General features: G+C 72.1%; 39 protein-coding genes and 1 pseudogene. 28 read left to right on the top strand and 12 right to left on the bottom strand.

What is annotated here, in order from left to right; all coding sequences use genetic code 11:
* The first annotated feature begins 258 nt into the window (after positions 1-258).
* On the top strand, positions 259-2,220 hold the full coding sequence (locus ACFVH0_RS07650; protein ID WP_385818640.1) for a protease pro-enzyme activation domain-containing protein: 1,962 nt from the start codon (positions 259-261) through the stop codon (positions 2,218-2,220).
* A gap of 84 nt (positions 2,221-2,304) precedes the next feature.
* Here ACFVH0_RS07650 and ACFVH0_RS07645 read toward each other — a convergent pair whose 3' ends face one another.
* Positions 2,305-3,390, bottom strand: a complete 1,086-nt coding sequence (locus ACFVH0_RS07645) for a Ku protein (protein WP_385818638.1) — start codon at positions 3,388-3,390, stop codon at positions 2,305-2,307.
* Between the two features lie 61 nt (positions 3,391-3,451).
* Here ACFVH0_RS07645 and ligD point away from each other — a divergent pair, with 61 nt between their 5' ends.
* From ligD to ACFVH0_RS07605, 8 genes are all read left to right on the top strand, one after another.
* A complete protein-coding gene (ligD, locus tag ACFVH0_RS07640; protein ID WP_385818637.1) occupies positions 3,452-4,348 on the top strand; it encodes a non-homologous end-joining DNA ligase in 897 nt (298 codons plus the stop codon).
* Between the two features lie 241 nt (positions 4,349-4,589).
* Positions 4,590-6,773 carry a HEAT repeat domain-containing protein gene (locus tag ACFVH0_RS07635; RefSeq protein ID WP_385818636.1) on the top strand — a complete coding sequence of 728 codons (2,184 nt, stop codon included), beginning with the start codon at positions 4,590-4,592 and terminating at the stop codon, positions 6,771-6,773.
* Positions 6,770-7,093: a zinc-ribbon domain-containing protein gene (locus tag ACFVH0_RS07630; protein ID WP_124716391.1), complete on the top strand. Its 324-nt coding sequence runs from the start codon at positions 6,770-6,772 to the stop codon at positions 7,091-7,093. Before ACFVH0_RS07635 ends, ACFVH0_RS07630 begins: the two co-directional genes overlap by 4 nt.
* A 103-nt stretch (positions 7,094-7,196) precedes the next feature.
* On the top strand, positions 7,197-7,979 hold the full coding sequence (locus ACFVH0_RS07625) for a hypothetical protein (protein WP_385818634.1): 783 nt from the start codon (positions 7,197-7,199) through the stop codon (positions 7,977-7,979).
* Positions 7,980-8,020: 41 nt separating this feature from the next.
* Entirely contained in the window at positions 8,021-9,328 is a 1,308-nt protein-coding gene (locus ACFVH0_RS07620; protein WP_385818633.1) for an ATP-binding protein, read from the top strand.
* Between the two features lie 122 nt (positions 9,329-9,450).
* The gene (locus ACFVH0_RS07615) at positions 9,451-10,830 is read left to right on the top strand and encodes an FtsW/RodA/SpoVE family cell cycle protein (protein ID WP_385818632.1); all 1,380 of its coding nucleotides are present in this window, start codon (positions 9,451-9,453) and stop codon (positions 10,828-10,830) included.
* Complete coding sequence (locus ACFVH0_RS07610; protein ID WP_385818631.1) at positions 10,827-12,284, top strand: peptidoglycan D,D-transpeptidase FtsI family protein; 1,458 nt, start codon at positions 10,827-10,829, stop codon at positions 12,282-12,284. Before ACFVH0_RS07615 ends, ACFVH0_RS07610 begins: the two co-directional genes overlap by 4 nt.
* A 4-nt stretch (positions 12,285-12,288) precedes the next feature.
* Positions 12,289-13,356, top strand: coding sequence for an amidase family protein (locus ACFVH0_RS07605; protein ID WP_385818630.1), 1,068 nt, complete (start codon positions 12,289-12,291; stop codon positions 13,354-13,356).
* Between the two features lie 32 nt (positions 13,357-13,388).
* Here ACFVH0_RS07605 and ACFVH0_RS07600 read toward each other — a convergent pair whose 3' ends face one another.
* The gene (locus ACFVH0_RS07600) at positions 13,389-14,279 is read right to left on the bottom strand and encodes an ADP-ribosylglycohydrolase family protein (protein WP_385818628.1); all 891 of its coding nucleotides are present in this window, start codon (positions 14,277-14,279) and stop codon (positions 13,389-13,391) included.
* Positions 14,280-14,345: 66 nt separating this feature from the next.
* Positions 14,346-15,455 carry a ferritin-like domain-containing protein gene (locus ACFVH0_RS07595; RefSeq protein WP_385818627.1) on the bottom strand — a complete coding sequence of 370 codons (1,110 nt, stop codon included), beginning with the start codon at positions 15,453-15,455 and terminating at the stop codon, positions 14,346-14,348.
* Between the two features lie 179 nt (positions 15,456-15,634).
* Here ACFVH0_RS07595 and ACFVH0_RS07590 point away from each other — a divergent pair, with 179 nt between their 5' ends.
* The 4 genes from ACFVH0_RS07590 (at position 15,635) to ACFVH0_RS07575 (ending at position 20,496) form a co-directional block, all read left to right on the top strand.
* Positions 15,635-16,570: a diiron oxygenase gene (locus tag ACFVH0_RS07590; protein ID WP_385818626.1), complete on the top strand. Its 936-nt coding sequence runs from the start codon at positions 15,635-15,637 to the stop codon at positions 16,568-16,570.
* A 59-nt stretch (positions 16,571-16,629) separates the two neighbouring features.
* On the top strand, positions 16,630-17,382 hold the full coding sequence (locus tag ACFVH0_RS07585; protein ID WP_385818625.1) for a TetR/AcrR family transcriptional regulator: 753 nt from the start codon (positions 16,630-16,632) through the stop codon (positions 17,380-17,382).
* Positions 17,383-17,399: 17 nt separating this feature from the next.
* Positions 17,400-17,666 carry a hypothetical protein gene (locus tag ACFVH0_RS07580; protein ID WP_385818624.1) on the top strand — a complete coding sequence of 89 codons (267 nt, stop codon included), beginning with the start codon at positions 17,400-17,402 and terminating at the stop codon, positions 17,664-17,666.
* Positions 17,667-17,751: 85 nt separating this feature from the next.
* Complete coding sequence (locus ACFVH0_RS07575) at positions 17,752-20,496, top strand: PQQ-binding-like beta-propeller repeat protein (RefSeq protein ID WP_385818623.1); 2,745 nt, start codon at positions 17,752-17,754, stop codon at positions 20,494-20,496.
* Positions 20,497-20,586: 90 nt separating this feature from the next.
* On the opposite strand, the pseudogene ACFVH0_RS07570 reads toward ACFVH0_RS07575, so the two are convergent.
* Positions 20,587-20,697: pseudogene (locus ACFVH0_RS07570) on the bottom strand (peroxidase); the annotation flags it as partial.
* A 630-nt stretch (positions 20,698-21,327) separates the two neighbouring features.
* Here ACFVH0_RS07570 and ACFVH0_RS07565 point away from each other — a divergent pair.
* Positions 21,328-22,476 carry an NlpC/P60 family protein gene (locus ACFVH0_RS07565; protein ID WP_385818622.1) on the top strand — a complete coding sequence of 383 codons (1,149 nt, stop codon included), beginning with the start codon at positions 21,328-21,330 and terminating at the stop codon, positions 22,474-22,476.
* 73 nt (positions 22,477-22,549) lie between these two features.
* Here ACFVH0_RS07565 and ACFVH0_RS07560 read toward each other — a convergent pair whose 3' ends face one another.
* From ACFVH0_RS07560 to ACFVH0_RS07540, 5 genes are read right to left on the bottom strand one after another with little or no spacing between them, the layout of a single operon-like run.
* Positions 22,550-23,797: a styrene monooxygenase/indole monooxygenase family protein gene (locus ACFVH0_RS07560; RefSeq protein ID WP_385818621.1), complete on the bottom strand. Its 1,248-nt coding sequence runs from the start codon at positions 23,795-23,797 to the stop codon at positions 22,550-22,552.
* Positions 23,798-23,827: 30 nt separating this feature from the next.
* The gene (locus tag ACFVH0_RS07555) at positions 23,828-24,478 is read right to left on the bottom strand and encodes an ATP/GTP-binding protein (RefSeq protein WP_385818620.1); all 651 of its coding nucleotides are present in this window, start codon (positions 24,476-24,478) and stop codon (positions 23,828-23,830) included.
* Positions 24,459-24,872 carry a DUF742 domain-containing protein gene (locus ACFVH0_RS07550; RefSeq protein ID WP_385818619.1) on the bottom strand — a complete coding sequence of 138 codons (414 nt, stop codon included), beginning with the start codon at positions 24,870-24,872 and terminating at the stop codon, positions 24,459-24,461. Before ACFVH0_RS07550 ends, ACFVH0_RS07555 begins: the two co-directional genes overlap by 20 nt.
* Positions 24,869-25,348: a roadblock/LC7 domain-containing protein gene (locus ACFVH0_RS07545; protein ID WP_259934518.1), complete on the bottom strand. Its 480-nt coding sequence runs from the start codon at positions 25,346-25,348 to the stop codon at positions 24,869-24,871. Before ACFVH0_RS07545 ends, ACFVH0_RS07550 begins: the two co-directional genes overlap by 4 nt.
* On the bottom strand, positions 25,345-28,254 hold the full coding sequence (locus tag ACFVH0_RS07540) for a nitrate- and nitrite sensing domain-containing protein (RefSeq protein WP_385818618.1): 2,910 nt from the start codon (positions 28,252-28,254) through the stop codon (positions 25,345-25,347). The genes ACFVH0_RS07545 and ACFVH0_RS07540 overlap by 4 nt, the downstream gene beginning before the upstream one ends.
* Positions 28,255-28,619: 365 nt before the next feature.
* On the opposite strand from ACFVH0_RS07540, the gene ACFVH0_RS07535 reads away from it, so the two are divergent.
* A complete protein-coding gene (locus tag ACFVH0_RS07535; RefSeq protein ID WP_385818616.1) occupies positions 28,620-29,405 on the top strand; it encodes a protein phosphatase 2C domain-containing protein in 786 nt (261 codons plus the stop codon).
* A gap of 30 nt (positions 29,406-29,435) precedes the next feature.
* Here the strand turns inward: ACFVH0_RS07535 and ACFVH0_RS07530 are convergent, their stop codons facing one another.
* Positions 29,436-29,918, bottom strand: coding sequence for a MarR family winged helix-turn-helix transcriptional regulator (locus ACFVH0_RS07530; RefSeq protein ID WP_385818614.1), 483 nt, complete (start codon positions 29,916-29,918; stop codon positions 29,436-29,438).
* Positions 29,919-30,161: 243 nt separating this feature from the next.
* Here ACFVH0_RS07530 and ACFVH0_RS07525 point away from each other — a divergent pair, with 243 nt between their 5' ends.
* On the top strand, positions 30,162-31,013 hold the full coding sequence (locus ACFVH0_RS07525) for a lysozyme (RefSeq protein ID WP_385818613.1): 852 nt from the start codon (positions 30,162-30,164) through the stop codon (positions 31,011-31,013).
* Between the two features lie 225 nt (positions 31,014-31,238).
* Positions 31,239-31,997, top strand: coding sequence for a polysaccharide deacetylase family protein (locus tag ACFVH0_RS07520; RefSeq protein ID WP_206433395.1), 759 nt, complete (start codon positions 31,239-31,241; stop codon positions 31,995-31,997).
* Between the two features lie 298 nt (positions 31,998-32,295).
* Here ACFVH0_RS07520 and lon read toward each other — a convergent pair whose 3' ends face one another.
* Complete coding sequence (gene lon, locus ACFVH0_RS07515; protein WP_385818612.1) at positions 32,296-34,728, bottom strand: endopeptidase La; 2,433 nt, start codon at positions 34,726-34,728, stop codon at positions 32,296-32,298.
* 244 nt (positions 34,729-34,972) lie between these two features.
* Between lon and ACFVH0_RS07510 the strand changes: the two genes are divergently transcribed.
* Positions 34,973-35,617: a DNA alkylation repair protein gene (locus ACFVH0_RS07510; protein ID WP_385818830.1), complete on the top strand. Its 645-nt coding sequence runs from the start codon at positions 34,973-34,975 to the stop codon at positions 35,615-35,617.
* 109 nt (positions 35,618-35,726) lie between these two features.
* Positions 35,727-36,566 (top strand): nucleotidyltransferase, encoded by an 840-nt coding sequence (locus tag ACFVH0_RS07505; RefSeq protein WP_385818611.1) that lies wholly within the window; start codon positions 35,727-35,729, stop codon positions 36,564-36,566.
* Here the strand turns inward: ACFVH0_RS07505 and ACFVH0_RS07500 are convergent.
* Positions 36,493-37,356, bottom strand: coding sequence for a rhomboid-like protein (locus ACFVH0_RS07500; RefSeq protein WP_385818610.1), 864 nt, complete (start codon positions 37,354-37,356; stop codon positions 36,493-36,495). The genes ACFVH0_RS07505 and ACFVH0_RS07500 overlap by 74 nt on opposite strands.
* A gap of 136 nt (positions 37,357-37,492) precedes the next feature.
* Here ACFVH0_RS07500 and ACFVH0_RS07495 point away from each other — a divergent pair, with 136 nt between their 5' ends.
* The 9 genes from ACFVH0_RS07495 to ACFVH0_RS07455 all read left to right on the top strand — a co-directional run bounded on the left by ACFVH0_RS07495 (position 37,493) and on the right by ACFVH0_RS07455 (position 48,775).
* Positions 37,493-38,098: an RNA polymerase sigma factor gene (locus ACFVH0_RS07495; protein ID WP_385818609.1), complete on the top strand. Its 606-nt coding sequence runs from the start codon at positions 37,493-37,495 to the stop codon at positions 38,096-38,098.
* Positions 38,095-39,144: a zf-HC2 domain-containing protein gene (locus ACFVH0_RS07490; protein WP_385818607.1), complete on the top strand. Its 1,050-nt coding sequence runs from the start codon at positions 38,095-38,097 to the stop codon at positions 39,142-39,144. The genes ACFVH0_RS07495 and ACFVH0_RS07490 overlap by 4 nt, the downstream gene beginning before the upstream one ends.
* A 10-nt stretch (positions 39,145-39,154) precedes the next feature.
* Complete coding sequence (locus ACFVH0_RS07485; protein WP_385818605.1) at positions 39,155-39,958, top strand: ABC transporter ATP-binding protein; 804 nt, start codon at positions 39,155-39,157, stop codon at positions 39,956-39,958.
* Positions 39,955-41,256, top strand: a complete 1,302-nt coding sequence (locus tag ACFVH0_RS07480; protein WP_385818604.1) for a hypothetical protein — start codon at positions 39,955-39,957, stop codon at positions 41,254-41,256. Before ACFVH0_RS07485 ends, ACFVH0_RS07480 begins: the two co-directional genes overlap by 4 nt.
* Positions 41,253-41,858, top strand: a complete 606-nt coding sequence (locus tag ACFVH0_RS07475; protein WP_385818603.1) for a hypothetical protein — start codon at positions 41,253-41,255, stop codon at positions 41,856-41,858. The genes ACFVH0_RS07480 and ACFVH0_RS07475 overlap by 4 nt, the downstream gene beginning before the upstream one ends.
* Positions 41,859-41,972: 114 nt before the next feature.
* Entirely contained in the window at positions 41,973-42,677 is a 705-nt protein-coding gene (locus ACFVH0_RS07470; protein WP_385818601.1) for a spermidine synthase, read from the top strand.
* A 223-nt stretch (positions 42,678-42,900) separates the two neighbouring features.
* Positions 42,901-43,638 carry a response regulator transcription factor gene (locus ACFVH0_RS07465; RefSeq protein ID WP_014154105.1) on the top strand — a complete coding sequence of 246 codons (738 nt, stop codon included), beginning with the start codon at positions 42,901-42,903 and terminating at the stop codon, positions 43,636-43,638.
* Positions 43,635-44,711 (top strand): ATP-binding protein, encoded by a 1,077-nt coding sequence (locus ACFVH0_RS07460; protein ID WP_385818599.1) that lies wholly within the window; start codon positions 43,635-43,637, stop codon positions 44,709-44,711. The genes ACFVH0_RS07465 and ACFVH0_RS07460 overlap by 4 nt, the downstream gene beginning before the upstream one ends.
* A gap of 257 nt (positions 44,712-44,968) precedes the next feature.
* Complete coding sequence (locus tag ACFVH0_RS07455; protein WP_385818597.1) at positions 44,969-48,775, top strand: multifunctional oxoglutarate decarboxylase/oxoglutarate dehydrogenase thiamine pyrophosphate-binding subunit/dihydrolipoyllysine-residue succinyltransferase subunit; 3,807 nt, start codon at positions 44,969-44,971, stop codon at positions 48,773-48,775.
* Positions 48,776-48,825: the final 50 nt, after the last annotated feature.

The following is a 48,825-nucleotide window of genomic DNA, read 5'->3' as shown; positions in this document are numbered from 1 at the left end:
CCCGGCCTTAACTTTTTCCCCCCGCCCCCCCCGGGCGGGCCGCGCCCGGGGCTCCTCGTCCCCCAACCCGGGGGGGGGGGGGGGGGGCGCTGGCCCCGGCTCCCCCGCCCACCCCCGCCGCGCATTGGTTCACTTGGCCGATTCTTGGTCAGTGCATGCCCCTTACATGAGGTGTTCCTCGCCAGAGTGGCGCATTACATGTGCACAACATCCGGCACATGTGATCCACACGCGTAGACCCACATCGCAGGGGGTTGTATGAGAACCAGCCGCGCGAGAAGTCGCGCCGTGCTGAGCATGGCAGCGACGCTGCCGCTGCTGGCCGGCGCGCTCGCCCTCGGGATACCGAACGCCAGCGCCGACTCCGCGCCGGGCGGACGGGACGCGCTGCGGGGCACCAAGCCCGCCTGGGCGACCGCCGGGGCGGACCTGGGGGCCACGTCCGACAGCGGCAAGGTCAGTGTCCGGGTCCATCTGGCCGGGCGGGACGCGAAGGGGCTGGCCGCCTACGCCGCGGCCGTCTCCGACCCGCAGTCCGCTTCGTACCGGAAGTTTCTGAGCGCCGGCCAGGCGCAGGACCGGTTCGGGGCGACCCCGCAGCAGATCGACCAGGTCGGCCGGTGGCTCAGCTCGAACGGGCTGACCGTCACCGGCAGCAACCGGCACTACGTCTCGGCCACCGGTGAGGTCGCCGCCGCCGAGAAGGCGTTCGGCACCCAGCTGCGCAACTACCGCAAGGGCAGTCGGACCTACCGCGCCCCGGCCTCCACCGCCTCCGTGCCCGCCGCGCTGAGCGACGCCGTGCTCGCGGTCTCCGGCCTGGACAACGCGCCGCACAAGTCGAGTCACGACGAGGCGCTGCCGCCGCCGGACGCGGTGTTCCGCAACTCCGGTCCCTTCTCGACGTATTACGGCTCGAAGACCGCTTCGTCGCTGCCCGGCGCCTACGGGGCCAGTGCGCCGTACGCCGTGAAGGGGTACACCGGCAAGCAGCTGCGCGCCGCCTACGGTGCGGGTCGCTGGACCGGCAAGGGCGTCACCGTCGCGATCACCGACGCGTACGCCTCGCCGACCATCGCGAAGGACGCCGCCGAGTACGCCGAGCGCAACGGTGACGCCCCGTACCGTCGCGGGCAGCTCACGCAGGTGCTGCCGGACGACTACACGAAGACCGAGGAGTGCGGCGCGTCCGGCTGGTACGGCGAGGAGACCCTCGACGTGGAGGCCGTGCACGCGGTAGCGCCCGCCGCCGACATCGTGTACGTGGGCGGCGCCTCCTGCTACGACGCCGATCTGCTGGACTCGCTGAACAAGGTCGTCGACCACCGGCTCGCCGACATCGTCTCCAACTCCTGGGGCGACGTCGAGGCCAATGAGACACCGGACGTCGCGGCCGCGTACGACCAGGTCTTCATGATGGGCGCGATCGAGGGCATCGGCTTCTACTTCTCCTCCGGCGACGACGGCGACAACGTCGCGTCGACGGGGACGAAGCAGATCGACGTACCGTCCAACTCCGCCTGGGTGACCTCCGTCGGCGGCACCGCGCTGGCCGTCGGCAAGAACGACAAGTACCAGTGGGAGACCGGCTGGGGCACGCTCAAGTCGAGCCTCTCCGAGGACGGGAAGAGCTGGGACGGCTTCCCCGGCGCGTACACCTCCGGCGCGGGCGGCGGCACCAGCTCGTCCGTGAAGCAGCCGTTCTACCAGCGCGGAGTCGTGCCCGACTCGCTCGCGCGGGCGAACGGGAAGCAGCGGATGCGCACGGCCCCGGACATCGCGGCCGTCGCGGACCCGAACACCGGCTTCCTGGTCGGCCAGACCCAGACGCTGCCCGACGGCTCGCTCGGCTACGACGAGTACCGCATCGGCGGTACGTCACTGGCCGCGCCGGTCATCGCCGGTGTCCAGGCGCTCGCGCAGCAGGCCGGGCACGGACGGCCGCTCGGCTTCGCGAACCCGGCGATCTACGCCCGGTACGGCTCGAAGGCGTACCACGACGTCACCGACCACCCGCTGGGCCCGAACCGTGATCTCGCGGTGGTCCGGGTCGACTTCGCCAACGGCGTGGACGCGGCGGACGGTCTGCTGACCTCGCTGCGGAGCCTGGGCAAGGACGCCTCGCTGAAGGCGGTCCGGGGATACGACGACGTGACGGGGGTCGGGACTCCGGCGGCCGGTTACGTGGACTCGTACCGCTTCCCGTTCCGCAGGCACTGAGCCACCGGTCCGGTACCGACGGCCGTCCCGGGGCTCTGCCTCCGGGGCGGCCGTCGGCCGTGCAGGTGGGGCGCGTCCCGTCCCTCAGGCCGAGGCACGCTTGCGGGGGGCCGCCTTCTTCGCCGCCGCCTTCGTGTGGTCCGCCTTCGCGGTGGTCTTCTTCGCCGCCGTCCCGGCGCCGGTCCGGCCGGCCGACTTCTTCGTCGACCGCGCGGCGGTCTTCTTGGCGGGCGCCCGGCCGGACGCGGACTTCTTCGTGGCGGCGGCCTTCTTCTTGGTGGCCGCGGTGGCCTTCTTCTTCGCGCCGGTGCCACCGGACCTCTTGCGGCCGCTGAGGGAGGTGACCTCGGCGACCGGAGCGTCGGCCGGCTCCTCCTCGCTCTCCGGCTCCTCGCCGCGGGCCTCCTTCGCCGCCCGGACGCTGCTCTCCAGGGCCGCGATCAGATCGATGACCTTGCCGCCGGAGTCGTCCGCCGCGGTGGGCTCCAGGGTCCGGCCGTCCGCCTTCGCGGCGATGAGCTCCTCGACCGCCTCGCGGTAGTCGTCGTGGAGCGAATCCATGTCGACCTCGCCGAGGGTGTCCATCAGCGCGTCGGCCAGGTCGAGTTCGGCGTCCCGGACCGTGACCTCGGTCTCCGGGGCGACGCCCTCGGGGCTGCGGATCTCGTCCGGCCAGAGCAGGCCGTGCATGGCGATCACGTCGTCGACCACCCGCAGCATGCCCAGCCGCTCGCGGCCGCGCAGCGCGTACTTCGCCACGGCGACCTTCTGGCTGCGCTTCAGTGCCTCACGGAGCAGGGTGTACGGCTTGGCCGCCGGAACCCCGTTGGCCGAGAGGTAGTACGCCGCGTCCATCTGGAGCGGGTCGATCGAGGCGGCCGGCACGAAGGCCACGATCTCGATCGTCTTCGCCGTGGGCAGCGGGAGCGCGCCGAGGTCCTCGTCGGTGATCGGGATCATCGAACCGTCGGCCTCCTCGTACGCCTTGCCGATCTCGCCGGCGGAGACCTCCTGCTCGTCGATCTCGCAGACCTTCCGGTAGCGGATCCGGCCGCCGTCGGCGAGATGGATCTGGCGGAAGGAGATCGAGTGGTTCTCCGTGGCGTTGACCAGCTTGATGGGGATGCTGACCAGCCCGAAGGAGATGGCGCCGTTCCAGATGGACCTCACCGTTCACCCCTTGTGTCCGCGTGGATACCAGTAAGTCCGCAAAGCGTGTGATTCTTATCGTATGACGCCGATCACAGAGGTGGAGGGGCGACGGCTGGCGCTCAGCAATCTCGACAAGGTGCTGTATCCGGCCACCGGAACCACCAAGGGCGAGGTGCTGCACTACTACGCGGCCACGGCCGCGGGAGCCCTGCTCAGCCAGCTGCGCGACCGGCCGGTGTCCTTCCTGCGCTATCCGGACGGGCCGGACGGGCAGCGTTTCTTCACCAAGAATCCGCCGCCCGGTACGCCGTCCTGGGTACGGACCACTCCGGTGCCGCACCACGAGGACAGGAAGGCCGAACAGGTGGTCGTGGAGGATCTGGCCTCGCTGATGTGGGCGGCCAATCTGGTGGTGGAGTTCCACACCCCGCAGTGGCGGGCCGGCGCACCGGGGATCGCCGACCGGATGGTGTTCGACCTGGACCCGGGTGCGCCCGCGACGGTCGTGGAGTGCTGCGCGGTGGCGCTGTGGCTGCGCGAGCGGCTGGCGGCGGACGGGCTGTGCGCGTACGGCAAGACGTCCGGGTCGAAGGGGCTGCACCTGCTCGTACCGCTGGAGCCGACCCCCTCCGACCGGGTGTCGGCGTACGCGAAGGAGCTGGCCGTCCGGGCGGAGCAGGCCCTTCCCGGCCTGGTCGTGCACCGGATGAGGCGGGCGCTGCGGCCGGGGAAGGTCTTCGTGGACTTCAGCCAGAACGCGGCGGCGAAGACCACCGCCACCCCCTACACGCTGCGCGCCCGGCCCGAACCGGCCGTGTCCGCGCCCGTCACCTGGGCGGAGATCGAACGGTGCCGGGCCCCCGGTGAGCTGGTCTTCCTGCTGGACTCGATGGGGGCGCGGCTGGAGCGGTACGGGGATCTGCTCGGGCCGCTGGCCGACCCGGACCGGGCGGGGCGCCTGCCGGCCGCCCGGTAGCGGCTCCTTCCCCCCTCCCCGGCCTGCCCCTCCGCCAGAATCCGCTCCGTCCCCGGGCGGGCGTCTTTCTGTCGCCCCGTCACCGGAAGCGGCCGATTCTCGCCGGTCCGCCGATAGCGCATGGATCGGACCTTTGTCATGCTCGCCAGGAAAAGACCGCATGTGGCGGGCGGATCGTCCGACCGGTGGTGCACACTCCTCGCAGACACTGCTTCGTTGAAATGCGTGGGGAGGCGATGGGGTGTTCGCAGGGATCGATGAGGTCGACTGGGCCTCGATGGAGCACGCCTACGGGCCGGCCGGTGATGTGCCTGCGATGCTGCGGGGTCTCGCGTCCGCGGATCCGGCGGAGCGCGAGGCGGCGCTGGACGGGATGTACGGGGCGGTTCACCACCAGGGTGATGTGTACGCCTGCACGCTGGCCAGTATTCCTTTCCTCTTCGAGCTGGTCGTGGATCCGGGCATCCAGGACCGGGGCAGCATCGTCGAACTTCTCACCAGCATCGGCGGTATCGATCTGGACGAGGACGACGAGGACGAGATCGACGAGGACGAGATCGAGGGCGCGGCCAACTACGCGATGGCGGCCACCGCCGTCACCGCGGGCGCCGGGGTCTTCTTCGAGCTGATGGCCGACGAGGACCCGGGGGTACGGCTCAGCGCGCCCCTGGCGCTCGCCGCGCTGCACGGCCATCCGGACAGGGTGCTCGCGCTGCTGCGGGAGCGTCTGCCGATCGAGCCGGACGAGGAGGTGCGGCTCGCCCTGGTGGAGGCCGCGGGGCGGGTCGCCCTGCGCCACCGGGCGCTGGCCGGCCAGGCGGCGGCGTGGCTGAGCAGGCTGGCCGGTGAGGGTTTCCCGGCGGGGCTGCGGCTGGCCGCGCTGGCCCAGCTGGCCCGGTGCGCGCCGGACGCGCTGCCCGGCGATGTCGTGCGGGTGGTGACGGGGCTGCTGCGGCAGCTGCGCTCGGCGCCCGCGCGCCGGTCCGGGACGGCCCCCGCGGTCGACCCGCAGGCCGGTGCGGCCGCTTCGGCCGAGGCGGTCGCGGCCGTCGACGCGTACCCGGACGCGGCCGGGGAGCCGCCCGTCGAGGAGCGGGTCGCGCCGGTGGGCCGGGTGGGCCAGTTGCGGGCGCTTTCCGACGAGGAGGCCCCGGTGCCCACCGCCCCCTGGACGACGGATCTGCTGCGCACGCTGCATGTGGGCCTCGACGACCGGGTGGCCGAGCGGACCGCGCTGCTGGCCGATCAGCTGCGCAGTCCGGACCGCAGACAGCGGATCGACGCGCTGCGGATGTGCAGCGGGCTGATCCGGACCTGGCGGGGCTCGTACGAGGAGCTGGTCCGGCTGGTCGGTGAGCAGCTCGCCACCCCCGAGCCACGGCTGGCCGAGGCCGCCTCGCAGGTGCTGGAGGAGCTCTTCGGGCTCGCCGCGCCCGCCGCGGACGCGCTCGCGGCACGGGTGGCGGCGGATCCCGGGGCCTGGGTGCAGGACTGGCCGAGCGGGCCGCCCATGCTGGGCAGTGCGGTGAAGGCGCTGGCCCGGCTGGGCGACCCCCGGGCCGTGCCCGCGCTGGCCGCCGCGCTGGAGCGGCCCGATGTGCCGCACGACGTGGGCTTCACCATCGGCTTTCTGGGGGCGGCGGCGGCCCCGCTGGCCGAGGTGCTGCGCCGCCGGCTCGGCGAGGTCCCGCTGGACGAGCGGGTGCACGACCGGGCGGGCCCGCTGCTCACCGGCCTGGCCGCGCTGCGGGCGGACGAGGCGCTGCCGGAGGTGCTGCGGGTGCTGCGCGGTGCGCCGGAGTACCGGGGCGAGTGGCTGCGTACCGAGGCGCTGCGGGCGCTCGGTTCCTTCGGGCCGGCGGCGCATGGTGCCCTGCCGGAGCTGCGGGCGCTGCTGCGGAGCCCCGGCGCCACCTCGGCGACCGAGACCGCGAAGGCCCTGTGGGCGGTCGAGGGGGACGCCGAGGCCGTGCTGCCGGTGCTGATCGAGGGGCTGCGGGCGGAGCGGGCGCACGAGGTCCGGTCGGCGGTCAACGCGCTGGGCGGGCTGGGGGTGCGGGCCGCGGTGGTCGCGCCCCGGCTGCGGGCGCTGCTGGGGCACGGGGAGCAGTGGCTGCGGGTGGACGCGGCGGTCGCGCTGTGGGACGTGTCCGGGCGGGCCGACGAGTCCGTGCCGGTGCTCCTGTCGGACTGGGAGAAGAATCATCACGTGCGCATCCGGGTGGCGGAAGGCCTGGCGCGGATGGGTGCCGCTGGTGCAGGGTCGGATGCGGCACGCGTGCTGCGCGCCGAACTCACCTCCGTACGCCGTCACAACGCGATGGACGGCATGTTCGGCAGCCACGACACGTACGAGGACGAAAAGCTGCTGGCGCTCTGCCGCCGGGCGCTTCTGCGGGATACGGGGAAAGGACCCACAACATGATCATTTTCGGTACGCGAGGCTATCTGTACCAACTGGCGATACTGACGCTGGTCTGTGGCTGGTGCGGCAACCCGGCCGCGCACACGCTGCGCAAGAGGGTCACGAAGTTCACCCTGTTCTTCGTGCCGCTCTTCCCCTTCTCGACGAAGTTCGCGACCCAGTGCACGTTCTGCGGCGGTGAGCAGCAGATCCCCAAGGAGCAGGCCGACCAGCTGCTGGCCCAGCACGCGGCCTCCCAGCAGGGCAATCCGTACGGGCAGCAGCAGGGGCAGCCGGGATACGCGCCGAACGGGCAGGGCCAGAACCCGTACCAGAGCTGATCGGCATCCTCAGCAGGAATACACCAAATAAGCATATTTAAACGGGCATAACGGACTTTCTTCCGAATAAGGTCATGAGAACTGGGCCTCGGAAGGGAGAGTCATGCGTCCGCGTCACCGGGTGCGGTGCCGCACGGCGGCGGCCCTCGGGGCCGTCGCCGGCCTGGCGCTGCTGACCGGCTGCGCCAACGGGGGCGGGCTGCGGAGCGCCGGCCGGACCCCGACCGCCGTGGGGCCCGCCAGGCTCTGGCCCTGGCTGCCGCCCGCCTCGGCCGCCCCGTACGACTACGGCGAGGGTGAGACCGCGCGCATCCCCGGCATCGAGGTGCCGGACGACGATGTGCACCGGCTGGATCCGGTGGCGGTGGTGCGGGCGGGGCTGGCGGCCCGGCCCAACCGGTCCAGCGGCACGGCCGATCTCCCCGCCGACACCGTGAAGAAGATCAACGCCTGCCGGACCGAACCGGCTTCCTGCCCCGTGCTCCGGCCGTACTTCCGCGATCTGACGGGCGACGGCAGGGACGAGCTGGTGCTCGGCATCCGGCTGGCCGACCACCAGCTCTCCGTACGGGTCTACATGCCCCAGGCGGGCGGGCTGACCCGGATCCTGTCCACCTCGGACGCGGTGATCAGCGTCGAGCTGGCCGGACGGGACCTGATCATGCGGGTGCCTTCGGCGATCACCGGGTACGAGTACCGCACCGCCTGGTCCTGGGACGCCCGGCAGCGGGCGATGCTGCCGGCCCAGGACGAGATCCAGCGGATCCCGCCGTCCCGGGCACCGCAGCCGCGGCCCACGGCCACCGCACCGCCCGCCCGGCCGACCGCCGCGCCCACCACCCCCACCGCGACACCGTCCGCAGGAATCTCCGCGGAGCGCCGGTGAGGCGGCCGGGCAGCGGGCGGGCAGCCGGGCGGCGCCCCCGGATGCCGTCCTGGACCGCGACGCTCACCTGGAAGTCGGCCGTCTTCCTCACCGTGATGTGCTGCGCGCTGGCCGCACTGCTGGGCGCGCTGGTCCACACCGAGGTGACCCGCCAGACCGTCGACCGGGCCCGCGAGAAGGCCCTGTCCCGGCTGACGGACGTCACCGCCGCGTACGAGACCGGCGAGGCGCTGCCGCCGGGTTCCGGGATCGATCCCCCCGGGCTGCCGGCCGGCCTGCGCAGCCTGGCCGCCAAAGGGCGACGCGGCACGCTCGTCGGCGAGCACGACGGGCATCCGGCCATGTGGGCGGCGGGCCCCGCGGACGGCCGTGCGCTGGCCACGCAGGTGGACTACACCCAGAGCGCCCGCACCATCGACAGCCTCGACGGGGCGATCCTCGGCTCCTCCCTGCTGGCCATCGGCGTCACCCTGCTGGTCGGCGCCTTCGCGGTCACCCGGGTCACCCGGCGGCTGCACCAGACGGCCCGGGTGGCCGGCCGGATCAGCGCCGGCGACCTCGACGCCCGGGTCCGCGACCCGCGCACGGCCGACCCCTCGCGCCCGCAGGACGAGGTCGCGATCGTCGCCGGGGCACTGGACACGATGGCGTCCACGCTCCAGCGCAAGCTCCAGACCGAGCAGCGCTTCACCGCCGACGTGGCGCACGAGCTGCGCACCCCGCTGACCGGCCTCTCGGCCGCCGCCGAACTGCTGCCGCCGGGGAGGCCGTCCGAGCTGGTGCGGGACCGGGTCCGGGCGATGCGGGCACTGACGGAGGATCTGCTGGAGATCTCCCGGCTCGACGCCCGTACGGAAGCGGTCGATCTCGATGTGTACGAACTGGTGCCGCTGGTCGAGCGGGTGGTGCGCGCGTCCGGGACCGGCACCGCGGTCCATGTCGAGCCCCCGGAGGGTGCCGCGGACGTACGCGTCGTGACCGACAGGCGGCGACTCGAACGCGTGCTGGGCAATCTGATCGCCAACGCGCACAAGCACGGCCGGCCCCCGGTGGTGCTGACGGTCGACGGGCCGGTGGTGACCGTACGCGATCACGGTCCGGGTTTCCCGGACTATCTGCCGGCCGACGGCCCACAGCGGTTCCGCACCGAGGCCGGTGGCAAGGGGCACGGACTCGGGCTGACCATCGCCGCCGGACAGGCCGCGGTGATCGGCGCCGGCCTGGAGTTCCGCAACGCCCCGGACGGCGGGGCGGTGGCCCGGGTGACGCTGCCCGAGCACACCGGCCCGGACGACGGGGCGCCGGAATCCGGCACCGGAACGAAGCCCGCGCCCCGCCACGGACAGTGACGGGCCGTCGGAACGCACACCGATCGCCGCCGGACACCGGGCGGCCGTCCACCGCCGCACCATCGGACATACCTGCTACGACATAAGGGAAATAGCCACCGGCTCTTGCTACGTTGCCTGGCATGACCGCAACGACGGCGGACGCACCCCCGCCCGATCTACGTCTGCCCAAGCGGCGCGGAGTCGAGCTGCTGCTCCTCATCGGGGCCGTCCTCATCTCCGTCTACGGCTACGCCGCCGTCGGCCTGGCCAAGAACGGCGCGGTCCCGCCCGACGTGGCCGGCTACGGCGCGGGCCTCGGGCTGCTCGCCCTCCTCGCCCATCTCGCGGTCCGCTTCCGCGCCCCGTACGCCGATCCGCTGCTGCTGCCCATCGCCGTACTGCTCAACGGGCTGGGTCTGGTGCTGATCTACCGGCTCGACCTGGAGACGCCGAAGGACCAGGCGGCCCCCACCCAGCTGGTCTGGTCCACGCTCGGGGTGGCGCTGTTCATCACGGTGGTGATCCTGCTGCGCGACCACCGGGTGCTCCAGCGGTACGCCTACCTCTCGGTCGCCACCGCGCTCGTCCTGATGATCGTGCCGATCTTCTTCCCCGCGGTGAACGGCGCCAAGATCTGGATCCGGGTCGGCGGATTCTCCTTCCAGCCGGGCGAGTTCGCCAAGATCCTGCTCGCGGTGTTCTTCGCCGCGTACCTCGCCGCGAACCGCAACGCGCTCGCCTACACCGGCCGCCGGATCTGGAAGCTCCAGCTCCCCACCGGCCGGGTGCTCGGCCCGATCGTGGCGATCTGGCTGCTGAGCGTCGGCGTGCTGGTCCTGGAACGCGATCTGGGCACCTCGCTGCTCTTCTTCGGCCTCTTCGTGATCATGCTGTACGTGGCCACCGGCCGGACCGGGTGGATCGCGGTGGGCCTGCTGCTCGCCGCGGTCGGCGCGTTCGTCGTCGGCTCCTTCGAACCGCATGTGCACAGCCGGGTACAGGACTGGCTCGACCCGTTCGCCTCCATCGACGCCGGCCAGGGCCCCGGCCAGCTGGCCCAGTCCCTTTTCGCGTTCGCCGCGGGCGGGATGCTGGGCGCCGGGCTGGGCCTCGGCCACTCCATCCTCATCGGCTTCGCCGCCAAGTCCGACTTCATCCTGGCGACCGCGGGCGAGGAGCTCGGGCTGACCGGGCTGACCGCGATCTTCCTGCTGTACGCGCTGCTGGTGGCGCGCGGCTACCGGGCCGGGCTCGCCCTGCGCGACCCCTTCGGGCGGTTGCTCGCGATCGGTCTCGCCTCGATCCTGGCGCTCCAGGTGTTCGTGATCGCGGGCGGGGTGATGGGGCTGATCCCGCTGACCGGCATGGCGATGCCGTTCCTCGCCCAGGGCGGTTCGTCCGTCGTCACCAACTGGATCATCGTGGCGCTGCTGATCCGGGTCAGCGATGTGGCCCGAAGACCGCAGCCCGGCCAGGTGGAGACCGGGATCATCGCTCCGATCGCGCGGGACGAGCGGTGATCCGCTACATCCGGCGGGCCGCCGCGCTCTGTCTGGTGCTGCTCGTGGCGCTGCTGCTGAACGCCGCCCGGATCCAGGTCCTCGACGCCGACAGCCTGGACAACAACCCCGCCAACCGCCGCCTCACGATCGCCCGTTACAACCAGCCGCGCGGCAACATCCTGGTCAGCGGCAGGTCCGTGACCGGTTCGAAGGACACCGGCGAACAGCTCAAGTACGAGCGCACATACCGCTACGGCCCGCTGTACGCGCCGGTGACGGGCTACGCCTCCCAGACGTACGGCACGATCCTGATCGAGAACGCCGAGGACTCCGTCCTCTCCGGCACCGATCCGATGCTCGCCCCGTTCCCGCTGTGGAACGAGATCACCCGCAGCCAACAGCCCGGCGGCAACGTCGTGACGACCGTCAGGGACTCGATGCAACGCGCCGCGTACGACGGGCTCGGCGGCCGGCGGGGCGCGGTCGCCGCCGTCGAGCCCTCCACCGGGAAGATCCTGGCGCTGGTCTCGACCCCCTCGTACGATCCCGGGCAGCTCTCGGGCACCGGTTCGTCCGTCACCGACGCCTGGGCGCGGCTGAACGCGTCGAAGAGCCGGCCGATGCTCAACCGGGCGATCCGGCAGACCTATCCGCCGGGCTCCACCTTCAAGATCGTGACCGCGGCGGCGGCGCTCGACGCGGGGGTCGTCTCCGATCCCGACGCGGACACCGACACCCCTTCGCCGTACGTACTGCCGGGCACGTCGACCACGCTGCCCAACGAGGCACGGGGCTGTGAGAAGGCCTCGCTCGCCGAGGCGATCCGGGTCTCCTGCAACACCGTGATGGCGGACCTCGGGGTACAGGTCGGGCTCAAGGGCATGGTGGACGCGGTGCAGAAGTTCGGCTTCAACGACACCGGGCTGCGGATCCCGTCGGGGGTGGCGAAGAGCAACTTCGACACCGAGATGACCGACGACCAGCTGGCGCTGTCGTCGATCGGGCAGTTCGACACGACGGCGACCCCGCTCCAGATGGCGATGGTGGCGTCCGCCGTGGCCAACGGCGGTGACCTCATGGAGCCCCACCTGGTCGACCGTACGACCACCCGCGGCGGCACGACCGTCCACCAGAACGGTTCGCACACCTACCACCGGGCGATGAATCCGCGCACGGCGATGCAGCTGCGGGAGATGATGGTGGACGTCGTGGAGAACGGCACCGGGTCCAACGCCGCGATCGACGGGGTGACGGTCGGCGGCAAGACCGGTACCGCCCAGCACGGCGTCGACAACTCGGGCCGCCCGTACGCCTGGTTCATCTCCTGGGCGCAGGCGCCGGGTTCGGCCCAGCCGGCCGTCGCGGTCGCGGTGGTCGTCGAGGACGCGGCGGCGAACCGGGCGGACATCAGCGGCGGCGGCAGCGCCGCCCCGATCGCCCGTTCCGTCATGGAGGCAGCCCTGCGAGACTGACCGGATGGCTGAAGCGGGCGGGGTGGGCCGGGCACTGGAACGCATCGCGCGGGAGGATCCCCGCCTGTGCGCCTTCATCGAGGTGTGGCACGAGCGGGCGCTCGCCGACGCCGGGCGGGCCCGCGCGCTCCCGCTGGCCGGGATGCCGATCGCGGTCAAGGGCCCCACCGGCATCCGTTCGTACGCGGCCCGCCGGCTGATCGCGGCCGGCGCCGTCCCGGTCGGCGCGACCTCGGTGCCCGGCCCCGGCACGCACTGGCAGACCTGGGGGCTGGGCGCGCACGGCCGTACGGTCAACCCCTGGCGCCCCGACCGCACCCCGGGCGGCTCCTCCGCGGGCTCCGCGGTCGCGGTCGCGGCGGACATCGTGGGGCTGGCGACCGGCAGCGACGGGGCGGGGTCGGTGCGGATACCGGCGGCGTGGTGCGGGGTGTTCGGCCTGAAGACGACGAACGGCCTGCTGCCCTCCCCCGACCGCACCGGGCTGGCCTCCGCCGGGGTGCTGACCCGGTCGGCGGCCGGCGCCGGAACGTATCTGCGCACCGTCCTGGACGCGTACGAGCCGGTGGTGCCCGGCCTCCCGGTCCCGGCGGTCTTCAGCCCCGATCTGGGGTACGCCGAGGTCGACCCGGAGGTCGCGGCGGTCGTCCGGGGTGCGGTGGAGCGGCTGGTGGCGGCCGGAGTGGTGCGGCTGGTGGACCGTACCTGCGAGCTGCTCGACCCGTGCGAGGCGTGGCTGTCGGTCCGGGGCGGGTCGCCCACCCCGCGCGGAGCGGAGATCCGGCTCGCCAACGACACCGTGCTGGACGCCCTGTTCGCCCGTACGCCGCTGCTGCTCACGCCGACCACGCCGAACCGCCCGCACGGCCACGAGGGTCCGGGTGAGCTCTACTCGACGGCGCTGACCTGGGCGTTCAACCTGAGTGGGCATCCTGCCGCCAGTGTGCCCGCCGGATTCACGGCGGACGGCTGCCCGGTCGGGCTCCAGCTGGTCGCGGAGCGCGGGGCCGATGCCGCGCTGCTCGGGGTGGCCGGTGCGGTGGAGGGCGCGCTGACCGGCGTGCGCCCGTGACGACAGACCGGCCGGCCGCCCCGCCCCGCGCCTCAGTTCAGCGGCTCACGGCGCCGCAGCCACTGCTCGGGCACCCCGTCGACCCCGGTGGCCGCGCCCACGACTCCGCCGGTGATGGCGCGGGTCGTGTCGAGGTCACCGAGGCCCTCGGCGGTCGCCCAGAGCGCCGCCTCCAGGTCGTCCGGGTGCCGGGCCGCCGTCCACAGGGCGAACGGGACGGTGTCGTCCGCGCGGATCCGCTGCCCGTTGCCCAGCAGACCGGCCGCCTTCCACGGCTCGGTGGCGAAGGGTACGTCCACGGCGCGGCGCAGTCCGTCGCGCACCGGTCCTTCCGGGGTCCGGTCGGCGACCGCGGCCAGGGTGAACTCGCCGCGGACCGAGAGCGCGGCCGCGACCGCCACCGCGCCCGCGATCCCCTCCGGGTGCGCGTGGGTGACGGCCGCCTGGAGTGCGGCCTGTCCGGCGGCCAGTTCGACGTCCGCGTGGAAGCGGGCGCCGAGCGGTGCGACCCGCATCGCGGCACCGTTGCCGAGGCTGCCGCCCTCGAAGAGCTCGGGAGCCAGGGTGCGCCAGTCGGCGGGTGAGGCGAGCAGTTCGGGCAGCAGGATGTGCATGCCGTGGCCGTAGCCACGGGCCGGGTCCGCCTCGAAGGCGAGGGCGAAGCAGAGCGCGAGACGGTCCTGCTCGACCCGGCCGTGCTCGTCGACGACGCGCAGCAGGGCGCGGGCGAGCGCGGTGTCGTCGGTCCAGTGCCAGACCGGCTCCTCGGGGGTGCGGCGTGCCTTGATCTCGTCGGACGCCCGGCCCGGCTCACGGAAGAGCGGGAACCACCGCTCGCCGAACGCGTCGCCCAGGGACAGTCCTTCGAGGCTCCGGCGGGCGGCTGCGGGGCCTGCGGCAAGGGGCGGGATCGGGGTCGTCATGCCCGCCGTACTCCCCGCGCCGTCCTCGGCGTACAGCGTTTCGCCCCGCGGAGGCGCGGCCTCCCGTCACGCCCCCGGTCCGCCCTGCGCTATCGCCTCCTCGACCTCGGCGACCCGGGCGTGCTCCTCCGCCGCGAAGCGGTCCCGGTCCAGTTGTTCGGCTATCTCCTCGTCCTGGGTCATCAGCAGGTCCAGGTTGGAGTCGCCGAGGTCGAAGACGCCCATGTCGACGTAGGCCTTCTGGAGCCGTTCGCCCCACAGGCCGATGTCCTTGACGCACGGCACTATGCGGCTGAACAGCAGCTTCCGGAAGAGCTGGAGGAACTCCGACTGTTCGGAGAGTTCCTGGGCCTCCTGCTTGGCGATGCCGAAGTTCTCCAGCACCTCGACGCCGCTGAGCCGGTCCCGCATCAGGTAGCAGCCCTCGATGACGAACTCCTCGCGCTCGCGCAGTTCGGCGTCGCTCAGCTGCTTGTAGTAGTCGCGCAGCGCCATCCGCCCGAAGGCGACGTGCCGGGCCTCGTCCTGCATGACGTACGCGAGGATCTGCTTGGGCAGCGGCTTGGTGGTGGTGTCGCGGATCATGCCGAAGGCGGCCAGTGCGAGCCCTTCGATGAGGACCTGCATGCCGAGGTAGGGCATGTCCCAGCGGGAGTCGCGCAGCGTGTCGCCGAGCAGTCCCTGGAGGCTGTCGTTGATCGGGTAGAGCATCCCGACCTTCTCGTGCAGGAACCGGCCGTATATCTCCGCGTGCCGGGCCTCGTCCATGGTCTGGGTCGCGGAGTAGAACTTGGCGTCCAGGTCGGGGACCGACTCCACGATCCTGGCCGCGCAGACCATGGCGCCCTGCTCGCCGTGGAGGAACTGGCTGAACTGCCAGGAGGTGTAGTGCTTGCGCAGCTCGCCCCGGTCCTTCTCGGTCATCTTCGCCCAGTGCGGGGTGCCGTACAGGGGGGCGGCCTCGTCGGGGGTGCCGAGCGGGTCGGTGGGGTCGACCTCCAGGGACCAGTCGATGCGCTTGTTGCCGTCCCACTGCTTGTCCTTGCCCTTCTGGTAGAGGGCGAGCAGGCGTTCGCGGCCGTCGTCGTAGTCCCAGCTGAAGCGGGCGGCGCCGGAGGCGGGTACCTGCCACGAGGGTGCGTCGGGGGCGGTGGTGTAGAGGTCGTGTGTCGACACGGACGGCTCCTTCGCCTGGCATGATTCGGCAATTCCCTTGGCGGTTGCGCCAGTTGGCAGGTTCACACGTTGGTAGACGCCGGGTCAACAAGTCGTGCGCAAGGGATTGACGGCCTTACTGACGAGGAGTCTCATAAGGGGTGACCGTCGGTAACCCCAGGTGTGAGGTGCCTCCAGCCATGACCACAGTGAGCGAACGCGACGTCCAGCTGCTTCGCGACGCACTCGGCCCGCTCCGGGACCGCGAACAGATCGCCGAGCGGCTGCTCGACTCCTCGGCCAAGCACTCCTTCGACCCGGACAGGGAACTCGACTGGGACTCGGCGATCGAGGACGGCAAGTGGTTCTGGCCGCCCGAGCTGGTCTCGCTCTACGACACCCCGCTGTGGCGGAAGATGTCCGAGGAACAGCGGATGGACCTGTCCCGGCACGAGGCGGCGTCGCTGGCCTCGCTGGGCATCTGGTTCGAGATCATCCTCATGCAGCTGCTGGTCCGGCACATCTACGACCGGCCGGTAACCAGCAACCACGTCCGCTACGCGCTCACCGAGATAGCCGACGAGTGCCGGCACTCGATGATGTTCGGCCGCATGATCACCTGGGGCGGGACGCCCGACTACCCGGTGCCGCGCGTCTATCACAACCTCGCGCGGGTCCTGAAGACCATCTCCACCACCCCCGGTTCGTTCGCCGCGACCCTGCTCGGCGAGGAGATCCTCGACTGGATGCAGCGGCTGACCTTCCCGGACGAGCGCGTCCAGACGCTGGTGCGGGGCGTGACCCGTATCCATGTGGTCGAGGAGGCGCGGCACGTCCGGTACGCCCGTGAGGAGCTGCGCCGCCAGATGGTGACCGCGCCGCGCTGGGAGCGCGAGCTGACCCGGCTGAGCTCCGGCGAGGCGGCCCGTGTCTTCTCGGTCTGCTTCGTCAACCCACGGGTGTACGAGAACGTCGGCCTGGACCGCCACGAGGCCGTCGCCCAGGTGAAGGCGAGCGGCCACCGGGCGGAGGTCATGCAGTCGGGCGCGAAGCGGCTGACGGACTTCTTCGACGACATCGGGGTGCTGAACGGGGTGGGGCGCAGGCTGTGGAAGCGCTCGGGTCTGCTGGCCTGAACCGGCCGACGCCGGACGGGCCGCCGCCCCGTGCGCCGCTCGGTCTTAAGCTTCGGCACATGACCTCTGCTGCCGCCACCGCGCCGCCGGCCCGCGCGTACCGAAGGCTGAGCGTCGAGGAGCGCCGCGCCCAGCTCCTCGGTGCGGCCCTCACCCTCTTCGCCCACCGGGCCCCCGACGAGGTCTCGCTCGATGAGGTCGCGACGGTCGCCGGGGTGTCCCGCCCGCTCGTCTACCGCTACTTCCCGGGCGGGCGGCAGCAGTTGTACGAGGCTGCGCTGAGGTCCGCCGCCGAGCAGCTGATCCTTTGCTTCGGCGAGCCGCCGGTGGGCCCGCCCACCGAGCGGGTGACCCGGGTGCTGGACCGCTATCTCGCCTTCGTCGACGAGCACGACACCGGTTTCAGCGCACTGCTGCGCGGCGGCTGTGTCGTCGAGACCTCGCGTACGTCGGCGATCGTCGACGAGGTGCGGCGGGCGGCGGCCGAGCAGATCCTGCTGCACCTGGGCAGGGAGGGGACGGCGCCGGGCCCCAGGCTGCGGATGATGGTGCGCACCTGGATCGCGGCCGTCGAGGCGGCGTCGCTGATCTGGCTCGACGAAGGGAAGCAGCCCGACGCGGCGGAGCTGCGCAACTGGCTGGTCGACCAGTTGATGGTGCTGCTGGCCGCCACGGCTGCGACAGACCCGGAGACCGCTTCGGCGGTGGCGGCGCTGCTGCCGCTGGAGACCGCCGGGGGTCCGGCCGGGCGGCTGGCACAGCGGCTGGTGCCGGTGCTCGGCGACGCGGCCCATCTGCTCCCCGAGAGCTGATCGGTCAGACTGGGACCGTGCGAAGCGAGAACACCGCCTTCACGGGCGGCCCCCTGGACGGGCGGGTACTGCCCGTCCTCGTCGGCCCGACCGGACATCCGCCCAAGTGGTACGAGGTCCCGGTGCCGGCCGCCGACGGCGGTCCCGCCACCGTGTACGCGTACCGCAGGATTCCGGCCGGTCACAGCAAGCGGCTGGGGCTGCCGCGCGGCTGGGTGTACGAGTACGCCCCCGACGGCCGCGAGCGGCACAGCCCCAAGTGGCCCTGGTCGAAGCCGGACTGAGGGTACGGGGCCGGGTGGGACGGCGGGCGCTCGGTCTAAGATCGACGCTCCGGTGCTCAGGCACGGTCAGCGAGGGGGGTGCGCCATGGAGGCGCTGCGTCAGGACGATCCACGCCGCTTCGGCCCGTACACCGTGCTGGCACGGCTGCGCGAAACCGCGAGCGCGGTGCAGTACCTCGCGCACGTCGCGGATTCGCAGGACGCGGTGGTGATCACCGCCGCCCGGCCCGAACTCGCGGCGCTGCCCGCCTTCCGGCGCCGTTTCCAGGCGGAGGCCGACACCGCGGACCGGCTGACCGGCGACTGGACCCGGCCGCAACCGTCCGGCGCGGACGACGCCCCGGACGACGCTGCGGACGAGTCCCCGGACGAGGACCTGCTGTGGACCGCGGGCCCGTACGCGCCCGCGCTGACGCTCGCCGAGGCGATCGGGACCACCGGGCCGCTGCCCGAGCGCGCCGTGCGGATACTGGGCGCGGGCATCGCCGAGACCCTTTCCCGGGTGCACGCCACCGGGGCCGTGCTCCAGGGCCTGGCCCCCCGGACCGTGCTGCTGGCCGGCGACGGGCCGCGGCTCACCGCGTTCGGCCCGCTGGGCGCGGCAGCCGCCGCCGAGGCCCGGCCCGGCGGCCAGTTGTCCGTACGGCTCGGCTATCTGACCCCGGAACAGGTCGCGGGCGAGGAACCCGGACCGGCTTCCGACCTCTTCGTGCTGGGCCTGCTGCTGGCGTACGCGGCGACCGGCACCACCCCGCTCGCCGACGGCCCGGCCGCCGAGGGCGCCGAGCGGATCGCCCGCACCGCTCCCGAACTCGGCGCGGTTCCCGAGGAGTTGCGCGACCTGATCGCCCGCTGCCTGGAGAAGGCCCCGGCCGACCGGCCGAGCGCCGGAACGGTGGCGGCCGAGCTGGCCCTGCCGGGCGCGGCGGGAACGGCGCAGGGCGGCTGGCTGCCCGAGCGGCTGGCCGCCGCGGTGGCGCAGCAGGGGGAACGGGCACGGGAGGCGGTCGCGTCGGGCCGCCCGATCGACGGACCGACGGGCGAACCGACGGGCGAGCGGTCGGGCGAACCGACGGAGGGATCCGCCGAAGGCCCTGCCGATGCCCCGGTCGGTACCCCGGTCGATGCCGCCGCCGGGGGACCGGTCGACGCTCCGCCGCACGAGCCGGTTGATTCTCAGCCCCGCGAGCCGGTCGACACACCGCCGGGCGCACCGGCCGACGCCCCCGCCCCCGGCGCCGGCGCGCCCCCTCTCCCCCTTCCGGACACACAGACCGCCCAGTTCGGGAACCTCGGGCGCCAGGTCCCCAAGACCGACCGCCCGACGACCCAGCTGTCCGTCCCACCCGAGCTGACCGGACGCCCGGCTGCCGCCGCCCCGGCAGCGCACCCTGCCGGACCCGCCACGGCCCTGCCCGGCGGGGTGCCCGCCGTGCCCCCGCCGATGGTTCCGCCGGTCCCTCTGCCGGTGCCCGCGGGGCGCGCCGCCTCCTCCGCGCGACCCGCCTCCCCCGAAGCCAACCGGCGCACTCTGCTCATCGGACTCGCCGCCGGGGCCGCCGGTCTGGTCGTCGGTGGCGGCGGCGCGCTGGCACTGGGCGGTGACGACGGGAGTACGGATGACCCCAAGCCCGCGACGAGCCACAACGGTCCCACCGTCGCCGGACTGCCGCCGCAGCCCCGCTGGGTGTACACGCTCCCGGCGGCGGAAGAGGCACCGCTCACCGCCGCTGTCTGGAACGACCGGCTGCTGGTGCTGACCGGCAAGAGCGGGGCGAGCGCCGTCGACCTGCTCACCGGACGCCGGATGTGGGAGAACGCGGACGCCGCCGAGGGGAGCACCGCCCTCCCCGCCGGCAAGAACCTCTGCTTCGTCGCCGCCCCCTCCGGGTTCCTCTGGCTGTCGCCGAAGGACGGAAAGACCACGCACCGGGTGGAGCACGCGGACCTCTCCGCCGGAACACCGAAGCTCTCCGCACCGGAGATCGTCGGCTCGTCCGGGCCGGTGGTCTGGTTCACCGGCTCCGAGAAGGTCACCGTCAAGGCCCCGCCGCCGAAGAAGGGCAAGAAGCGCGGCAAGGACAAGCAGGTCGTCAGGGCCTATCTCTTCGCGTACGACATCGTGCGCCGCGAGCAGCTGTGGCGGGCCCCGGTACCCGCCGGACGCGCCCCCGGCACCCCCGTCCACCGGCTGATCGCGGTCCGCCAGGACGATCTGGTGATACGTCAGAGCCCGGCCACCCTCGCCCCCGGCGACGTCCGGGCGGCCAAGGGCAAGGCGGTCTTCCGGAGCTTCGACCGCAAGACCGGCAAGGCGCTGTGGAGCAAGCAGTTCGGCACGGTCGCCCCGGACGCGGCGGCCATGGGCGACGACCGGGGCCTGCTGTACGCGGCGGTGGGCGACGACCTCCAGGCGTTCGAGACCCCGGCCGGCAAGCCGAAGTGGACACTGAACGGCACCGGCGGCACCCCGTACGGCACCCCTGTCGTCACCGGCGCCGTGCTGCACACCACCAACCGCAACCAGGAGGTGGGCGCGGTCGAGCGGGAGACCGGACGGCTCCGCTGGCGCCGCTCGACGGAGGCCGCGATCGGCACCGCCGCCCCCGCCGTCACCCTCAGCACGACCGGCCGCACCCTGCTGGCCGCGGACGGCTCCCAGGTCACCGCGTTCGCGGCCGAGGACGGCCGGCGACTGTGGAAGTTCCAGGACATCGGCACCCAGGACCCGAAGGGCCCCACGGTCACGGCCCCGTACCGGGTACTGACGACCGGCCGGACCGCCGTCGTGCAACGCGACCGGATCTTCTACGCGTTCCCGGTCGACTGAGCGAACAGCCCGTCGATCCAGGTCCCCGGGCGGCGGCACGAAGAAGTACCCGCCGCCGATGGTGAGGATGTACGTGGCCATGGCCTCACCCTCCAGGCGCCTCTGCACCGCCTCGAACTCTTCGGCCAGGTCCCGCTGGAAGCAGGAGAAGATCAGCCCGCTGTCGCCGTCGCCCCGGTCGCAGTTGTAGCTGCGGCGCACCGGGGGCGGCGGGTTGCGCAGATCGGGGCGGCGAGCCGCACACGCGAATCGAGCGGTGCGACCTTGCCGTTGAGGTCCGCCGCGAGGCCGGGCTGCTCATCGGCCGGAGTACCGTCGAGCCGACGGCCGTCCCGACCGCCGCCCGATGACGCGCTCCTGCTCACGGACGGAACGTCAATGACCGCCGGAGCGTGGAAAGTCGTACCCCGAACTTTTCGCCGCGCACGCGCACCGCGTCCCCCCAGAACAACCACACGAGTCACAACAGGACCACGAAACCCACACTCCCCATGGAGGCCGGCGCAACTTACACACATTCCGTCATGCGCATGCCCGGGATCATCAAAGAACTCGTACAACCGAACGAATCGAGCCACGGGCCTCGACCTCTCGGACTCTTCGACCGGCACAGGCGACCCCGAAGGCCCCGGCGGCCCCGGCGGCCCCGGCGGCCCCGGCGCGTCCAGCTCGCAAGGACACCCGGCCGGAACAACCCACGGCCTTCCGGGCGAACCCGTCCGCCGCCACACCGCCCGGTTCTTGCATCTCCGGGCGACGAGTGACCGTATTGTCCCGTTGCGCTCACTCGTGGGGCAGTCCCCTGATCGCCCCGTCATCGGAGGTGATGTCGTGTCAGGCGGTGTCCTTCGTACGGTCTGCACCGCGGCTCTGGTCGCAGTCGTCGTGACCTCGCCGGCGGCCGCCGCGCCCGTGGCCCCGGACCCCGCCGCGCCCGCGGGTGCGAATCGGAGTGTCGCTCAGCTCCTGTCCGAGCTGCGGCAGTTGTACCAGCAGGCCGAGGAGGCCACCGAGACGTACAACGGGACCAACGCCGAGCTGAAGAAGCGCGCGGCGCAGGCGAAGAAGCTGGATGCCGCTCTCGTCGCCGCCCGGACCGCGCTGGCCGACAGCCGCGACGAGGCCGGGCGGCTGGCCCGGGAGCAGTACCAGGGGCGGTCCGACTTCTCCGCGTATCTGCGGCTGCTGCTGGCCCGGGATCCCGAACATCTGCTGGACCAGGAGCATGTGATCCGGCGGGCGGCGGCCGGGCGGGCGGCGACGGTGAAGCGGCTCACCGGTGCCGAGAAGCGCGCCGACGAGCTGGCCACCGAGTCCCGCAAGGTGCTCGACCGGCAGCAGGTCCTGGCCGCGAAGCAGAAGAAGCAGCGGGACACGGTCCGGTCGCGGCTGAAGGCCGTCGAATCGATGCTGGCCAGGCTCTCCGGCGCACAGCTCACCGAGCTGTCCCGGCTCGAACAGCGCGACGTGGAGAAGGCACAGGGCGCCCTGGCCGCCTCCGGGGCCCTGTCCTCGACGCGGCCGCCGTCCGCGGCGGGCGGGGAGGCGGTGCGGTACGCGATCGGGCAGGTCGGCAAGCCGTACGTGTGGGGCGCGGAAGGGCCGGACTCGTTCGACTGCTCGGGGCTCACCTCGCAGGCCTGGGCCAGGGCGGGCACGGTCATTCCGCGCACGTCGCAGGAGCAGTGGCGGCAGTTGCGGAAGGTCCCGGTGAACGCGCTGCGCCCCGGTGACCTGGTGATCTACTTCCCGAAGGCCACCCATGTGGCGATGTACATCGGCAACGGCCTGGTGGTGCAGGCGCCCCGGCCCGGCTCGCGGGTGAAGGTCTCGCCGCTGGCGTCGAACCCGCTCCTCGGCGCCGTACGGCCGGACCCGCGGAGCGCGCCGCTGTCCACGTACAAGGCGCCGCGGCTCCCGCAGGGGGCCTCCTCGGGCTCGGACGCGGGATACAGCTCGTCGTCGGCCCCCGGGCAGTAGCCGGCGGTCCGGGGAACACCGGCAGGGCCGGGCCCGGTCGGTCGCCCGACGGAGCCCGGCCCTGGCGCGGTGATCAGGCGGTCGGCGCAGCCCCGGACACCTGGGCGAGGTACGCGTTCGTCTTCTCCGGGTCGAAGAAGAAGTTGTCGAAGTCCGCCGGGTTGTCGAAGCCGTTGGCGAAGCGGTCGGCGACCGGCTGGAGCTGGCCGGCGGCGCCGATCAGGTTCAGTACGTGCTCCGGCGGTACGCCGAGCATCGCGTTGGTCCACTTCACGACGTGCTGCGCGGTGTCCCAGTAGCGGTCGAACGTGGCCTGCATCCACTCCGCGTCGAACTCCCGGTCACCGTGCTCGATGATCGAGTCCAGGTACGCGTCGGCGCACTTGGAGGCCGAGTTGGAGCCCTGGCCGGTGATCGGGTCGTTGGCGACGACGACGTCCGCGACGCCGAGCACCAGGCCGCCGCCGGGCAGCCGGCCGATCGGCTTGCGGACGGTCGGCGCGTAGCGGCCCGCCAGGGTGCCGTTGGCGTCGGTCAGTTCGACCTTGGTGGCGCGGGCGTACTCCCACGGCGTGAACCGTTCCATGAGCTCCAGCGTCTTCGCCAGGTGCTCGGAGGGGTCCTTGATGCCCTGGAACGCGTCGATCGGGCCGCCGGGGACGCCCTCCCAGAACAGGATGTCGGCGCGGCCGGACGTGGTCAGGGTCGGCATCACGAACAGCTCGCCGACGCCGGGGACCAGGTTGCAGCGGACCGCGTCGAAGTCGGGGTGCTCCGGGCGCGGGCCCATGCCGTGGACGTACGCGACGGCCAGGGCGCGCTGCGGGGCGTCGAACGGCGAACGGGAGGCGTCCCGGCCGAACATGGAGACCAGCTCGCCCTTGCCCGCGGAGACCATCACCAGGTCGTAGGTGCGGGAGAAGTAGTCCAGGTCGGAGACGGCCGCGCCGTGGATGACGAGCTGTCCGCCGCGCTGGGCGAAGGTCTCCATCCAGCCGGCCATCTTCACGCGCTGGTCGACGGACTGGGCGAAACCGTTCAGCTTGCCGACCCAGTCGACGGCGCGCGAGGAGTCCGGGGCCGCGACCGAGACGCCGAGGCCCTCGATGCGCGGGGCCTGGGACTCCCAGAAGTTGAGCTGGTAGTCCCGCTCGTGCTGGAGCGCGGTGTGGAACATGCACTGCGTCGACATGACCCGGCCGGAGCGGATCTCGTCGGCGGTGCGGTTGGACATCAGGGTGACTTCGTACCCTCTGGACTGCAGTCCGAGAGCGAGCTGGAGCCCGGACTGACCGGCTCCGACTATGAGTATCTTCCGCATCGCGGTTCTCCGTTACGTGTTGCGTTCGAGCTATGCCGGGGTGGCGTCGAGGGCGTGACCGACCAGGGCCAGCAGCGACTCGACGACAGTGATCCTGTTACGCGCGTCCATGATCACAACAGGCACGTTCGGCGGGACGGTCAGGGCCTCCCGGACGTCCTCGGCCTCGAACCCGGGCGTTCCCTCGAAGTGGTTGACGGCCACGATGTACGGCAGCCCGCAGCTCTCGAAGTAGTCGAGGGCGGGGAAGCAGTCGGCGAGCCGGCGGGTGTCGGCCATCACCACGGCGCCGATCGCGCCGCGCACCAGGTCGTCCCACATGAACCAGAAGCGCTGCTGGCCCGGTGTGCCGAACACGTACAGCACCAGGTCGTCGTCGAGCGTGAGCCGGCCGAAGTCCATGGCGACCGTCGTGGTGACCTTGTCGGGCGTCGCGGAGAGGTCGTCGGTCTCCTCGCTGGCCTCGGTCATCATCGCTTCGGTCTTCAGCGGGGTGATCTCGGAGACCGACCCGACGAAGGTCGTCTTGCCCACGCCGAACCCGCCGGCGACCACGATCTTCGTGGCGATCGGTGCCCTGGTGTGGTCGAGCTGCCAGGCCTGGAGCGATTCCTCGGCCTGGTCCCTGGCGCCCGGCTGACGCGGGGCGAAGAGCGGCGACTCAGAGACGGCGGAGTCCATTGAGCACCCTTTCGAGCAGTGCGCGGTCGGGCTGGCCGGTGCCGTGACCGGTCCCGTACACGCGGATCTTTCCTTGGTCGGCCAGGTCGCTGAGCAGCACCCGGACCACGCCGAGCGGCATCTTCAACAGGGCCGAGATCTCCGCGACGGTACGCATCCGGCGGCAGATTTCGACGATGGCCTGGAGCTCCGGCATGATGCGGCCGGACAGGTTGCCGTTGGTCAGCTCGCGGCGCTCCTCGGGCGCTTCGAGCGCGGCGACGAACGTCTCGACGAGCAGGACGTGGCCGAAGCGGGTGCGTCCGCCGGTGAGCGAGTACGGGCGGACCCGTGCGGGCCTTCGGTCGGCCCCGCGGACGGGCAGCCTGCGGGCGGTTTCAGCAGCGGGCTTCACTGGGTGCTCTCCATCGATTTGCGCAGTTCACTGCGGAGTTCGGGGGTGAGTACGTGTCCGGCCCGGCCGACGAAGAGCGCCATGTGGTAGGCGATGACGCTCATGTCGCAGTCCGGGGTGGCGTGCACGCCGAGGAGCGAGCCGTCGCTGATCGACATGACGAAGACGCTGCCTTCGTCCATGGCGACCATCGTCTGCTTGACGCCGCCGCCGTCCATCAGCTTGGCGGCTCCGATGGTGAGGCTGCCGATGCCGGAGACGATGGTGGCCAGGTCGGCGCTGGAGCCCCTGGGGCCGCCCTGGCCGCCGCCGGCCGGGGCGATCAGATGGCCGGGGTCGGAGGAGAGCAGCATCAGTCCGTCGGACGAGACGACGGTGACCGAGTGGACCCCTGGCACCTCCTCCACGAGATTGCTCAGCAACCAGTGAAGGTTACGGGCCTCGGTACTCAGCCCGAATGTGCTGGGCGCAGTCAACTGCGTGCCTCCTCGACTGTGTCCCCCGTCTCGTCGGTCCGATCGGTCCGGCCGCCATCGAGGCCGGCCGCCCCACTGTGTTCGGTCTGTACGGCGGTTCCCGGGAGCGGCCGGGTGGCCGTGATCTCGGCGATCTCCGCCTCGACGTCCCGGCGGCCGTCCTTCGCTCCCTGGTGGAAGCCGCCGAGCCGACGGCGCAGCGCCTCCTTGTCCAGGCTGCCCTTGCGCTCGGCGGTGGGTGCCGTGGCGGGCTTGACGACCTTGGGGGTGCGCTTGGGCAGCCCCTTGTCGGTGACGCGTTCGGCGGGCTGCTGGGGCTGGGTCTGCTGCTCCGGCTGCCGGGGGCCGGGCAGGGCGTCGGCCACGGGCGTGGCGGCCGGCGCTGCGGGGTGCGGCTCCGGAACCTCGTCCGCGGCACGCTCATGGCGGTCGGGGCCGATGGCGTACGGGTCGGGCGCCTTGATCCCGGGGGCGTCCGCGAACTCCGGCACCACGGGGAGCCGGACCTGCATCGTGGCCTCGGACTCCGTCTCGGCCGGGGCCTGTGTCCGGGCCGGGGCGGGCTCGGGAGCGGCGGGCGGGGCGGGAGCGGCGGCCGGCTCAGGAGCGGCGGGCCGGGCGGCGGGGGCCGGCTCGGCCTCCGCCTCGCGGATCGTCTGCTCGGCGGCGGCGATCAGCGGGTCGCCGGGCTGCGCGAGGGTGCGGGTCGGCAGGGCGTTGGAGTTGGCCTCGGCGACCGACCCCGGCAGGTTGAGCGCGGGGGCGTCCCCGGGGATCTTCACCGGCGGCGGGGTGGCGGCCGGCGGCGCCTTCGGCAGCAGGGCCTGGGGCAGCACGACGACCGCCGTGACCCCGCTGCCCTTGTGCTCGCGCAGCTGGACCCGGACGCCGTGGCGCGCGGCCAGCAGGGAGGTGACCTGGAGGCCGAGTCCGGCCCCGTCCGCACTCTGCTCGCCCGCCTCGAAGAGCGTCGGGTCGGCGAGCCGGGTGTTGAGCTCGCCCATCCGTACGGTCGACATCCCGATGCCCTCGTCCTGGACGGAGAGCATCACCTCGCCGCTCTCCAGCAGCCAGCCGGAGAGCTGGACGTGGGAGTCGGGCGGCGAGAAGGAGGTGGCGTTCTCCAGGAGTTCGGCGACCAGGTGGCTCAGGTCGTCGGCGGCGAAGCCGGCGATCTGGGCGTGCGGCGGCAGGGACTGGATGGTGACCCGCTCGTACCGCTCGATCTCCGAGACGGCCGCGCGCAACACGTCGACCAGCGGGATCGGTCCCGCGTGCCCGTGGCCGTGCTCGGCGCCCGCGAGGACCAGCATGTTCTCGCTGTGCCTGCGCATGACGGTGGCCATGTGGTCGAGCTTGAAGAGGGTGGCGAGCCGCTCCGGGTCGTGCTCCCGCTCCTCCAGGCTCTCGATGACCCCCAGCTGGCGCTCGACGAGGCCGAGGGTGCGCAGCGAGAGGTTGACGAAGGTGTGGTGGACCGTGTTCTTCAGCCGCTCCAGCTGGGCGGTGAGGTCGGAGGCCAGGACCTGGAGCTCGGCGCGCTGGACGGTGAGGGTCTCGCGGCCGGCGATCAGCTCGCCGCGCTCGGCCTGGAGGGTCTCGAAGCGGCCGTTGAACTCGGTCAGGAGCCCCTGAAGCCTGCCGTGCAGGCTGTTGAGGGACCGTACGACCTGGGCGAACTCGTCGTTGCGGCCGGTGTAGCGGACCGGTTCGGCGGTGTCGGGCTCGGTGGCGAGGCGGGCGGCGCCGATTCGCAGCACGGCGAGCGGCTGGGTGAGGGTGCGGGCCACGGCGGTGGAGACGCCGACGGCGATCAGCAGGCAGCCGCCGAGCAGGGCGATGCGCAGTTCGAGCGCGGTGACGTCGTCGTCGCGCAACTGCTCCAGGCGCTGGATCTGTTCGGTGCCGAGGGCCGACTCGACGCTGCGCATCCGGTCGATCCGTGCGGAGAGCGCCGCCTCGGCCTTCTTGCGGTCGGTCCCCTGGTCGGAGTCGGACAGCTCGGGGCGGTCGGTGAGGGAGTTGAGGTACTTCTCCGCGCTGTTGACCTCGGGCCCGGTGACGGTGGACGACAGCTTGTCGCGGGCGGTGGAGCCGGCGGCCTGGTCGAAGTCGGCGAGCGAGCCGAGTTCGCGGACCCGGGCCTGCTGGGCGGCGGCGCTCAGTTCGTCGCGGTCGCGGTCGTCCTTGCTGTCCCCGCTCTGGGTCTGCACCGGCAGTCCGGTCACCGGGTCGAGCTGCGGGACCGCGACCGTACGGGGGACCGAGAGCGCGGCGATCAGCAGCCCGCGGGTGGCGGAGGCCTGCTCGGTGGCCTGCCCGAGGGCGAGCGGGGCGCGGGTGGCCTCGGCGGCGCGCGGCGGGGTCTTCTCGGCGAGTTCGTCGGCGAGCTCGTGGAGCTTGGCGATGACCTCGGAGTAGGCCTGGTGGGCCTCCAGCGCCGTGCCCTTGCCGCTGAGCGCGTCGCGGCGCAGGGACGGGACGGTGGAGAGGTCACGGCGCAGTGCGGCCGGGGCGGTGGCGCGGATCTCGTCGACCTGCTGGTCCACCCGGGCGCTCCGGCCCCGGGAGTCGTCCTTGCCGTCGGACGCCTCGTCACGTCCGGCCGCGATCCGGGCGGTGACCTCGTCGCGCTCGTCCGCGAGGGCGTGGGCGAGGGCGATGGCCTGCTGGTTCAGCTCCGCGAGGGTGACCAGCCGCTGCGATTCGTTCAGTTCGGAGGAGGCGGCGAGGATCGCGGGCGTGCCCGCGGCGATGACGGTGATGCCGACCACCGCGACACCGGCGACCAGCCGGCTCCGTACGCGCGCGGTGCGCCGGGTGCTCTCGCTCCCGGCAGGTGCCGGCGGCGTCACCCCGGAACCGCTCTGCTTGCCGCCCTTGCTCCGAGGCCGCTTCTTCTGCACCGGTGCTCGCAATCTTGACTCGTCCGCCCTTGAAGCAGAGGTGACGCACGGTCACATGTAACGAGCGCCCCGACCCCTGGTACGGCTTCTGACCATTCCAGTGCTTTTGAGAGGGGGGCGTGCATCAACCACTCCGCCACCTGAACGAGTGAACATCACTCCAGAGTTGGCGAACAAGTTTGCCCCGGGGGGCCTTCGGCCACACCTGGTCCGTCGGCTGGAACTTCCGCGCAGGCTTTGGCAGGATGCCCGCCCGCACGCTCCATGGAGCCATTCCTTCCGCTCCGCCCACTCGTCTGACCTGCTGGTGCAGGCCAATTTCGGCCGGGTGCAGGGCTCGTGAAGGCACCGTGCAGACTGGTCGCATGCGCATCGAACTGGCCACTGTCGCCGGCAGCCCGGAACGCCCGAACGAGGACTGGGCGGCCACCGCACTTCCCGCGTCCGGCCAGGGTGGGGCGCTGGTCGTGCTCGACGGGGTGACGCCGCCCCGGGGCGACGACGGTTGTGTGCACTCGGTCCCCTGGTTCACCGCCCGGCTGGGCGGCGCACTGGTCGAACTGTCCGGTTCGCGGCGGGATCTGACCCTTCAGGAGATCCTGGAAGTTTCCATTCGGCGCACCGCCGACACGCACCGTTCCCTGTGTGACCTTTCTCACGCGCGTACGCCTCAGGCGACGGTCGTCATGGCGCGCTGGGACGACACCCGGGTCGAGCACCTGGTGCTCTCCGATTCCGTACTGCTGTTCGAGGCGCATGACGGAAGCGTGCGCCCCCTGCTCGACGACCGGCTCGACCGCCTGCCGCCCGGCTCGCTGAGCACCGAGGCGATCGCCGACTCCGGGTTCAGGAACAAGGAGGGCGGCTTCTTCACCGCCGCCGCCGACCCCTCCGTGGCGGCCCGCGCGGTCGCCGGGCAGACCCCGCGCGACCAGGTGCGGGCGATCGCCGCACTGACCGACGGGGCGTCCCGCTGGACCGAGATGTTCCACGAGGGCGGCTGGGCGGACTGCCTCGGGGTGCTCCACCAGCACGGGCCGCAGGGGCTGATCGACCGGGTCAGGGCCCTGGAGGACGCGGACACGGAGCGCGTCCGGCTGCGCCGCAGCAAGACCCATGACGACGCGACGGCGGTCTACGCGGTGCTGTGACGGCCCACCGGGCGGCCGGCCCGGCGGGCGTCAGTCCTCGGCGCGGGCGTTCAAGTGGTGCAGCAGCCGGGCCAGTTCGGCCACCTCCGCCCGGTCCCAGTCGTCGAGCTTGCGGACGTAGCGCTCCCGGCGGGCGTCGCGCACACTGCGGTAGCGGACCAGCCCCTCGGCGGTGAGGCGGACGAGGAAGGCCCGCCCGTCCGCCGGATCGGGTTCACGAGCCACCAGTCCGAGGTCTTCCAGGGCGCGCAGTTGACGGCTCATGGTCGCCTTGCCCACCCCGAAGTAGGCCGCGAGATCGGTGGCCCGCTGCTGCCCGGCCGACTCCAGCCGGACGAGCAATCCGTACGCGGCGGACTCCAGTTCCGGATGGACCTCGCGCGCCATCTCCCCGGAGTTGGACCGTGCCCGGCGCAGAAAGACGGCCAACTCCCGCTCCAGGGCAAGGAATGCGTGGTCCACACCACTTCCGCCGGTCGCGCCCGGTTCACTACCGCTTTCGCTCCCGTGCACGTCAACACCCCTCGTGAGCTTTCCTGTCGCTGAAAATTTCTTTCGCCGCTGGTCATCGCCGCAGCTCCGCCAGTATTTCGCAGGCGTAGACCAACGGCAGCGACCAGGCCCCCTTCCGCAGCACGGGTCTACGTGCGTAGCGTCAGTCCTGGCATGTTCACACCATTACATGCCGGACAGGGGTTCGCTCCGCGTCCCCCTGGGATCAGCACGTCCCCCCACCACGTCCTCGGAGGCACTCCCATGCCGGTGCTCAGATCCACGTCCAAGACGTCCCGCCGCTCGCGCTTCGCGGCGGCCGGGACGCTGCTCGCAGCCCTTTCGCTCCTCCTCACCCTGCCCGGCGCGGCCTCCGCCGCCGGCACCCATGACGCGGCCGCCGAGAAGCCCGCCCGCGGCACGGCCACGATGGGCATGGGCGTCGTCGCCCACGACGGCCAGGGCGGACTGCCGCGGGACACCCGCGCCGTCCAGACCGAAGGCGTCGACGTCTCCGGCCACCAGGGCAACGTCGCCTGGTCGACGCTCTGGAACAGCGGAGTGAAGTGGGCCTACACCAAGGCCACCGAGGGCACGTACTACAAGAACGAATACTTCGCCCAGCAGTACAACGGCTCCTACAACGTGGGCATGATCCGGGGCGCGTACCACTTCGCCACCCCCAACACCACGAGCGGCGCCACCCAGGCCAACTACTTCGTGAACAACGGGGGCGGCTGGTCGCGGGACGGCAAGACCCTGCCCGGCGTGCTCGACATCGAGTGGAACCCGTACGGCGACCAGTGCTTCGGCCTCAGCCAGGCCGGCATGGTCTCGTGGATCCGCGACTTCGTGAACACGTACAAGGCGCGCACCGGACGCGACGCGGTCATCTACACCGCGACCAGCTGGTGGAAGACCTGCACCGGCAACAACGCGAGCTTCGGCGCGACCAACCCGCTGTGGGTGGCCCGCTACGCCGCCACGGTCGGTGAGCTCCCGGCAGGCTGGGGCTTCTACACGATATGGCAGTACACCTCGTCCGGCCCCACCGTCGGCGACCACGACCGCTTCAACGGCGCCCTCGACCGCGTGCAGGCTCTCGCCAACGGCTGAGTCCGCCCGCCGCGTCCTCGCGGCCCGCTCGCTCCACACCGCAGAGCCCCGGTGATCCGCCGGGGCTCTCACCTTTGCCCCCGTCCCGACCGGCATTTCCCACCCTCCGGGCCGGGAGCGGACCCCATATGCACCCGGTGTATACACCGTATGTATAGTCCTCCCTGCCGCACACCGTGCGCCCTGTACAGCTGTTCAGCAACGGAGGAGTGACCCGCCTTGTCCATGAAGACGAAGTCGATCGGTACGGGGTTGGCCGCCGCCCTTGTGACGGCGCTCACCCTCACGCTGAGCGGGTGCTCCATGCAGACCACCGCGCCCGCCTCGGCCCGAGGTGACGCCGGTTCCGACGCCAAGGGCTCCTTCGGCCCGGTGGACTGCCGCAAGGCGAAGTGCATAGCGCTGACCTTCGACGCGGGGCCGGGCGAGGACACCCCGCACCTGCTGGACATACTCAAGGAGAAGAAGGTCCACGCGACCTTCTTCCTGCTGGGCAAGAACCACGTCAAGAAGCACCCCGACACCGTGCGCAGGCTCGCCGCCGAAGGGCACGAGGTGGCCAACCACACGTGGACGCACCAGGTCCTGACGGACCGGAAGCCTGCCGAGATACGGGCCGAGCTGGAGAAGACGCAGAACGCGATAGCGGACATCACCGGCAAGAAGCCGCGCCTGATGCGCCCGCCGCAGGGCCGCACCGACGACACCGTCTCGGACATCAGCAAGGACCTGGGGCTCTCCCAGATCCTGTGGAGCGCCACGGCGAAGGACTACTCCACGACCGACTCGGCGCTGATCAAGAAGCGCATCCTGGACCAGGCGAGCAAGGACGGCGTCATCCTGCTGCACGACATCTACAAGGGCACGGTGCCCGCGGTGCCGGGCATCATCGACGAGCTGAAGAAACAGGGCTACACCTTCGTCACCGTCCCCCAGCTGATGGCTCCCGCCGAGCCGGTCCCGGGGACCATCTACCGCCCCTGAGCCGTCAGCGGAGAACCGGAGGACCCCCGGCGCGCGGCGCGCGGTGCGCCGGGGGTCCGGTCGTTCCGGGCGGTCTTCGGCCGTCAGCCGCAGATGCCCGCGGGCCGCTCCCGGGTCTCCAGGTCGGTCCAGCCGGTGGTGCCGTCGATCCACACCACCCGCCGGCCGCCGCGTACGACTGCCCGCCGCGGTTGCAGGAGACCCGCCGGACGCGGAACGGCCCGCCCACCCGTTGCCGGGAAGGCGGGCCGTCCGTACCGGTCGCGTACGTGGTGCCACGTCCGTCACGCCGTGGCGGCTACGCCGCGGCCGGGATCCTCTCCTCGGGCCGGGACGCGGAGGCCGGGGCCAGGGCGATCTCCAGGACCTGCCTGACATCGGTCACCGGGTGGACCTCCAGCGTGTCCAGGACCTCGGCGGGGACGTCGTCCAGGTCGGCCTCGTTCCGCTTAGGGATCACCACGGTGGTGATCCCGGCGCGGTGTGCGGCCAGCAGCTTCTGCTTCAGGCCGCCGATCGGCAGCACCCGCCCGGTCAGCGAGACCTCACCGGTCATCGCCACGTCCGTACGGACCAGCCGTCCGGAGAGCAGCGAGGCCAGCGCCGTCGTCATGGTGATGCCGGCGCTCGGGCCGTCCTTCGGGACCGCGCCCGCCGGGAAGTGGATGTGCACGCCGCGGTCCTTCAGGTCCGCGACCGGCAGCTCCAGCTCCGCGCCGTGCGACCGCAGGAAGCTCAGCGCGATCTGCGCGGACTCCTTCATGACGTCGCCGAGCTGGCCGGTGAGCGTCAGTCCGGACGCCCCGGTCTCCGGGTCGGCCAGCGACGCCTCCACGAACAGCACGTCGCCGCCCGCGCCGGTCACCGCGAGTCCGGTGGCCACACCGGGCACCGAGGTCCGGCGCTCGGCCGGGTCCTGGGCGGACTCGGGGACGTGGTGAGGCCGTCCGATCAGACCGCGCAGATCCGCCTCGGTGACCGTGAACGGGAGTTCCCGGTCGCCCAGTTCGTGCTGGGCCGCGACCTTGCGGAGCAGCCGGGCGACGGCCCGCTCCAGGTTGCGTACGCCCGCCTCGCGGGTGTATTCGCCGGCCAGCTTGCGCAGCGCGGACTCGTCGAGCGTCACCTCGTCCTTCTCCAGACCGGCCCGCTCCAGCTGGCGCGGGAGCAGGTGGTCCCGGGCGATGACGACCTTCTCGTCCTCGGTGTAGCCGTCGAGCCTGACCAGCTCCATGCGGTCGAGCAGGGCCTCCGGGATGGCTTCGAGCACATTGGCCGTGGCCAGGAAGACGACGTCGCTGAGGTCGAGTTCGACCTCCAGGTAGTGGTCGCGGAAGGTGTGGTTCTGCGCCGGGTCGAGGACTTCGAGGAGGGCGGCGGCCGGGTCGCCCCGGAAGTCGGAGCCGACCTTGTCGATCTCGTCGAGCAGGACGACCGGGTTCATCGAACCGGCCTCCTTGATGGCCCGGACGATACGGCCGGGCAGGGCGCCGACGTACGTACGCCGGTGGCCCCGGATCTCCGCCTCGTCCCGCACACCGCCGAGGGCGACGCGGACGAACTTGCGGCCCATGGCGTGCGCGACGGACTCACCGAGCGAGGTCTTGCCCACGCCCGGAGGGCCCACCAGCGCCAGCACGGCACCGCCGCGCCGCCCGCCGACCACGCCGAGCCCCCGCTCGGAGCGTCGCTTGCGCACGGCCAGGTACTCGGTGATGCGTTCCTTCACGTCCTGCAGGCCCGCGTGCTCGGCGTCGAGCACCTCCTGGGCGCCGCGGATGTCGTAGGCGTCCTCGGTCCGTTCGGTCCACGGCAGTTCGAGGACGGTGTCCAGCCAGGTCCTGATCCAGGAGCCCTCGGGGCTCTGGTCGGAGGAGCGTTCCAGCTTGTCGACCTCCTTGAGCGCGGCCTCACGGACGTGCTCGGGAAGGTCGGCTGCCTCGACGCGCGCCCGGTAGTCGTCGGACTCCTCCGCGCCGGAACCGGAACCGCCGTTCAGCTCGGAGAGCTCCTTGCGCACGGCTTCGAGCTGGCGCCGCAGCAGGAACTCGCGCTGCTGCTTGTCGACCCCCTCCTGGACGTCCTTGGCGATGGACTCGGCGACGTCCTGCTCGGCGAGGTGTTCGCCGAGCCACTGGATGGCGAGCTTCAGCCGGGCGACCGCGTCCACGGTCTCCAGAAGCTGCACCTTCTGGGCGGTGGTGAGGAAGGGCGAGTAACCGGAATTGTCGGCGAGCGCGGAGATGTCCTCGATCTGCTGGACCCGGTCCACGACCTGCCAGGCGCCGCGCTTCTTCAGCCAGCTGGTGGCGAGCGCCTTGTACTCCTTGACCAGCTCGGCGGCGGCCCCGGGAAGCGGCTCGGGAACGACCGCGTCGACCCGTGTCCCCTCCACCCAGAGCGCGGCACCCGGTCCGCTGGTCCCTGCCCCGATCCGCACCCGGCCCCGGCCGCGGATGAGCGCGCCCGGATCCCCGTCCGAAAGCCGCCCGACCTGCTCGACGGTGCCGATGACACCGGTGCCGGTGTACGTGCCGTCGATCCGCGGCACAAGAAGCACCTCGGGCTTGCCGCCACCGTCACGGGCCGCGGCCTGTGCGGCCTCCACGGCGGCACGTACATCGGTGTCGGACAGGTCCAGAGGCACCACCATCCCGGGCAGCACGACCTCGTCGTCGAGCGGCAGCACGGGCAGGGCGAGCGGAGTGACCGCATTGGAATCGGTAGCCATGATCTCCCCTTCGGCAGTCAAGTTGAGCTATGCAGACTCAATGCTCCTGAGCCGCCCATTGTTCCCCGGGGCGTGTTCGCTGTGAGCGATCGCACGGGCCCCGGTGCCCGGAACGGCCGGCCTGCCACCCGTCGCCCGCCGCCCATCACCCAGGACCGACAACCGTGGGACGTACGCTGGAATTTCGTGCGGGAAGGCTCGACGGACAGGAGCCGGGGTGACCGGGACGACGGTGGCGCAGGTCATGGCCGAGTTGGCGGTGCTCGACGACCCGAAGACACGCAGGGTGAACGAGAAGCGCGGCGACGATCACGGGGTGAACCTCGGCAAACTGCGCGCGCTCGCGAAGCGGCTCAAGACGCAGCCGGAGCTCGCGGGCGAGCTCTGGGCGACGGACGACACCGCGGCCAGGCTCCTGGCCGTCCTGATCTGCCGTCCCAAGGCCTTCGGGCGCGACGAGCTGGACGCCATGGTGCGTGAGACGCGCGCCCCCAAGGTGCACGACTGGCTCGTGAACTACGTGGTGAAGAAGAACCCGCACTGCGAAGAACTGCGCCTCGCCTGGTCCGCGGATCCGGATCCGGTGGTCGCGAGCGCCGGCTGGGCGCTGACCACCGAGCGGGTGGCGAAGAAGCCCGAGGGTCTCGACCTCCCAGGGCTGCTCGATGTCATCGAGGCCGGCATGAAGGACGCCCCGGACCGTCTGCAGTGGGCGATGAACCACTGCCTGGCGCAGATCGGGATCGAGCACGCCGAGTACCGCGCCCGCGCGATCGACATCGGCGAGCGCCTGGAAGTGCTCAAGGACTACCCGACTCCCCCGAACTGCACGTCTCCGTTCGCACCGGTCTGGATCGCCGAGCTGGTGCGCCGCAGGCAGGAGAGCTGAGCCCGGGGCCCTGCCCCGTACCCCCCGTCGGCCTCGGCCGGCCCCGCCCGCCGCGCCGCCGGCGCGAAAATCGTTCGGCCCGTCCCGGAAATGCGGGCAGAGTGCGCCCATGGACGACGACGGCAGTGGCCCCGTATATCCCCGAGGGCTGAACGAGGACGGGACGATCCGGCGGGAGGGCTCGCTGAGCCGGGTGCCGGCGGCGTTCGCCCCCGTGGTGGCGGCCGCCCGGTCCCGGATCACCGGGGCGTTCGACGGTACGCGGCTGCACAGCGCATACGTCTACGGCAGCATTCCGCGCGGCACGGCCGTTCCCGGTGTCTCCGATCTGGACCTGCTGCTGGTGCTGCGTACCCGGCCCACCGGGGCCGACGAGGCGGCGACCCGTGCCGTCGAAGCGGATCTGGACGCCGCGTTCGGCCAGATCGACGGTGTCGGCGCCCTCCTCACCAGTACCGACGCCGTCACCAGTGAGCTCGAACGGCACGACCTCGGCTTCTTCGTCGCCTGTCTCTGCACCCCGCTGCTGGGCGAGGATCTCGCCGAGCGGTTGCCGCACTACCGCCCGACCCCGCTGCTCGCCCGCGAGACCAACGGGGACCTGGTGCTCTCGCTGCCCCGCTGGCGACGCAGGGCCGCCGAGGCGACCACGGACGCCGAACGCCGCAACCTCAGCCGGGGCGCCGCCCGCCGGATCGTCCGGTCCGGCTTCACGCTGGTCATGCCGCGGTGGCAGGGCTGGACCAGCGACCTGGCCGAGTCCGCCGAGGTGTTCGCCCGCTACTACCCGGACCACCCGGAGCGGATCGAGCAGATGCGGCTCGCCGCGCGCACCGGCCGCAGTCCCTCCGCCGATCCGGCCGTCCTCAGCACGCTCATCGAGGACCTCGCGCCCTGGCTGGCGGCCGAGTACCTCGCGGTGCACGGCGAGAAGGCACCACGCCCCTGATCACCTCGCCCCTGGCCGCCACTCCCCTGGTCACCGCTTCCCCGACCGCACCGGCCCGGCGCAGCAGGGGACGGCAGGCGACGCCGAGCAGCAGCGCCAGCGGATGGCCCCAGTCGGTGAGCGGGCTGCTCAGGTCGACCAGGTCGATCGCCAGCATCACGCCCAGCCCGCCGAGCACCAGGGTCCGCACCAGTGGGGTGAACAGCCAGGTGACCGCTCCCACGCTCGCCATCAGCCCGAAGCTGATGCCGTAGTCGAGGCGGTGCAGCGACGATTCCGGCAGATGCCCGGCGACCACGGAGAGCCCGACCGGGATCTCCGTGGCGAGCGTGGCCACGACATGGCCGAGCACGAACACCGCGGCGGTCCGCCATCCTCCGATGCGGCGTTCCAGTGCGGTCAGTACGAGGGCGAGGACGAAGACCACCGGGGAGGTGAGTCCGCCGACCACCCACAGGGCGCTGGCTGCCAGGACGAGCAGCGGGGCCTCGCCGAGGTGCGCGACGTCCGTGCTCGATTCGCGCAGCACGGCGGCGACGGTGGCGGGATCGGCGAACTCCATGAACAGGGACGTGGCGACCAGCACCAGCAGGTACCCGAAGGTGAACGGCGTGCCGGTGGGTGTCGGCAGCAGCCGCGGCCATCGGCGGGCCGCGCGGACCCGAGGCGGTGATGGGGCGGCCGGGCCCGGGGCGGCGGGACGGCCCGGGCCCGGCTGGCGCGGGATGGCGTCGAGCAGCGGAGCCGCGAAGGTTTTTTCGCGGACCGCCCTGTCCGTACGCTGATGCACCGCGTGAGGCCCCTTTCCATGACAAGCCCCCCGAAGCAACGTCCCACCTTCTTTGATCTTCCTCCGCGGCGTCTATGGCGTGAGCCACAGACGGCGCCCGTGAACCGGCCCGGGTCCGTTGCCCGATAGAAGAGGTGTGAAGCTGTTGCGCCCCTCGGGGGAGGACCCGAACGACGACGACGCCCTGCTGCGTGCCGTCGCGCAGGGGGATACGGAGGCCCTGGCGACGCTCTACGACCGGCACGCCGGCTGGCTGCTGGCCCGGCTGAGCAGGCGCTGCGCGGATGCCGAGACCGTACGGGAGGTCCTTCAGGACACCTTCGTGACGGTCTGGCGCTCCGCGGCGTCGCACCGCGGTGCCAGGGTCGGCGGCTGGTTGTGGGTGATCGCCTCGCGCCGGCTGGTGGATGCCCAGCGGATCCATGCCCGTACCGATCTCGCCCAGCGGGCCGAGCGGACCGGGAGCAACGAGTGGGCCGCCACCGCGCCGTCCGCCGAGGAGCGGGTGCTCGCCGGTCTGGAGTACGGGGACGTGGGCGCCGCGCTCGACCGGATCTCGCCCGAGCTGCGGGAGGTCCTGCGCGCCACGGTCATCGACGGGCTGACGACCCGCGAGACGGCCCGGCTCCTCGGCATACCCGAGGGCACGGTCAAGACCCGGGCGATGCGGGCCCGACGCGAGCTGCGGGCCGCGCTGGAACTGTCGGCCCCTGCGGCCGGGCCGCTGGGAGGAACGGCATGACCACGATGGGAGCCACCGGCATGCCCCGCTGGCACGTGAGTGAGGAGCTGGCCGAGCGGTACGCCGCCGGTTCGGTGCCGGAGACGGACGCCTGGTCCGTGGAGAAGCACGTGGAGACGTGCGGGGGGTGCGCTGCCCGGATCTCGACGGCGGTACGGGTACGCCCGGAGGCGGGGGCGGTGCTGGACGGGGTGCGCGCGGGGGTGCTGGCCGCGGTGACGGCGGAAAGGGCACCCGCGAGGGGAGCGGTCCGGGTGACGGCCCCGCTCACCACGGCAGCGGAGGGCACGCCCGCCGAAGGACCGGTGCACGTGACGGCCCCGGTGCAGGTGGCGGCCCCGCACACCGCGGCAGCGGACAGTGCACCCGCGAGGGAACCGGTCCGCGGTGCTCCGTTCCGCTTTCCCGGGGCGGCCCCCCGTACCGGGCGGTTGCTGTGGGCCGCCGGGCCCGCGCTGCGCGGGTCGTGGCTGGTGGCGTTGGTGCTGGTGGCCGTCGGGGCCGTCGCGCTGGCGTACGGGGCCGGGGCCGGGGAGACGGTCCGCCCGCTGCTCCTCGTCGTCGCGCCGGTGCTGCCGCTCGCCGGGGTCGGCCTCTCCTACGGCCGGCACGCGGACCCGATGCACGAGATCACCGCCGCCACCCCGTCCGGCGGGCTCCGGCTGCTGCTGACCAGGACCGCCGCGGTACTCGCCGTGAGCATCCCGGCGCTCACGCTCGCCGGGGCGGCGCTGCCCTCGTCCGCCGGGTGGCCCGGCGCGGCGGCCTGGCTGCTGCCCGGGCTCGCGATGACGCTGGCGGCGCTCGCCCTCGGCTCGTACGTCGGCTGCCGCACCGGCGCCACGTCCATCGCCGTGGCCTGGGCGGCCGCCGTCGTCCTGCCCGCCTTCGCCGCGTCACCCCCGGCCGCCCTCGCGGCGGCGACCGGGGCCGCCCGGTACTTCGCGGGCCCCGCCGCACAGGCCGGCTGGGCGGCGGGTGCGCTGGTGTGCGCCGCGCTGCTCGCCGTACGCCGTAGATCCTTCGACCATCTGGAGACGTTGTGAGCGTGAACGCATGAACGGCACCGAGGCCATGAACACGGTCGAGGTCGGGGCACTGACCGTCCGGCACCGCAGGACGACCGCGCTCGACGCCGTCGACCTCGATTTCGCGCCCGGTGTGCACGGGCTGCTCGGGCCGAACGGGGCGGGCAAGACCTCGCTGATCCGGGTGCTCGCCACCGTCGCCGCGCCCTCCGGCGGCCGGGTGGTACTGCTCGGCAGCGAGGTCGGCGCCGGGTCGGACCACCGCAGCCGGGCGGCGGTCCGGCGCAGGCTCGGCTATCTGCCGCAGGAGTTCGGCTACTACCCGGGCTTCACGGTCCGCGAGTTCGTCTCCTACGTGGCCTGGCTCAAGGAGATGGACCCGGCGGCGGTCCCGGCGGCCGTGGAACGCGCGGTGGACCGGGTGGGACTGGCGGACCGGATCGACGCCCGGGTGAAGACCCTGTCGGGCGGCATGGTGCGGCGCGTCGGCATCGCCCAGGCGATCGTCAACTCCCCGGACCTGCTGCTGCTCGACGAGCCGACCGCCGGCCTCGACCCGGAGCAGCGGGTCCAATTCCGGGCGCTGATACGGGAGCTGGGCCGCTCCACCACCGTGATCGTCTCGACCCATCTGGTCGAGGACGTCGCCGCGGCCTGCACCGGTGTCACGCTGATCGAGGCGGGCCGGATCGCGTACCGGGGTACGACGCGGGAGCTGACGGAGCTGGGCGACGCCGGGGACGGCGGCGCGGAGCAGCCGGACGGCAACCCGATCGAGCGCGGCTACACCCGCGCGCTGCGGGCGCACCGGGCGGGGGCGGGGAGCCGATGACTGCCTCGGTCACGTCCGGGAAGACCACGGCCCACAGCCCCCTGCGGACCGAGCTGCGGCGCGGGATCGCCCCGTGGACCGGTCTCGCCGTCGCCGCCACCCTTCTCGTTCCGCTCTGGAGCAAGGCGGCGCAGTGGCAGGGGAGCTGGGGCGAGACCCAGTCCCAGCTGCACGCGGCGGCGGCGCTGCTCGGCGGCCCGCTCGTCGCCGCGGCCGCCTGCTGGCAGGGCGGCCGGGAGCACCGCCGGCGCACCGCCGAACTGCTGCTCTCGGTCCCCCGCAGCCGGCTCGCGCAGGCGACGACGGCCGCGGCGCCGATCGCGCTGTGGGCGGCGGCCGGGTATCTGCTCGCGCTGGCCGTGGTGTTCGCGGCGACGGCTCCGTACACCGGGGCGGGCGGGCCGTCCCTCTCGGTCGTCGTCACGGATCTCGGTCTCCTGCTGTCCGTCGCCTTCATCGGCTTCGTGGTCGGGCGGCTGGTGCGGTGGCGGCTGATCGCCCCGGTACTCGCGGCCGCTCTCTACGTGCTCCTGGGTGCCCCGGGCTATATGGAGGCGGACGTCCGGTTCCTGAGCCCCGCCGAGCAGTACCCGCTCGACGGGTCCGTCCCGGTGTGGTGGTTCGCGCCGGTCCTGGTGGCCTGGACGGGCGGCATCGCCGCCACCGCGCTGCTCGTGTACGCGGCCCGGCGGCGCCTGCTGGCCGTCGTGCCCCTCGCTCTGGTGGTCGCGGCGGGGGCGGTGATCGTGCACACGGGGTCCGGTCTGTTCCGGGACGACCCGGCCGTGCAGCACCGGGTCTGCTCGGCGGCCGCACCCGGCACGCCGCAGCTCTGTGTGCGGGCGTCCGACGCTCCGCTGCTGCCCCGGATGTCCGAGGCCCTGTCGGGAATGTTCTCGCGGCTGGCGGGAGTGCCGGGCGCACCGGTCAGATACGTCACCCCGGAGGTCGACCCGAAGGACGGCGAGGCTTCCCTCGGGTACGTGGTGCGCGGCTGGGGCATCACACGGAACGAGCTGACCGATCCCCACGCCTATCTCGCGAACACCGCCCTGACCCTGGTGAACCGCGACTGCCCGGAGCCACGGAAGCAGGTCGGTGGCAAGGAGGCCGAGCGGGTGGAGCGCACGGACGACGCGGTGCGCAGCTGGCTGGCCGACGAGGAATCGCCGTGGTTCCCGGACTCGCGCCACCTCGCCCGCCTCAAGGCCATGCCGGACGCCGGCCGCAAGGTCTGGCTCGGCCGCTATCTGGCCACCCGGAAGAGCTGCACGCCCGCGGAGGTCCCGGCCCTGTGAGCATCCAGCCGCTCCTCTATGTCCGCTCCCGCGCCCTCCCCCTCACCGCCGCCACCCTGATCGGCATCGCCCTCGTCGCCGCCCGGGCCGCCGACTGGCTTCAGGACCAGCCGTACTTCGACCACACCGCCCGTGTCCCGGTCGTCGTGCTGGCCCCGCTGCTCGCCTCCTCGGCGATCGGTACCAGCCTGCACTCGCACAGCGACGAGCTGGACCGGACCGCCGTACGCCGCTGGTGGCCGCGCAGGCTGCTGCATCTGCTGGCGCTGACCGCGGTGACGGCCGGGGCGCTCGCGGCGGCGGTCCCGGGGCACCCGGAGGAGTTCGGTGTACCGGCCATGGTGCGCAATGTGCTCGGCGCGACGGGGGTGGCCGCGGCCTCCGCCGCCCTGATAGGTGCCCGGCTGAGCTGGCTGCCGATGACGGTCTACGGCGGCGCCGTCTACCTGGCGGCGCCCCGCGCCCCGGGCGGCGCGGGGGCGGTGTGGGCGTGGCCGATGCAGCCGGGCCCCCAGGGTGCGGCGTGGGCGGTGGCCATGACGGCGTACGTGGCCGGGGCCGCACTCCTGGTGGTGCGCGGCGTACGCCCGGAGCGCGGTTGATCGCCCGTCCCCCGCCCGGCACTCGGGGCGGATCCGGCAATCCGCTGGCACCGGGCCGCGCCGACCGGACAGGATGGCGGGGAGACTGCCCGCCATCCGCCGGAGACCCGCACCATGCCCGACATCCACCGCTCCGACATCTTCGCCCCCGCCCCCTCCCCCGTCACGCTCGACCGCCGCGAAGGCCCGTACGGCGAGGTCGTGCTGCGGGAACGGGGTGACGACTTCGAGATCATCGCCAACGGCTGCTTCCTGATGGACACCTCCGACGGGCGCTCCGAGCGGCTGCTGATCGACGCGGCGCTGGCCGCGCTGCCGCCCGGCCGGACCGCTCCGTCGGTGCTCATCGGGGGTCTCGGTGTCGGCTTCTCGCTGGTCCGGGCCGCCGCCGAGCCGAAGTGGGGACGGATCGTCGTGGCCGAGCGGGAGCAGGCGATCGTGGACTGGCATCTTCGGGGGCCGCTGGGCTCGATCTCCGGCGCGGCGCTCGCCGACCCGCGGACCGGGATCCTGACGACGGATCTGGTCGAGTACCTGCGTACGACTACGGACCGTTACGACGCTCTGTGCCTGGACATCGACAACGGACCGGACTGGACCGTCACCGAGGACAACACCGGTCTGTACTCCCCGGCCGGTCTGGCGGACTGCCGGGAGCGGCTGACGCCGGGCGGCGTTCTCGCAGTGTGGTCCGCGCAGCCGTCCGCCGACTTCGAACAGGCCTTGCGGAATGCCGGATTTGATGGAGTAAGGACCGAAGAAGTCAGCGTTGCCCGAGGTGTGCCCGACGTGGTGCATCTCGCACTTCGGACAACCTGAGATCCCCCTCCGGGTATCCCCGGCCCCCGGAAGTCCGGGGGCCAAGCGTCACAAGACCGACACTCCGCCACCTCTTCGCGTCCGAGCCGTTACACCCTGCGTAGCCGAGAACAGTCCGCTGCCTTTACGCTGCTGACCGGTAACGGGATCACCCACGAAATCCACAAGCGAAGACCGTGCGTCCGGGGGAATGGCCCCCGTGAGAACGGGCAGGGGCGGGGCGATGGAACAGACACACACCACCCACAACGGTGTCGCGGCCACCCCGGGCGCGCAGCGCCGGGTGCTGGTGGTCGAGGACGACGCCACGATCGTCGATGCCATTTCCGCCCGGCTGCGGGCCGAGGGCTTTCTGGTGCAGACCGCACTCGACGGCCCTGCGGCGGTGGACGCGGCCGAGGCGTGGCAGCCCGATCTGATGGTGCTCGACATCATGCTTCCCGGCTTCGACGGCCTGGAGGTCTGCCGCCGGGTGCAGGCCCAGCGGCCGGTGCCGGTGCTGATGCTGACCGCGAGGGACGACGAGACGGACATGCTGGTCGGCCTCGGAGTGGGCGCCGACGACTACATGACCAAGCCGTTCTCGATGCGCGAGCTGGCGGCCCGGGTCCACGTCCTGCTGCGCCGGGTCGAGCGCGCGGCGCTGGCCGCGGTGACGCCGCGCAGCGGGATACTGCGCCTCGGCGAGCTGGAGATCGATCACGCGCAGCGCCGGGTCCGGGTCCGCGCCGACGACGTCCACCTCACGCCGACCGAGTTCGACCTGCTGGTCTGTCTGGCCAACACCCCGCGGGCGGTGCTCTCCCGGGAGCAGCTGCTGGCCGAGGTCTGGGACTGGGCGGACGCCTCCGGCACCCGTACGGTCGACAGCCACATCAAGGCGCTGCGCCGGAAGATCGGCGCGGAGCGGATCCGTACCGTGCACGGAGTCGGCTACGCCCTGGAGACACCGGCTCCATGACCCGGCCCGGTTCCGGACTGCGTCCCTTCTCGGTCAAGGCCAAGATGAGCACGCTCGTCGTGGTCTCGGTCTTCATCACCACCGGGCTGCTGATGGTGGCCGTGCGCACCAGGACCGAGCTGCGGTTCATCACGGTGTTCTCGGTGATCGCGACCCTGCTCATAACCCAGTTCGTCGCGCACGGTCTGACCTCGCCGCTGGACGAGATGACGACGGTGGCCCGGTCGATCTCGCACGGCGACTACACCAGACGGGTGAGCGGCGCCGACCGGCGTGACGAACTCGGTGACCTGGCCCAGACGATCAACCGCATGGCGGACGATCTGGAGGCCGTGGACCGGCACCGCAAGGAGCTGGTCGCCAATGTGTCGCACGAGTTGCGAACACCCATCGCGGCGCTGAGAGCCGTGCTGGAGAACGTCGTGGACGGGGTGTCCTCGGCCGATCCCGAGACGATGCGCACGGCGCTGAAACAGACGGAGCGGCTCGGCAGGCTGGTGGAGACCCTGCTGGACCTGTCCCGGCTGGACAACGGGGTGGTCACGCTCAAGGCCCGCCGTTTCGAGGTGTGGCCCTATCTGTCGGGCGTGCTCAAGGAGGCGAACCTCGCCGCCGGGCACCGCCGGCTGTCGTCCGGTTCCGGGAACCACACCCGCAAGGACGTGCATCTGCACCTGGACGTGTCGCCACCGGAGCTGACCGCGCACGCGGACGCCGAGCGGCTGCACCAGGTGGTGGCCAATCTGATCGACAACGCCGTCAAGCACAGCCCGCCGCACGGCCGGGTCACGGTGCTGGCCCGGCGCGGGACCACGCCGGAGTCCCTGACGCTCGAAGTGCTGGACGAGGGGCCGGGCATCCCGGAGTCCGAGCGGCACCGGGTCTTCGAGCGCTTCAACCGCGGCGAGGTGCCCTCCCCGCACGGCCCGGGCAGCGACGGCGGTACGGGCCTCGGCCTGGCGATCGCCCGCTGGGCGGTTGATCTGCACGGCGGACGCATCGGCGTGGCCGAATCCGTACGCGGCTGCCGCATTCAGGTCACTCTTCCGGGGATCCCTCAGCAGCGAGGTTGACATAGGGTTCGAACCGGAAGGGCACGTTCTGCGTGTTCCGTTCAAGGGGTGCGGCCCAGTGGGCCGTAGCCGTGGTCCGACATACCCAAAACAAAGCGGAACCGTGCTTGTTTCCCGCCAATTCCTGCACCGAAACCCGCCTTCCGATGTGACTTGCGCGACGAAGACCGGCCCGGCCTGCGTGGAACGGCTGGGGAGGCGTAGCCTTGATTTCCGCTGTCCATCACCTTGTGAAGCGGAAGAGGGCGGTTGCCGCCGTGTCGTCTCAGTCCCCCAGTAACTCGAGCATCTCGACCGACCAAGCCAGCCCGGGTTCGAACCCGGCCGCTGCTTTCGGGCCCAATGAGTGGCTCGTCGACGAGATCTACCAGCAGTACCTCCAGGATCCCAATTCGGTCGATCGCGCCTGGTGGGACTTCTTCGCCGACTACAAGCCGGGTACGTCCGGCACGGCGGACAAGCCCGTTCCCGGCGCTCCGGCCGCCCCGGCCGCGGTGACCCCGGCCGCGCCCGCACCGGCCACCCCGGCCAAGGCCGCACCCGCCCCGGCCCCCGCGGCTCCGGCCCCCGCACAGGCCGCGCCCGCCGCCGCTGCCCCGGCAGCCCCGGCGAAGGCCGCTCCGGCCCCGGCCGTGAAGGCCGCCGAGCCCGCCCCGGCCAAGGCCGCGGCCGCGCCGGCCACCGAGGCCCCGGCCGGTCCCGAGTACGTGACGCTGCGTGGCCCCTCGGCCGCCGTCGCGAAGAACATGAACGCCTCGCTGGAGCTGCCGACGGCCACGTCCGTCCGCGCCGTCCCGGTGAAGCTGCTCTTCGACAACCGCATCGTCATCAACAACCACCTCAAGCGCGCCCGGGGCGGGAAGATCTCCTTCACGCACCTCATCGGGTACGCGATGGTGCAGGCCCTCAAGGCCATGCCGGCGATGAACCACTCCTTCGCGCTGAAGGACGGCAAGCCGACCCTGGTCAAGCCCGAGCACGTGAACCTCGGTCTCGCCATCGACCTGGTGAAGCCGAACGGTGACCGCCAGCTGGTCGTCGCGGCCATCAAGAAGGCCGAGACGCTCAACTTCTTCGAGTTCTGGCAGGCCTACGAGGACATCGTCCGCCGCGCCCGCAACGGCAAGCTCGGCATGGACGACTTCACCGGCGTCACCGCCTCGCTGACCAACCCCGGCGGCATCGGCACCGTCCACTCGGTGCCCCGCCTGATGCCCGGTCAGGGCCTCATCATGGGCGTCGGCGCGATGGACTACCCGGCCGAGTTCCAGGGCACCTCCCAGGACACCCTGAACAAGCTGGGCATCTCCAAGGTCATGACGCTGACCTCGACGTACGACCACCGGGTCATCCAGGGTGCCGCCTCCGGCGAGTTCCTGCGGATCGTCTCCCAGCTGCTGCTCGGCGAGAACGAGTTCTACGACGAGATCTTCAAGTCGCTGCGCATCCCGTACGAGCCGGTCCGCTGGCTGACGGACATCGACGCCTCGCACGACAACGACGTGACCAAGGCCGCGCGGGTCTTCGAGCTGATCCACTCCTACCGGGTCCGCGGCCACGTCATGGCCGACACCGACCCGCTGGAGTACCGCCAGCGCAAGCACCCCGACCTGGACATCACCGAGCACGGCCTCACCCTGTGGGACCTGGAGCGGGACTTCGCGGTCGGCGGTTTCGCCGGCAAGTCGATGATGAAGCTCCGCGACATCCTCGGTGTGCTGCGTGAGTCGTACTGCCGCACCACCGGCATCGAGTTCATGCACATCCAGGACCCGAAGCAGCGCAAGTGGCTCCAGGACCGGGTGGAGCGCCCGCGCGCCCAGCAGCCCGAGCGCGAGGAGCAGCTGCGGATCCTGCGCCGGCTGAACGCGGCCGAGGCGTTCGAGACGTTCCTGCAGACCAAGTACGTCGGCCAGAAGCGGTTCTCGCTGGAGGGCGGCGAGTCCGTCATCCCGCTGCTCGACGCGGTCATCGACTCCGCCGCCGAGGCCCGCCTCGACGAGGTCGTCATCGGCATGGCCCACCGCGGCCGGCTCAACGTCCTCGCCAACATCGTGGGCAAGTCGTACGCCCAGATCTTCCGCGAGTTCGAGGGCAACCTCGACCCCCGGTCGATGCACGGTTCCGGCGACGTCAAGTACCACCTGGGCGCCGAGGGCACCTTCACCGGTCTGGACGGCGAGCAGATCAAGGTCTCGCTGGCCGCCAACCCCTCGCACCTGGAGGCGGTCGACCCGGTTCTGGAGGGCATCGCCCGCGCCAAGCAGGACATCATCAACAAGGGCGGCACGGACTTCACCGTCCTGCCGATCGCGCTCCACGGCGACGCGGCCTTCGCGGGCCAGGGCGTCGTCGCCGAGACGCTCAACATGTCGCAGCTGCGCGGCTACCGCACCGGCGGCACCGTGCACGTGGTGATCAACAACCAGGTCGGCTTCACCGCCGCCCCGGAGTCCTCGCGCTCCTCGATGTACGCCACCGACGTGGCGCGCATGATCGAGGCGCCGATCATCCACGTCAACGGCGACGACCCCGAGGCCGTCGTCCGGGTCGCGCGGCTCGCCTTCGAGTTCCGCCAGGCGTTCAACAAGGACGTCGTGATCGACCTCATCTGCTACCGCCGCCGCGGTCACAACGAGGGCGACAACCCGGAGTTCACCAACCCGCAGATGTACACCCTGATCGACAAGAAGCGCTCGGTGCGCAAGCTCTACACCGAGTCCCTCATCGGTCGCGGCGACATCACGCTGGAAGAGGCGGAGCAGGCGCTCCAGGACTTCCAGGGCCAGCTGGAGAAGGTCTTCGCGGAGGTCCGCGAGGCCACCTCGCTGCCGGCCCCGGCGCACACCCCCGAGGTCCAGCCGGAGTTCCCGGTCTCCGTGACCACGGCGATCTCCCCGGAGGTCGTGAAGGTCATCGCCGAGTCCCAGGTCAACATCCCCGACCGGATCACCGTCCACCCCCGCCTGATGCCGCAGATGCAGCGCCGCGCGGCCTCGGTGGAGAACGGCACGATCGACTGGGGCATGGGCGAGACCCTGGCCATCGGTTCGCTGCTGATGGAGGGCACCCCGGTCCGGCTCGCCGGCCAGGACACCCGCCGCGGCACCTTCGGCCAGCGGCACGCGGTCCTCGTCGACCAGGTGACCGGCGAGGACTACACCCCGCTGCTCTACCTCTCCGACGACCAGGCCCGTTACAACGTCTACGACTCGCTGCTCAGCGAGTACGCGGCGATGGGCTTCGAGTACGGCTACTCGCTGGCCCGTCCGGAGTCGCTGGTCGTCTGGGAAGCCCAGTTCGGTGACTTCGTCAACGGCGCGCAGACCGTCGTGGACGAGTTCATCTCCTCGGCCGAGCAGAAGTGGGGCCAGACCTCCGGCGTCACGCTGCTGCTGCCGCACGGCTACGAGGGCCAGGGCCCGGACCACTCGTCCGCCCGCCCCGAGCGCTTCCTCACGCTGTGCGCGCAGAACAACATGACGGTCGCCATGCCGACCCTGCCGTCGAACTACTTCCACCTCCTGCGGTGGCAGGTGCACAACCCGCACCACAAGCCGCTGATCGTCTTCACCCCGAAGTCGATGCTCCGTCTCAAGGCGGCCGCGTCGAAGGTGGAGGAGTTCACCACCGGCGGCTTCCGCCCGGTGATCGGCGACGACACGGTGAACCCGGGCGACGTCCGCAAGGTCGTCTTCTGCGCCGGCAAGGTCTACTACGACCTTGAGGCCGAGCGCACGAAGCGCGGCGTCACGGACACCGCGATCATCCGTCTGGAGCGCCTGTACCCGCTGCCGGGTGCCGAGCTCCAGGCCGAGATCGCCAAGTACCCGAACGCCGAGAAGTACCTCTGGACCCAGGAGGAGCCGGCCAACCAGGGCGCCTGGCCGTTCATCGCCCTGAACCTGATCGACCACCTGGACCTGGCCGTCGGCGCGGACGTCCCGCACGGCGAGCGCCTGCGCCGCATCTCGCGCCCGCACAGCTCGTCCCCGGCGGTCGGCTCGGCCAAGCGCCACCAGGCCGAGCAGGCACAGCTGGTCGCCGAGGTCTTCGAGGCCTGACCCGCTGCTGTACGAACCGAAGGGCCCGGCCCCCGCGAGCAATTCGCGGG

It is taken from the genome of Streptomyces sp. NPDC127117 (genome assembly GCF_042677325.1).
GTDB lineage: Bacteria > Actinomycetota > Actinomycetes > Streptomycetales > Streptomycetaceae > Streptomyces.
The sequence above is the reverse complement of the archived record's forward strand: the minus strand, read 5'-3'. Positions and strand labels throughout refer to the sequence as shown.

Excerpts from the sequence above, each read along its gene's own strand:
- ACFVH0_RS07575 (WP_385818623.1), top strand. The coding sequence starts at position 17,752 with ATGGAGGCGCTGCGTCAGGACGATCCACGCCGCTTCGGCCCGTACACC.
- ACFVH0_RS07520 (WP_206433395.1), top strand. The coding sequence starts at position 31,239 with ATGAAGACGAAGTCGATCGGTACGGGGTTGGCCGCCGCCCTTGTGACG.
- ACFVH0_RS07555 (WP_385818620.1), bottom strand. The coding sequence starts at position 24,478 with ATGGACTCCGCCGTCTCTGAGTCGCCGCTCTTCGCCCCGCGTCAGCCG.
- ACFVH0_RS07490 (WP_385818607.1), top strand. The coding sequence starts at position 38,095 with ATGACCACGATGGGAGCCACCGGCATGCCCCGCTGGCACGTGAGTGAG.
- ligD (WP_385818637.1), top strand. The coding sequence starts at position 3,452 with ATGACGCCGATCACAGAGGTGGAGGGGCGACGGCTGGCGCTCAGCAAT.
- ACFVH0_RS07465 (WP_014154105.1), top strand. The coding sequence starts at position 42,901 with ATGGAACAGACACACACCACCCACAACGGTGTCGCGGCCACCCCGGGC.
- ACFVH0_RS07460 (WP_385818599.1), top strand. The coding sequence starts at position 43,635 with ATGACCCGGCCCGGTTCCGGACTGCGTCCCTTCTCGGTCAAGGCCAAG.
- ACFVH0_RS07560 (WP_385818621.1), bottom strand. The coding sequence starts at position 23,797 with ATGCGGAAGATACTCATAGTCGGAGCCGGTCAGTCCGGGCTCCAGCTC.
- ACFVH0_RS07505 (WP_385818611.1), top strand. The coding sequence starts at position 35,727 with ATGGACGACGACGGCAGTGGCCCCGTATATCCCCGAGGGCTGAACGAG.
- ACFVH0_RS07650 (WP_385818640.1), top strand. The coding sequence starts at position 259 with ATGAGAACCAGCCGCGCGAGAAGTCGCGCCGTGCTGAGCATGGCAGCG.
- ACFVH0_RS07620 (WP_385818633.1), top strand. The coding sequence starts at position 8,021 with ATGCCGTCCTGGACCGCGACGCTCACCTGGAAGTCGGCCGTCTTCCTC.
- ACFVH0_RS07510 (WP_385818830.1), top strand. The coding sequence starts at position 34,973 with ATGGCCGAGTTGGCGGTGCTCGACGACCCGAAGACACGCAGGGTGAAC.
- ACFVH0_RS07615 (WP_385818632.1), top strand. The coding sequence starts at position 9,451 with ATGACCGCAACGACGGCGGACGCACCCCCGCCCGATCTACGTCTGCCC.
- ACFVH0_RS07625 (WP_385818634.1), top strand. The coding sequence starts at position 7,197 with ATGCGTCCGCGTCACCGGGTGCGGTGCCGCACGGCGGCGGCCCTCGGG.
- ACFVH0_RS07480 (WP_385818604.1), top strand. The coding sequence starts at position 39,955 with ATGACTGCCTCGGTCACGTCCGGGAAGACCACGGCCCACAGCCCCCTG.
- ACFVH0_RS07630 (WP_124716391.1), top strand. The coding sequence starts at position 6,770 with ATGATCATTTTCGGTACGCGAGGCTATCTGTACCAACTGGCGATACTG.
- ACFVH0_RS07525 (WP_385818613.1), top strand. The coding sequence starts at position 30,162 with ATGCCGGTGCTCAGATCCACGTCCAAGACGTCCCGCCGCTCGCGCTTC.
- ACFVH0_RS07605 (WP_385818630.1), top strand. The coding sequence starts at position 12,289 with ATGGCTGAAGCGGGCGGGGTGGGCCGGGCACTGGAACGCATCGCGCGG.
- lon (WP_385818612.1), bottom strand. The coding sequence starts at position 34,728 with ATGGCTACCGATTCCAATGCGGTCACTCCGCTCGCCCTGCCCGTGCTG.
- ACFVH0_RS07600 (WP_385818628.1), bottom strand. The coding sequence starts at position 14,279 with ATGACGACCCCGATCCCGCCCCTTGCCGCAGGCCCCGCAGCCGCCCGC.
- ACFVH0_RS07535 (WP_385818616.1), top strand. The coding sequence starts at position 28,620 with ATGCGCATCGAACTGGCCACTGTCGCCGGCAGCCCGGAACGCCCGAAC.
- ACFVH0_RS07590 (WP_385818626.1), top strand. The coding sequence starts at position 15,635 with ATGACCACAGTGAGCGAACGCGACGTCCAGCTGCTTCGCGACGCACTC.
- ACFVH0_RS07485 (WP_385818605.1), top strand. The coding sequence starts at position 39,155 with ATGAACGGCACCGAGGCCATGAACACGGTCGAGGTCGGGGCACTGACC.
- ACFVH0_RS07585 (WP_385818625.1), top strand. The coding sequence starts at position 16,630 with ATGACCTCTGCTGCCGCCACCGCGCCGCCGGCCCGCGCGTACCGAAGG.
- ACFVH0_RS07470 (WP_385818601.1), top strand. The coding sequence starts at position 41,973 with ATGCCCGACATCCACCGCTCCGACATCTTCGCCCCCGCCCCCTCCCCC.